This window comes from Actinomadura craniellae, assembly GCF_003289645.1.
Classification (GTDB): domain Bacteria; phylum Actinomycetota; class Actinomycetes; order Streptosporangiales; family Streptosporangiaceae; genus Actinomadura_D; species Actinomadura_D craniellae.
This window is the reverse complement of sequence record NZ_QLYX01000011.1, coordinates 115343-173013: the sequence shown is the minus strand read 5'-3', so window position 1 is coordinate 173013 and position 57671 is coordinate 115343. Positions and strand designations below refer to the sequence as shown.

The following is a 57671-nucleotide window of genomic DNA, read 5'->3' as shown; positions in this document are numbered from 1 at the left end:
CCGGTCGATGATGCCGATGCGGTCGGCGGTGCGGGCGACCTCGGCGAGGATGTGGCTGGAGACCAGGATCGCGGTGCCGTCCTCGTGGGCGAGGCGCCGCAGGGTGCCGCGCAGTTCCACGATCCCGGCGGGGTCGAGGCCGTTGGCCGGTTCGTCCAGGATGAGCAGGTCGGGGCGGTGGAGGACGGCCTTGGCCAGTCCGAGGCGCTGGGCGTTGCCCTGGGACAGGGTGCCGGCCCGCCGGTCGCGGTGGGGGGTCAGGCCGAGCAGTTCGATGGCCCGGTCCACGGCGGCGGGGACGGGTTCCCGGCGCAGCCGCCGGGTGAGTTCCAGGTTCTCCCGGACGGTGAGGCCGGGGTAGGCGTGGGCTCCGTCGACGAGGTACCCGACCCGGCTCCAGTCCGGTTCGGCCCGGTCGAACAGGCGGACGGAGCCGCCGGTGGGGCGGGTCATGCCGAGCAGCATGCGAATCGTGGTGGATTTTCCCGCGCCGTTGAGGCCGAGGAAGCCGTACACCTCGCCGGAGGCGACCCGCAGGGAGAGGCCGTCCACGGCGGTGGTGCGCCCGTAGCGTTTGGTCAGCTCGCGCGCCTCGATCATCGGGTGACCACCGCCAGCGCCTCGGCCATCAGTTCCCGCAGGTCGGCGTGGCCGTCGGTCTCGGCCCAGCGGACCATCACGGTGGTCGCGACGGCCAGGCAGGCGCTCGCGGCGACCTGGACTTCGAAGGGGTCGTCGTCGGGCAGGGCGGCGACGATGACCTGCTGGGTGGCGTGGTTGTTCTCCCACACCCGGGCGCGCAGCGCGGGGGTGTACAGGATCAGCCGGGTGCGGGCCAGCAGCAGCCGCGGGTCGGGCGGTAGTTCCGCGAGGCCGTCCAGGATGCTCGCCGCGATCCGGTGCAGGACCGGCTCGCCGGCGGGGCGGTGCCGGAGACGGTCGGCGATCACCGGGTCGTAGTCGTCCTGGAGGACCAGGTGCTCCTTGGTGGGGAAGTGCCGGAACACCGTCATGGACGACACCTCGGCGGCCTCGGCCACCTCGGCGACCGTGGTCCCCTCGAAGCCGCGCTCCAGGAAGAGGCGCATGGCCTGCTCCTGGATCGCCTGCCGCGTCCTGCTCCGCTTCGTCTCCCGCAATCCCACCGTTACACGGTAACAATTGTTAGTGACTAACACAATGGGATGCCGGGCGGGCCGGAGAACCGGGACCCGACGGCCGGGGCTCAGGGGCCGAAGTGGAGGTGGCTCGCCCACAGGATCGGGTCGGCCGGGTGCCGGTGGCGGAGGGCGCGTGCCGCCTCGTGCAGGGCCAGGGCGGCCCGGGCCGGGTCCAGCGCCCCGGCGGTGTGCATCCGGTCGTACATCCGCGCGGTCATCCAGGCGGCGACCTCGTCCTCGACCGGCCACATCGTGGCGATCACGTGCTGGAAGCCCGCGAGTTGCAGCGCGCCGCCGAGATGCAGCGCCTCGTCGGGCAGCCGGAGGCCGCCGCGCGCGGTCTCGCAGGCTGACAGGAAGGCCAGCCGGGCGTCCTCCAGGCGCAGCCGGGAGATGTCCAGAACGGTGAACGGGGCGGCCTTGTGGTCGTGCAGGAAGATCCGTCCCCGGCTCGGGTTCAGCGGGTCCTGCGCCGCGTGGCAGGAGAAGTGGGCCCACGGGTGGCCGGCCAGGGCACCGCGGACCGCGTCCCGGGTCGCGCGGTCCCCGGTGAGCGTCGTGGCGGGCACGGGCAGGCCGGCCAGGTGGGCCGACTCCCGCCGGGCCCCGGGCAGCGGTGGCAGTCCCGGGGTGTCCGGCAGGGACACCACCAGCAGGGAACGCGCGGGGGACGCGGGGTCGGCGCGCCGGGTGACCGCCCGCAACATGCGCAGGCTGATCGTGTAGGAGGAGGCCACCCGGTCCAGCACGGCGGCGCCGGTGTCGCGGGACGCGGCCGCGTGCAGGGGCAGGAAGCCCAGCAGCCAGGTCGGGCACCAGTGCACCCGAGGCCACGGCGCGCCGGGGGCGGGGGCGCGGGTGTGGCCCAGGTCGGCCAGGATCGGTTCGGCGGTGGTGTGCCACAGCCAGTCCAGCACGGCGGTCATCGTGTCCGCGGCGGCCCGCCGCTCCCGGTCGTCCGCGGCCCGGACGCGGCGGTCGATCGCGGCGTGGAAGGTCTCGACGTGCTCCCGGACGCCCCCGGTGGTCAGGGCGGGCAGCGCCACGGTGCGGACGCCGGCGTCGGTGGCGACCAGCGCGCAGGAGCCGAAGTCGGCGGGGTTGACCATGACGACCGTCTGCCCGGGGGCCGGGCGCAGCTCCGCGTGGCCGGGGGGACGCAGGAAGCGCGCGAGACCGGGGCGCGACCGAATCTCGGCGACCAGCGCGTCCCACTCCGCCGCGAGCGCGTGCCGCCGGGCGTGGTCACCGGTCCGCTCGATCGCGGCGTCGATCCCGTCGAGCCGCCGGGCGAGGTCCGGGTGCTCGTCCCTGAGCCGGGAGGTGTCGCCGCGGGTGTCGAGCGCCTGGTGGGACAGGGACGCCCGGCCCTGTTCGAGCAGTTCCACGGCGCGGCCGGGGTCGCCGGCCCGGACCGCGGCGGCGGCCGCCTCCTTCGTCGCGTCCGCCCACATCACCAGCGCCTTCTCCTGGGACGGACGGTTCAGCCCGCGCCAGGTCAGGCGGGCCACGAGCGCGACGCCCCGGGCGAGCACCTCGGTGGCCGCGGGCCAGCGGCCGGCGTCCGCGGCGAGCTGCGCGGCGATCAGGGCGCTCGCCAGCCGTTCGAGGACCCTGGCGGCGGAGGCGTCGACCACGCTCCGCAGGGCCGCCATGCCCTCCCGGTAGGAGTCCTCGTCGCCGGTGAGCAGGTAGCGCTCCCGTAACGCCGCGCCCAGATTGCCGGCGGCCAGGTGCCGGGAGCCGGGGTCGTCGGTGCCGGCCGGGTCGGCGAGCCGGTGGCGCAGCAGCGCGATCGCGCGGTCGAGATCGGCGGTGTCCCGGCGCAGCCGGTACCGGTACAGCAGCATCCAGCCGAGTTCGCCGCGGAGCAGCCGGTACTGCTCGCTGCCGGCGGGGATGCCGGCCAGCGCCTCCTCCAGCAGGGTGAGCCACTCGTCGCTGTCCGGTGTGAAGGAGCCCCGCGCCGTGTCCACCGAGATCAGCATGGTGACGAACACGGAGAGCTGGTCCGCTCGTTCCAGCGGGCTCAGCGAGCGGACGCTCTGGAACAGCTCCCGGTAGCGGGCCAGGGCGCGGTCGAGCGCCGCGTCGCGCACCGGCCCGGGCGTCGAGAGCAGGGCTTGCTCGCGCAGGGTGCCTGCGTCAAGGAGATGTTCGAACACGGCGAACGCCGCCGACGCCAGCCGGCCGATGTCGTACAGCGAGGTTCCCGCGGGCATCCGGGCCAGTATCCGGTCGAGCTCGGCCCTGCTCTGGCGCGCTCCGCCCGCGTCGTTGACGGAGGTGAAGTAGTTCATCTCCGCCGTGATGCCGGCCATGGCCAGCTCGGTCCGGCCCGGGGTGCCCTCCGGGATCAGCGGCATGAGCCGGCGGAACTCCCGCATGGTCTCGGCGGCGACCTCCATCCCCGTGTTCCACCCGCTCCGAACGCCGTGCGCTCCCGCGAGAACGCCCGCCACCAACGCCGTGTGGGGATTTCCGGTGTCGGCCGCCTCCACCACGGGACGGAGCAGGTCCATCGCCTCCTGCAGGGCGGCGGGGTCCCTCCTGGTGTCGGCGACCTGCATCAGCGCCCGGCCCAGGACGACCAGGCGGATGAGCCGGTCGCCGTCGTCCGGCGGGGTCCGCGCCACGGCCGCCCGGGCGTGCTCCACGGCCTGGTCGAGAACGGCCTGGTCGCCGGTGTGGTCGAACCCGTCCAGCAGGGCACCGGCCAGCGCGGCGTGGGCCAGCGGGCCCGGGTCGGCGAGCCGTTCGACCAGTGCCGCCGACCGGGCGGTGAGGCCGAACGCGTACTCCAGGAAGCGGCTGGGCGGTGCGTCCTGGCCGGGGACGGCTTCCGCCCCGGCGTAGTCGAACAGGTCGACGGCCCATGCCGCCAGGGCCGCGGCATCCCCCTCGTCGCCGTGGGCCCCCCACCCGAAGCCCGGCTCAATCAGGACCCGCAGCCCGTTGGGCACCACCTCCGGGGCGGCCACGTGGAGGTGTTCGTACAGCGCGATCACCAGGGCCAGGTCGGCGCCGGTCGTCTCCGCTCCGTGCTGGTAGCGGTACCAGCGGACGTCGGCGAGCGTCTCCAGGAGGGAGATCTCCCCCTGGGCCGGGTTCGCGGCCGCGCGCTCCGCGTCCCGCGACCGGATCAGGGCGGCGCGCCGGTCCTCGATCGTGCCCGTTCCGTCGCCGGTGAGCCCGCCGAGCAGGTCCGGTTCGAAGGAGGCGACGAGTTCCTCGGCCTCGTCCAGCAGTTCATGGTCGTCGGTGATCCCGAAGAGGTGGAGCAGGGCCGTGGCCAGCATGGCCCGCACGTCCGCCCCGGTCGGCGTGCCGAGCCGCCGGCCAAGCGTCCTGGCGCGCGTGGTCAGGCCGCGGGCGTGGTCGAGGAACTCGCGGCGCGGCTCCGCCCCGTCCGCGTAGGAGAACAGCCGGCACGCGCACAACGCCAGCACCCACACGTCCTCCTCGTCCGTCCCGGTCTCGTGCAGGCCCGGGTCCAGCGACGGCCGGAGGAGTTCGGGGACCGAATCCCGGTGCACCGCGGGCAACCGCTGGAAGAGCGCGACCGCGAACGCGAGCTTCCCGTCGGGGACGTGGTCCGGCCAGGCCAGGAACCGGTCCCAGCAGAGGTCCGCCACCTCCGTGGCCACCGCCAGGTCGGACGTCGGGTGGCCGTCCCGCCCGAAGTGGCGGCCGAGCCGGCTCTCGATGGTGTGCCGCAGCTCGCCGGGCTCGGCGGCGTCCTCGGGTTCCAGGACGTGGTAGGCCGCCGCGAGCAGGGCGTCCCACAGGGCCTCGGCGTGCTCCGGGGCGTCCTCGGGGACACGCTCCACCGCGCGGAGCACCTCCGCAACGTGCTCGTGGGGGACGTCCAGCCCGTCCCGCAGGGCCGCCAGGGTCGAGCTCGCCAGGTCCCGGACCACTTCCGGCAGGGACGGGTTCTCCGGGGCGGCCGCGCGCACCTCCGCCAGCAGGAGCGCCAGCGTTCCGGGCAGCGGATGCGCCGGGGGCTCGGCGTCGATCTCGGCCGCCAGCGCGACGAGCGCCACCACCCACCGGAGACGGGCGTCGTCGTCGCCCGGCGTCCGCGCCACCACCACGCGCATCTCGGCCAGGGCGCGCTCGGTCAGGCCGCATTCGGCCAGCGTCTCGGCTAATTCGGCGCGCTGGTCCACGGAGACCTCCGGCAGCCGGCCAGCCAGCCCGGCGGCGGCCAGGGCCAGCGCCGTCGCGTCGTCGCGGTGCTCGTCGCCGCAGGCGATCAGGTCCCACGCGGCCACCGTCAGCACGTCCAGGTCGTCCTCGTCCCGTCCGGAGTCCGCACCGGGGTCGAAGGCCGGGACCAGGAGGGCGGGGACCTGCCGGGGGTCCTCGGCGTGGACCTGGCGGAACAGCGTGACCGCGGAGGCCAGTTCCGCCGGCGGTATCCGGTCCGGGAGGAAGAGGTGGCGGTACCAGCTCAACCGGGCGAGCGCCGTGGCGACGCGCAGGTCGAACCGCCCCCCGTCCAGGTGCCGTTCCCGGAGCCGGCGGGCCCTGGCGTCCAGGTCCTCGTCCGCGAGCATGGCGTGCAGCGCGTCCACCAGCTCGTCGTACTCCTCCTCGGGGAGCGAGCGGATCGAGGCCCACTCCTCGTCGGCGCGCCGGGCGAGCTCGACGGAGGCGGTCACCTCGCGGAGGTGGAGCCTTCGTTCGAGGCGGTGCCACACGCCGGCCTCCGGGTCAGAGCGCGGCCGTCACAACCAGGACGGCGAGGACGGCCAGGACACCGGCGAGCGCGACGGCCCAGCGCCGTCGCGCGAAGGGCACGGCGGGGCGCGGGCGAGGCCCGGGCGCGGCGGCGGGCCGGTCGACGTAGGCGGCCGCGATCGTGCTGATCTCGGCGCCCGCGACCACCATCACCTGCCAGCTTCCCGCCAGCGCCGTGGCCTCCTCCGCGCCGGGACGCCGCATCGTCAGCGGTGCGGCGAGCATCAGGTCGCGCCGGGCCGGATCGGGTTCGGTGGAGTACCCGGCCGCGTAACCCATGATCGTGGTGCCGTCCCTGAGCTGGACGCTGAGGAAGGCGCGGGCGCGCGGGCCGGGCAGCCGGCCGAACGCGGTGTGCCACACGGTCTCGTGCGCGATCCGCCGTGCCGTGGGCGCCGTCAGCAGGTCGTGCGCGGCCACGCCGTAGAGCAGCGCGACGGCCAGGCCGGCGGCGAGGGTGCCCACGACCAGCGCCGGGTGCCGGTCGACGTACCGTTCGCCGTCCCGCAGCAGCGCGAAGAGGTCCACCGCGGCGCCGGGGACCAGTGCCTCGACCGCCATCAGGGTCGCGATCGCCGCGCCGCTGAGCAGCACCCCGGTCAGCAGCACCCGGCTGATCTCGATGAAGGCGCTCTCGTCCCGGCGCGGGCGGGTGCGCTGCCACAGCAGTTCGAACGCCGCGCCCGGGGTGACCAGCAGGAGGAAGACGACGACCGAGCCGACGGACGAGGGGACCATGCCGTCAGCGCGGCTCGGGCCCGGGCGGCTGCGCGGGCTCCGCCGGGGGTTCCGCCACCGTCTCGATGTCGTCGGCGGGGTCGAGGACCACGCCGCGGAAGTCACCGACGCCCGTCGGGGCCTCGGCGGGGAGCGCGGGCTCCGGTGGTTCTGGTGCGGGCCGAGGACGGTTCCGCTCGCTCATGGGAACTCCGGTAGCTCAAGAAGGGGGACGCACCGGTTCCGGCGCCAGCATCGTCCCACGCGCCCTCGCCTCCCGTCATGTGGCCGCCCGGGACTCCGGCCACCCCGCCGGCCGCCGCCGGGTGGAACCGCGGCCCGGCGGCCTGTGGTTCCGCTCGGCGGCGGCCGGCAGGGGATGCCGATCGCCGGCCGACGTCGGCGCCGTCACCTGCCGGCCGCCGGGCCGGACGGTGCCGTCGCGCACCCCGGGCGGGCGTCACCGGAACGCGGTCACCCCTTGGTCAGGGGCGTCACGTACGTCCGCACGTCGTTCATGATCTTCCCGGCGGCCGTGACGCCGATGCCGGTCATCCAGGTCTCGTCGTCCACGACCTGCACGTGCCCGGCCTGCACGGCGGCGAGCTTCTTCCACAGCGGGCCGGCGGTCACCGTCGACTGCCGCTCGGCCGCCTTCTGGCCGAACGCGCTGACGAAGATCATGTCTCCGTCGGCCTCGGCGATCCGTTCCGGGCTGAGCGCCGCGAACCTGCGGTCGTCCGCGCCCTCCAGCAGTTGGGCCTTCGGGCGGCCGAGGCCGATGTCGTTCAGCACGATCCCGGCGAACGACTCGGGCCCGTACTGGCGGATCTCGTCGGGGCGGAAGCGGACGAGGCTGATCTTCACCTTGGCCGGGTCGCCGAGCTGCCGGCCCAGCTCCTTGGCCTGCGCCTCGTAGGTCTGGAGCTTCTGCCGGCCCTCGTCCTTCTTGCCGGCCGCCTCGGCGTCCAGCAGGAAGTTCTCCTTCCAGGTGATCCCCACCTTCTCGGTGAACACGGTGGGAGCGATCTTCGCCAGCTCGGCGTAGAACTTCTCCTGGCGGAACTTCGACCCCAGGATGAGGTCGGGCTTGAGTGCCGCGATCGCCTCCAGGTCGGGTTCCTGGAGCGTTCCCACCTTCTTCACCTTGGCGAAGCCGGGGCCCAGGTACTTGGGCATGCCGGACGTCTGGTCCGGCAGCGCGGCGCCGACCGGGGTGATGCCGAGGGTGTAGAGGCTGTCCAGCTTGTCCTGGTCCAGGACCACGATCCGCTTCGGGTGCTCCGGCACCTCGGTCTGGGCCATGGCGTGCTTGACCAGGCGGGTGGGCCCGGTGGCCGTCGCGGAGTCACCGCCCCCGCACGCGGTCAGGGCCAGCCCGCCCGCCATCGCGACGGCCACGGTCAGCCCCAGCCGTCGCCTGAGCCCATGGAACTTCACAGTCGTTCTCCGTTCGTTTCGTTCATGCCGGGGCGTCCGGCACGACCATCGGCGCCCCCGTGGCGGGACAGGGCACCACGACGCCGGCCAGGCCGAACACGTCGGCCAGGCACTCGGCGTTCATCACCTGGGCGGGCGGGCCCTGGTCGACCACCCGGCCCGCCTTCATGACGACGAGGTGGTCGGCGTAGCGGCACGCCTGGTTGAGGTCGTGCAGCACGGCGATCACCGTGCGCCCGCCGTCGCGGTTCAGCCGCCGCAGCAGGTCGAGGACCTCGATCTGGTGGGCGAGGTCCAGGTAGGTGGTCGGTTCGTCGAGCAGGAGCGCGTCGGTGTCCTGCGCGAGCGTCATGGCGATCCACACCCGCTGCCGCTGCCCGCCCGACAGGGCGTCCACGCCGCGGTCCCGCAGGTCGGTCAGGCCGGTCAGGGCCAGCGCCTGCTCGACCGCGGCGGTGTCCTGCGCGCTCCACTGCCGGAACCAGCGCTGGTACGGCTGCCGGCCGCGCGCCACCAGGTCGGCCACGCTCATCCCCTCGGGGACGACCGGGCTCTGCGGCAGCACGCTGATCCGGCGGGCCAGCTCCCGGGTGGGCAGGCCGTGCAGGTCGGCGCCGTCGATGAGCGCGGCACCGCCGCGCGGGGACAGCAACCGGGCGAGCGTCCGCAGCAGCGTCGACTTCCCGCAGGCGTTCGGGCCGATGACCACCGTGAACGCGCCGCCCGGGAGTTCCAGGTCGAGGCCCTCGATGACCAGCCGGTCGCCGTATCCGGCGCTGAGGTCGCGGGCGGCCAGCCGGACGGGGTGGCGCGACCCTCCCTTGGGCTGGATCGTCATCGGGTCCTCCGCAGCAGCAGCCAGAGCAGGTAGGGGCCCCCGAGGACGGCGGTCAGCACGCCGACGGGAAGCTGGACGGGCGCGAACGCGGTGCGCGCGACAAGGTCGGCGACCACGGTCAGCAGCGCTCCGGTGAGCGCGGAACAGGCCAGCGGCGGGCGCTCGGCGCGGACGGTGCGCCGGGCGAGCTGGGCCGCGGCCAGCGCCACGAAGTCGACGGCACCCGCCTGGGAGATGGCCAGCGCGGCGAGCAGCACCGCCACGGCGCCCAGCGCGAGACGCCGCCGCTCCACCCGGACGCCCAAGCCGCGGGCGACGTCGTCGTCCAGCCCGGTGGTGTCCATCGCCCGGCCCGCCCACAGCAGGACCGGCAGGAGCACGGCCAGCGGGATCAGCAGGACGCGGGCCTCGTCGTACCCCGTCCCGGCCAGGCTGCCCGCCAGCCAGACCTGCGCCCGCTGCCCGTCGATCGGGTCGGCGCCGGCGATGAAGACCTCGGTGAGCGCCTTCGTCGCCAGGGCGACGGCGATCCCGCAGAGCACGAAGCGGTGCGCGGCCAGCCCGTACCGCCACGACAGCGCGAGCACCGCGGTGGCCGCCGCCAGCCCGCCCAGCAGCGCGAGCGGCCCCAGCCAGGCGGCGCCCAGACCGGCGCTCACCACGATCGTGGCGGCGAGCCCGGCGCCCTGGCTGATGCCGACGACGTCCGGGCTGGCGAGGGGGTTGCGCGCGATCGACTGCAGGAGCGCCCCGGACAGCCCGAACAGGGCGCCGACGGCGAGCGCCACCACGACCCGGGGCAGCCGCAGGTCCTGGACGACGACGGTGAAGGGGCCGTCGCCCGCGAGGGCGCGGACGACGTCACCGGGTGCGATGTACGTGCTGCCGACGCCGAGCGAGAGCACCACCGCGGCCGCGGTGAGCGCGGTCAGGACGAGGAACGCGGCGGCGGCGCGGCGGCGCAGCACGAACGTCGTCGCGCCGGCGGTCAGGACCGTGCGGCCCGCCGCCGGATGGGCCGTTCTCACGCGGTCACCGTCCGGCCCCGGCGGACGAGCAGAATCAGCAGCGGCGCGCCGAGGAGGGCGGTGACGATCCCGGCCTTGACTTCGGCAGGCGGGACGATCAGCCGGCCGATCACGTCCGCGGCGAGCAGCAGGGCGGGGCCGAGCAGCAGCGAGACCGCCATCACCCAGCGGTGCGCGGCGCCGACCAGCCCGCGGGCCAGGTGCGGCACGGCGAGCCCGACGAACCCGACCGGCCCGGCGGCGGCGACCGCGGCGCCGGCGAGCACGATCGCCGCGACGGCGGCGACCAGCCGCACCCGGCCGACGTCGTGGCCGAGCCCCCGGGCGACGTCGTCACCGAGGGCGAGCGCGTCCAGCCCGCTCGCGACGGCGAAGGCCAGCAGGACACCGGCGGCCACGAACGGCAGCACCCACAGCGCGACCTCGCCGGACCGGCCGGCCAGCGACCCGACCGCCCAGAAACGGTACTGGTCGAAGGTCTGCGTGCTGAGGGTGAGCACGGCGATCACCACGCCGGTGAGGGAGGCGTCCAGCGCGGTGCCGGTCAGTGCCAGCGTGACCGGTGAGGCCCCGTCGCGGGTCCGTGCCGCCACCGCGTAGACGAAGGCCCCCGCCAGCGCGGCGCCGGCGACCCCGAACCAGATGTAGGACGGCAGCGTGGTCAGCCCGAGGACGCTGATCGCCACGACCACGCCCAGCGAGGCCCCCGAGGAGACGCCCATGATCCGCGGGTCGGCCAGCGGGTTGCGGGTGAGCGCCTGCATCAGGACCCCGGCCACGGCCAGGCCGGCGCCGACGGCCACGCCGATGACCGTCCGGGGCACCCGCAGGGAGCGCACGATCAGGGTCTCGTCGTCGTCGCCGGCGTGCAGGAGGGCGTGCAGCACGTCGCCGGGCGCGATGCCCCGGCTGCCGGCCGCCAGGCTCGCCAGCACGGCGGCCAGCAGCAGCACGGCCGACCCCGCCAGCACGGCGAGCCGCCTGGGAGTCCCCGCCACCCGCCGCCACCTGCCGTTTCCCCGTTGATCACGCTGGTTCGGGTTAGGCACGCCTAACCGGAGCGTGAGCCTAGAGGACGGCGGTTACAACCTACAAGTCCGCAATGTCCAGATCATCGGGCGGGTTCGGTGCCGCGGCGCGCCGGCGGTCAGCCCGGGACGCGCCCGAAGACCCGGCTGCCCGGGGCGGCGGGGTCGTCCCCCGCCCAGAACTCGTACCAGTGGGCGGCGAACTCCTCCCGGGAGATCGCGCCGTCGCCGTCCGAGTCCAGCAGGGCGAAGGTGTCGCCGACCTCGGCGGGGCCACCGCGCCACGCCTCGATCATCCGCCGGTACTCGGCCGGGGAGATGAGGCCGTCCCGGTTCTCGTCCACGGCCTCGAACATCGTGTCGGCGGTCGCGGTGACCGCCTCCGGCATGGCCTTGAGCAGGTCGACGACGGTCAGGACATCGTCGATCGCGACCGCGTCGGCCGTCCGGGAGTGCCGGGCCAGGGTGCTCCACCAGCCGCGCATGACCGCCAGGAGCCGTTCCTCGTCGCCCGCGACCCGGACCGCCGCCCACCGGCGGGCGAGGGCTTCGAAGTCCGTCTCGCGGAGGGCGCCGTCCCCGTCGCCGTCCATGGCGTCGAAGACCAGCCGGACCTTGTCTCGCTGAAAGGGGCTCGCCATGCCCCTCTCGTCCCCGTATTCCCGATAGGGGACTCTGCCCACACGGCGCCCTTGGCCTCACAGGAAAGTGACGCGTTGGTTGCCTGGAGTCACGATCAGTGGGCCCGGCGGCGGCGAGTCGCCCCCTTGAGCGGTGGTTTCGGGCGAATACGCCCTGGTGGGACGCCTCCGAGCCGGCGCTTGGGCTCTGCCGTCCCGGGAACACCAGTAACCGTCCGCAGGGCGCCGCCGGGGGGTTCAGTTCGGCGCCGGGCGTGCCGGCCGACGACGGCCGGCTCCACGCGACAACGAGACCCGGCGGTGGCGTCCACCACGTCGAACACCATGGTGCGGGAGCGCGAGATGGCGACGAGCCGGCAGCCGGTCCTTTTCCCCTACGACGATCCGGCGTTCATCGCCGATCCGTTCCCCTTCCTCAACACGCTGCGGGAAGCGGGCCCGATCCACCAGGTGGTGCTGGCCGGCGGGATGCCGGCGTGGCTGGTCACCCGGTACGAGGACGCGCTGGCGCTCATCTCCGACCCGCGGATGAGCAGCGACATCGACGACGCGACGGACCCGATGCTGCGCGCGCAACTGGAGCCGTTCCCGCGGGACATGCTCCGCCGCAACCCGCCCGACCACACCCGGCTGCGGCGGCTGGTGTCCAAGGCGTTCACCGCGCGCCGCACCGCCGAGCTGCGCCCCCGCATCCAGAAGATCGCCGACCAGCTGCTCGACGCGGTCACGCCGCTGGGCCGGGCCGACCTCATCGACGACTTCGCGCTGCCGCTGCCGGTCACGGTGATCAGCGAGCTGCTGGGCGTTCCCGCCGACGACCGCGACCGCTTCCAGGCGTGGACCGACGTCATGCTCGACCAGCGGGACGGCGGGCCGGACCGCGAACGGCTGCGCGAGGCCTGGTCCCACATGCGGGCCTACCTGGAGGGCCTCCTCGCCGCCAAGCGGGCCGATCCCGGCGAGGACCTGATCAGCGCGCTCATCACCGCCCACGACGACGAGCAGCGCCTCGACGGGGAAGAACTCCTCGCCATGACGTTCCTGCTGCTCGTCGCCGGTTACATCACCACGGTCAACCTGATCGGCAGCGGCATGGCGCACCTGCTCGCCCACCCCGACCAGTTGGACCTGCTGCGGGCGGACCCGGAGCTGCTGCCGGCCGCGGTCGAGGAGTTCCTGCGCTACGACGGGCCCGTCAACCCCGGCATGACGCGCTTCCCCACCGAGGACATCGAGCTGGCGGGGGTCCGGATCCCGCGCGGCGACACCGTCGTCCTCGCCCTGGCGGTCGCCGACCGCGACCCCGCGCGCTTCCCCGAGCCGGACCGGCTCGACGTCTCCCGGACGGACAACTCCCACCTGGCCTTCGGGCACGGCATCCACTACTGCCTGGGCGCGCCCCTGGCCAGGCTCGAAGGGCAGATCGCCATCGGCACCCTGCTACGGCGGCTGCCCGACATCGCGCTGGCCGAGCCGGCCGCCCGGTTGCAGTGGCACTGGGGCGGCCTGCGCGGGCTCAAGCACCTGCCCGTCACCTTCACCCCGAGCTGAGCGCCGATCAGACGGTGATGGCGACCTTGCCGCGGGCGCGCCGGCGTTCGAGGTAGCGCAGCGCCTCGGGGACCTCGGTGAACGCGTACGTCCGGTCGATGACGGGCGTGACCCGTCCCGCCTCCATGAGCTCCGCCAGGAACCGCAGGTCCTTCGCGTTGGGTTTCCAGCTGACGGAGACGACGCGGTGCCGGACGAAGCGGGCGACGAGGGCACCGCGGAGTATCTGCGCCGCGGGGCCGAGCAGCCGGTTGCTCGCGGCGATACCGCCGACGATCACGAGCGTCCCGCCCGGCGTCAGGACGCTCCGGAGCTTCGCCAGGGACCGGTCGCCCACGATGTCCATGAGCAGGTCGTACCGCTCTTCACGCTGCGTGAAGTCCGTGCTGGTGTAGTCCACGACGTGGTCGGCGCCCAGGGAGCGGACCAGTTCGAGGTTGCGGGTGCTGCAGACGGCGGTGACCTCGGCGCCGAACGCCTTGGCGAGTTGGACGGCGAACGTGCCGATGCCGCCGGAGGCCCCGTGGACGAGGACCCGCTGCCCGGCCTCGATCTGCCCGACGTCCCGCAGCCCCTGCAGGGCGGTGTGCGCGGCCATCGACACGGCCGCCGCCTGCTCGAAGGAGAGGCCGGCGGGCTTGACGGCGAGCCTGTCCTGCGGGACGGCGACGGTCTCGGCGAAGGAGCCCAGCGGGACCTCCCCGAAGACCTCGTCGCCGGGGCGGAAGCCGGTCACCTCGTCGCCCACCCGCTCGACGACGCCGGCCAGGTCGGCGCCGAGGATCAGGCCCGCCTTCGGCCGCCGCAGGCCGTAGCTCAGCCGCACCAGGTACGGGTCGGCCCGCAGGTGCCGCCAGTCGTAGGGGTTGACGGAGGCGGCGCGCACTCGCACCAGCACCTCGTCGGGGGCGATGGCGGGCTCGTCGACGTCCCGGAGGGTCAGTGTGTCGGGCGAGCCGTAGCGTTCCCAGGTCCAGGCCTTCATGGGGCTTCCTTCCGTCGTACGCCGTAAGGCTGTCATACGCCGTAAGGTTATCGTACGGCGTAAGGCAGTCAAGGGGCGCAGCGGAAATCGGCCTACCCAGTGACAGAAGGTGACAGGGCGTCCGGCGGGCTCACGCCCCGGCGCGGCGCCGTTCCAGCCCGTCGAGGATCAGGTCGAGCGCGAACTCGAACTCGAACTGGTCGTCGCAGAAACCCAGGGTGCCGTCCGGGTCGTTGTGGACGGCGTCCGCCAGCATCCCGACGAGGTGCGGGAACCGGTCGGCCATCTGCTCCATCATCTCGCTGGAATCCGCGTCCGCGGCGCCGTCGGGATCGAACAGCTCCTGGGCGAACCCGAGCGCGCGGCTGCCCAGCACGTGCAGCGCCCGGTGCGCCAGGTCGAAGGAGAACCCGCCCGCCCGGAGGATCCCGACCACACCGTCGTAGTAGCCGATCACCGCCGGGCTCATGCTGGGCCGCGACTCCAGTACCCGCGGGGCCCAGCGATGGCGCAGCAGGACCTCGCGGGCAGCGAGGATCCGGGCGCGCAGCGCCGCCCGCCAGTCCTCCTCCGGCGCCGGCGCCGCGGTCGCCTCCACCGCCTCGAAGATCTCACCGAGGATCACCTCGATGACGCCCTCCAGCACCGCCTCCTTGTTGGCGACGTGGTGGTACAGCGACATCGCCTCGACCCCGAGCTCCTGCGCCAGCCGGCGCATCGTGAGCGAGTCGAGGCCGTCACGGTCGGCGATCGTCACGGCGGCACGCAGCACCCGCCGCCGGCTCAGCGGGATGCGGGGCTGCTCGGCGGCGGCCGTCTCCGCGTCGATCCGTGGGTCGATCCGTGGGGCCATGGTCGTCCTCTCCGGCCGCACTCTACCCGTACGGAACAAGCCTCCCCGATCGACCGAGCGGTCAGGGCAGCGAAGCCTCCGGTCCGTCGGATGCCGGTGACCGGAGGTGCCCCGGCCCGGGGCGCGTCCGGCGGTAGCGCAGGTGGAGCAGCAGGGAGTAGAGCACCCCGAACGCCGTCCAGCCGAGGTAGAGGCCGGTGAGGCCCAGGTCGAGGTGGACGCCCAGCAGCCAGGCGAGCGGGATGAGCGCGACGTAGTCACCGGCCACCGAGGCGATCATGATGGCCCGGGTGTCCTCGGCGGCCCGCAGCACGGCGGCGTAGGCCATGCCGGCCAGCAGCGGGGCCAGGCTGAGCAGCGCCAGCGGCGCGATGGACCAGGCGAGGTCGGCGACGGCGGCGTCCGTGGTGACCAGGGAGATCAGTGGCCGGCCCGCCAGGAGCACGGCGGCGAGGGGGACGGCGAGCAGGACGACCAGCAGCCGCAGCCCCGCGCGCCGCCAGGCGTCGGCCCGCTCCCGGTCCCCGGCGCCCAGCTCCTGGCCGGCCAGGACGGTGACGGCAGTGGTGGCCGAGACGAGAACGGTGAACAGCACCAGGATGAGGTTGTCGACGATGCGGTAGGCCGCCAGGTCGTGGGTGCCCATCCGGGCGGCGAACCCGGCCAGGAGCGCCTCGTTGAGGTACCCGATGCCCATCGTGCTCATCTCGGGCCAGCCGATCCGCCACAGGCCCCGGGCCGTCCGGGCGGCGGCGATCGGGCCGTCCGGAACCCGCGGCAGCCTGGCCCTGCCGTACCCGAGCAGGTAGGCGGTGCCGGTGCCGGTCGCGACCAGGGTGGCGACCGCCGCACCGGTGACGCCGAACCCCGCGCCGAAGATCAGGGCCAGGCCGAGCGGCAGGTTGACGGCGTTGACCAGCAGGGCGTGGTACATGGCGACCCGGGTGACCCCGACGCCCGCGCAGGCCCCCTGGACGGTGAAGGAGACGGCGGCCAGGGGGACGGCGAAGGCCAGGACCCGCAGGTAGCCGGCACCCGGCCCGACCAGCTCCGCGGAGGCGCCCAGGACGGTCAGGAAGGGGGTGGCCGCCGCGTACAGGACGGCGCCCACGGCCGTGCCTGCGGCGAGGGAGACGAGCACGCCGACCCGCACCACCCGGGCGACCTCGCCCGGGCGGCCCGCCCCGTGGTGCCGGGCCACCTGGATCTGGACGGCGGTGGCCCACCCCCGGACGACGACCAGGGCCACCAGGTACACCGGCGCCGCCAGCGCGAACGCCCCCAGCGCCGCGGTCGACAGCCGCGCGAGCATGACCGTGTCGACGACGTTGAGGATGATCTGGGTGAGCCCGGCCACCATCAGCGGGGCGGCCAGCCGCCAGATCCGCCCGGCACCCGCGAAGGAGGAGTTCCCTTTCCGGCTCCGGCGATTCCAACGTCCGCGATACCGGCCTTCCCGTGCACGGCGATCGCGCTTGTGCGGAACTCTCGAACACATGGCCGCGACCACCGCTAGACCAGCGCGCAGTCTTCACACTTCACCCCGTCGGGGACCCGGTAGTACAGGCAGCAGCTACGGCGCCGGAACGCCAGGTCGTCGTCGATGACGTCACCGGTCCCCGCCAGCCGCCCGGTGTCCAGCAGCCGGCCGGTGAGCCGGACGAGGGGGTCGCGCAGGTCCGGCCGGGCCGCGAGGATCGCGCGCGCCGCCTCGACCAGCGCGGAGGCCGCGTTCCCGTACAGCAACCGCGGCGCCACCTTGACGTGCAACCCGGCCGCCAGCGCCTCCAGGTGCTCGGTCACCACCGCCCGGTAGAGCTCGCCGGCCGGCGGTTCGGACGCGGGCACGTGCCGGCCATGCGCGGCGGGAACCCGCAGGTGGGGCCCCTCGTCGGCACGCTGCAGCCCGTCCAGGTCGGGCACGACGCCGTGGACGAGCGCGCAGGCCAGGACGGGCGACCAGAGGCGGGCGGCGTGCCCGAGCTGCACGACCGACGCGGCGATCCGCAGCTCGCCGGTGCGGTAGCGCCGGGCCGTGGCCGCGACCAGATCCTGCAGCCCCGCGGCGTAGGAGGCGGCCATCGGATGCCACCCCGGGTCCGGGCCGCCCACCGTGATCGAGAAGAACGGGCCGAGTTCCGCGACGTCGGCGAGGGCGGTCGCGACCAGGCGGGAGGGTGCGGGCCGGAGGGCGGTCATGTTGGCGATGCTCCTGTCCAAAGGCGGCGGCCTGAATTAAGTCGACCATTTCGGCCATCAAAGAACTGCCGGGCGAACCTGGGGTGCCACGCGCACGCCCGTGCCAATAGAAGGCGACCATAAAAGCGGCATCTCATTCCCGCGAACGGCGTGCCGCTGTTCCAGGCAGGCACCGGCACGCCGTGACATTTCGCCCGGCGGCGACGCCCGTCCTGCGTTCTCCGCTCCTCGGTGAATTCAGGCCGTGGGCTCCCTCCCCTCCGGTCCGGCCGGCGGTCGCGCGGTGTCGAGCGCGACCGGCCGGGCGCTCGGGCCGCCGGTCAGGACGGTGATCTGGGGGGCGCCGGTGCGCGGGTGCTCGGCCACCTCGGCGTCCACCTGGTAGACCTCCGCCAGCAGCCGCGGGGTCAGCACCCGGCCGGGCGGGCCGGTCGCGACGACGCGCCCGCCGTGCAGCACGCAGATGCGGTCGCAGAACGCCGCCGCGAGGTTCAGGTCGTGCAGCGCGATGACCGCGGTGACGCCGAGCCGGCGGACCAGCCGGAGCGCGTCGATCTGGTGGCGCAGGTCCAGGTGGTTGGTCGGCTCGTCGAGGACCAGGGTCCCGGTCCGCTGGGCGAGCGCGCGGGCGATCAGTACCCGCTGCTTCTCCCCGCCCGACAGCCGGTCGAACGGTGCGCGGGCCAGCCCCGCCACGTCGAGTTCGCCCAGCGCGGCCGTGATGATGTCGCGGTCGGTGGCGTCGTCGCCCTGGAAGGCGCGCTTGTGCGGGGTGCGTCCCATGGCCACGACGTCGTGCACGGTGAGCTCGAACTCCCCAGCGGTCTCCTGCAGTACCGCGGCCAGCCGCCGGGCCAGGCGCTTGCCCGGCATCCGCCAGACGTCCTCGCCGTCCAGCAGGACCCGCCCCGAGGTGGGGCGCAGCGCCCGGTAGAACGTGCGCAGCAGCGTCGACTTCCCGGCGCCGTTGGGGCCAACCAGGCCGACGACCTCCGCCGGCGCCACGTCCAGGGAAACCCCGTCCACCAGGGTGCGGCCGCCCGCGACGACGGACACCGCTTCCGCCCGCAGGGCTCCGGGGGTCGTGTCGGGGATCACCGCGCCGCCTTCCGCCGCATCAGCCACAGGAAGAAGGGACCGCCGACCAGGGCGGTGAGGATGCCGACGGGGATCTCCTCGGGGGTGATCAGGGTGCGCGCGGCCAGGTCGGCGGTGATCAGGAAGGCCGCGCCGAGCAGCGCCGCCGCGGGCAGCGCCCGCCGGTGGTCGGCGCCGACCAGCAGCCGCACCACATGCGGCATGATCAGCCCGACGAACCCGATCGAGCCGCTGACCGCGACGATCGTCCCGATCATGAGGGCGACCAGGGTGAACAGGGCGGCGCGGAACCGGTGCACGTCCAGGCCGAGGGCCGCGGCGGCCTCCTCCCCGGCGAGCAGCAGGTTGAGCGGGCGGCACACGCCCAGCAGGACGGCCGTCCCGAGCAGGACCGCGGCGGCGGGGATCCACACCACCGTCCAGGTGGTGCCGGCCAGCCCGCCGAGCATCCAGCGCAGCGCGGCCTGCGTCTTGTGCGGGTCGTCGGAGGTGACGACCAGGAAGCTGGCCACCGCCGACAGCACCTCGGCCATGGCCACTCCGGCCAGCACCAGGCGCACCGTGGTCATCCGCCCGCCGGAGCGGGCCAGGAAGTAGACCGCGACCAGGGCGGCCAGCGCGCCGCAGAACGCGGCCAGGGGCAGCGAGAACATCCCGAACAGCGTCAGGTTGAACACCACGACCAGCACCGCGCCGACCGTGGCGCCCGAGGACACCCCCAGCAGCATCGGGTCGGCCAGCGGGTTGCGCACCAGCGCCTGCAGCGCCATGCCGCACACCGCCAAGCCCGCGCCGACCACCCCGCACAGCAGGACGCGGGGCAGCCGGACGTCGATGACGATCGTCTCGCGGACCGGCGACCAGGTCGGCTCGGCCAGCGCCGGGTGCAGCCGGTGCAGCAGGATGCCCCAGACCTGGTCGGCCGGGATGCGGATCGAACCGGCCGCGATCCCGGCCGTCGCGGCCACCAGCACCAGGGCGCCGAGCAGCACCAGCACCGGCAGGTACGGGATCCCGTGATGGCGGGCCGCCTCCGGTCCGGCCCTGCCGGTCACCTCGCCGGTCGCCTCGGTCAGGCCGGTCACCGGAACCGGTCGGGGTGGAGCTGGCGGGCCAGCGCGTCCACGCCGGCCGGGACCCGCACGCCCAGCACCGTGGAGGACAGCGGCAGCACCGCGAACCGCTTGTTCTTGATCGCGGGCACGTCCTGCAGTGCGGGGTTGGCCAGCAGGAACTTCTTCTTGTCCTCGGCGGGCTGGTCGCCGTAGTCGTAGATGACGATCACTTCGGGGGCGCGCTCGGCCACCTGCTCGAAGGACACGTCACCGAACGCCTTGTTCAGGTCGGCGAACAGGTTCACCCCGCCCGCCTGCTTGATCATCTCGTTGCCGATGCCGGCGCCGCCCGCGGTGAAGGCGGTCTTGTCGCCGCTGTCGTAGACGAAGAGCTTGACCGGGGCGACCCCGCCGAGCTTGGTCTTGACCGTGTCCAGCGTGGCGTGCAGCCGCTTGACCTGCTGCTCGGCCCGGTCCGGCACGCCGAAGATCTTGGCGATGGTGCGGATCTCCTCGTCCATCATGGCCATCGTCACCGGGCCGGACGGGCACTCCTCGATGTTGAGGTGGGTGTTGATCCCGGCCTTGGTGAAGGCGGCCCGGGCGCGTCCCTCCTTCTCCTCGAAGGTGCTGGCGAACCCGCCGTAGACGAAGTCCGGCTCGGCCGCCAGCAGCGTCTCGTAGGAGGGGTACTCCTTGGCCAGCACCTTGATCCCGGCGTAGGCGGCCTGGTACTCGGGCAGGATCCTGTCGTCCAGGTACGCGGTGCCGACCATCGACTTCTCCAGGCCGAGCGCCAGCATGACCTCGGTCGCGTGCTGGTTGAGCGACACCGCGCGCCGCGGCGGCTGCCGGTAGGTGGCCGTCACCTTGCAGTTCGTCACGGTCACCGGGAAACCCGCCGCGGCGGCCCCCTGGTGCCCGGCGTCGTCGCCGGCGGTGCCACCACAGCCCGAGACCAGCAGGGCCAGGGCCAGGAGCAGGGACAGCGGGCGTCTACCCGGCATGGCGAGTCCTCTCACGAAGGTGCCGAAAAAAGGGGGGTCAGCGCGCGGCGCGGCGCGGCGGGGTGAAGGCGTACAGGTCCAGGACCTCGGGCGGCGTGGCGACACCGGGGCCGCCCGCCCGGACCCAGGCGACGATGTCCTCGGTCGCGGCGGGGTCGTTGACCATGCCGAGCCAGACCGGCCGGCCGCCGGCGGCGCGGCCGGCGGACGAGGGCTGCACGACGATCACGTTCGCCCGCTCGCACACGTCCAGGCACGCGGAGATCCGGACCGGCGCGTCCCTGGCCAGGCGCGCGGTCTGCGCCACGTGATCGATACCGGTGACTTTGGGACTGCCACAGCAGCAGTCGCGGCACACCGTGACCCGGCACGGCGCCGGGTCGGTCGGCTGCACGGGCATGCCGGAACGCCCTCCTCTCTGGGGAGATCCGCCCCAGCTTCATCGAGGAGGCGACCGCGTGAGTCTCCTGGCTCTCGGGTCGATGCTCGTCCCGGCCTTCCCACCCGTGTCCGGGCAGTGGCGTGGTTCGGGATCCGCTCGCCGATCACAGTGGCGGGACCGCGCCGGATTCACACCGGCTTCCTCGTTCCGCCGTCGCCTACACCGCACATAGTGACATACGTGATCAATCGCCACTAGTCACCCCCCGGTTCCACTACCGGCACTCGAGGTGAGCGCGCCCTCGGGCCGTCTCCGGCCCGAGGGCGCGGCTCAGAACGCCTCGTCGAAGGCGACCGTCCCCTCGACGGCGACCTGGTAGGCCGAGACGCGGCGCTCGAAGAAGTTCGACAGCTCCTGGACGTCCTGCAACTCCATGAAGGCGAACGGGTTGGCGGTGCCGTACCGCGGCGGCATGCCGAGGCGGGCCAGCCGCTGGTCGGCGATGTTCTCCAGGTAGGCGCGCATGTCCCCGGCGCTCATCCCGGGCAGGCCGTCACCGCACAGGTCGCGGGCGAAGGCCGTCTCGGCGGCGACGGCTTCCTCCAGCATCACGGTCACCTGCTTGGTGAGCTCGTCGTCGAAGAGTTCCGGCTCCTCGGCCCGGACGGTGTCGATGACGGAGAAGGCGAACTCCATGTGCATGGACTCGTCGCGGAAGACCCAGTTGGTCCCCGAGGCCAGGCCGTTGAGCAGGCCCCGGGAACGCAGCCAGTACACGTAGGCGAAGGCGCCGTAGAAGAACAGGCCCTCGATGCACGCGGCGAAGCAGACCAGGTTGAGCAGGAACGCCCGCCGGTCCGCCCGGGTCCGCAGCGCGTCCAGCTCGCCGAGGGAGTCGATCCAGCGCAGGCAGAACTCCGCCTTGTCCCGGATGGAGGGGATGTTCTCCACCGCGGCGAACGCCTTCGCCCGCTCGGCCTCGTCGGGCAGGTAGGTGTCCAGCAGGGTCAGGTAGAACTGGACATGGACGGCCTCCTCGAACAGCTGCCGCGACAGGTACAGCCGCGCCTCGGGGGCGTTGAGGTGCTTGTAGAGGTTGAGCACCAGATTGTTGGCGACGATGGTGTCGCCGGTGGCGAAGAACGCCACCAGCCGGTTGACCAGGTGCAGCTCCCCCGCGTTCAGCCGGGCCAGGTCGGCCAGGTCCGAGTGCAGGTCGACCTCCTCGACGGTCCAGGTGTTGCGGATCGCGGCGCGGTAGCGGTCGTAGAAACCCGGGTAACGCATCGGCCGCAGGGTCAGGTCCATCCCCGGGTCGAGCAGCGTGCCGCGGGCGCTCACTGGCACGCCTCGCAGATCTCGGGGTTCTCCAGGGAGCACGTGACCGCCTCGGTCGGGGTGACGGCGAGCTGCGCGGCGGTGGTCTGGGCGACGGTGGTCTGGGCGATCCGGGTCGCCGGGCGCGAGCGCAGGTAGTAGGTGGTCTTCAGGCCGCTGCGCCACGCGTAGGCGTACATCGACGACAGCTTCCCGATGGTCGGGTCGGCCATGAACAGGTTGAGCGACTGGGACTGGTCGATGTACGGGGTGCGGGCCGCGGCCAGGTCGATCAGCGCCTTCTGCGGCAGTTCCCACGCGGTGCGGTAGAGCGCGCGCAGGTCGCCCGGGATCTCGGCGATGCCCTGCACGGACCCGTCGGCGCGTTTGATGGCGTCGCGGACGGCCTGCGTCCACAGGCCGCGCGCCTTGAGGTCATCGACGAGGTACCGGTTGATCTGCAGGAACTCCCCCGAGAGGGTCTCGCGCTTGAAGACGTTCGACACCTGCGGCTCGATGCACTCGTAGCAGCCGGCGATGGACGCGATGGTCGCGGTCGGCGCGATGGCGATCAGCAGCGAGTTGCGCAGCCCGGTCCGGGCGACCGTGCTGCGGAGCTCGTCCCACCGCTCGGGGTGCCGGGAGAGCGCGTCGGGCCAGTGGTCGGGGTGCAGCACCCCGCGCGCCGCCCGGGTGCGCTCGTAACCCGGGTGCGGGCCGTACTCGACGGCCAGCCGGGCCGACTCGGTGTAGGCGGCGAGCGAGATCTCCTCGGCGATGCGGGTGGACAGTTCCAGCGCGGCCGGCGAGTCGAACGGCAACCGCAGCCGGAAGAACACGTCCGCCAGCCCCATCACGCCCAGCCCGACCGGGCGCCACCCGGCGTTGGCCCGGGCCGCCTCCGGCGTGGGGTAGAAGCCCCGGTCGATGGTGCGGTCCAGGAACCGCACGGCGGTGCCGACGGTGGTGCGCAGCCGCTCCCAGTCGAGGTCGTCGCCGGTGAGGTGGGCGGCGAGGTTGACCGAGCCGAGGTTGCACACGGCGGTCTCGGCGTCGTCGGTGACCTGGAGGATCTCGGTGCACAGGTTGGACAGGTGCACGACGCGGCCCGGCTCGGCGGTCTGGTTGCAGGCGCGGTTGGCGGCGTCCTTGAAGGTCATCCAGCCGTTGCCGGTCTGCGCCAGCGTCCGCATCATCCGGCCGTACAGGGTTCGTGCGGGCACCCGCCGCACGTACCGCCCGGCGTCCTCGGCCGCCCGGTAGGCGGTGTCGAACTCCGCCCCCCACAGGTCGGTGAGCTCCGGCACCTCCTTGGGGTCGAACAGCGACCAGTCGGCGTCGGCCTCGACCCGGCGCATGAACTCGTCGGGGATCCAGTTGGCCAGGTTGAGGTTGTGCGTGCGGCGGGCCTCCTCTCCCGTGTTGTCGCGCAGCTCCAGGAACTCCTCGATGTCGGCGTGCCAGGTCTCCAGGTAGACGCAGGCCGCGCCCTTGCGCCGGCCGCCCTGGTTGACCGCCGCCACCGAGGCGTCCAGGGTGCGCAGCCACGGCACGATCCCGTTGGAGTGCCCGTTGGTGCCGCGGATCAGCGACCCGCGCGACCGGATCCGGCTCCAGGAGATGCCGATGCCGCCGGCGTACTTGCTGAGCCGGGCGACCTGCCCGTACCGCTCGTAGATGGACTCCAACTCGTCGCGGGGCGAGTCCAGCAGGAAGCACGAGGACAGCTGCGGGCGGCGGGCCCCGGAGTTGAACAGGGTGGGCGAGCTGGGCAGGTAGGCCAGCCGCGACATCGGCCCGTACAGTTCCGCTGCCTCACCGACGGTGTCCGCCAGCCCGCAGGCCACCCGCAGCAGGAAGTGCTGCGGGCGCTCCAGCACCCGGCGGGACTCCGGGTGCCGCAGCAGGTACCGGTCGTGGACGGTGCGCAGCCCGAAGTAGGTGAACCGGTCGTCGGCCCCGTGGTCGACCAGTTCCTCCAGCTCGGCGGCGTGCGCGGCGACGAACGCGGCGGTCGCGTCGTTGAGCAGCCCCTCGGCGTGCGCCACCGCGATCGCCTCGGCGAAGGTCGGTTCGCCGGCCTCCTCGGCGATCTGCCGGGCCAGCAGCCGGGCCGCGACCGTCGAGTAGGCGGGCTCGGTCACGATCAGCGCCGCGGCCTCGCTGATGGCCGCCGCGCGATCGGCCGGCAGCCGGTCCGGGGTGACGCCGGGCAGCCCCGCGCAGGCCCGCCGGATCTCCTCGGCGTCCGTGACCGGCGGCGCGATCAGTTCCTGTGTCACGTGCTCTCTCCCTCGCAAGCCGCCCCGGGAGAGGACGCGGCGGGAGCAGGGGCACGACGCACCGGCACCCACGCGCCCTCCCTCGAGGCCGTGGACGAACAACGCGCTGGCAGGTCTTCGGACTCGCGGGCGCCACACCTGACCAGGCGTGTCCTACTGGCCGTCGCTTCCCGGACCTGGCGGCCCAGTGCTCGATGACGGCGGTCGTTCCCACTCACCGCTGCGGGGCAGTCCCGGACTCACACCGGGTTCCCTCTTACGACACCCACCCCGGCAAAAGGGCAGGCGAACCAGCACCAGAAGACCATACATCTGGTGTCACCCCAGCCCCACCAACCCCACATCTTGAGTGTCGGAAGACACTCGGTCGAGATGGAACCAGCTCTCGGGACCGCGAAGCCACGAACGCCGTGGCCGCACGGCTCGCCAGGGTCGAACGATGCGGTACGTGCCTCTTCTTCTTTGCCTCTGAGGGCATGAGTGTGCTCTACTGAGGGCAGAAACCTTCTTAAGGTGCCTAGGGGAGACCCGAACACCACATCCTAAGGCCGCCCCACGGGGCGGCCTTAGCGCTATCTTGACCAGGTGTATGTCTGTTACCTGGACGAGTCAGGCGGATACGAAGCCCCTGACAGCAATCGATCGGCCACCCCTGTGATGGTGATCCTCGGCTTAATTGTGGACGCCGCTTCGATACCTGCCCTGACGCGCGACTTCCTGGCACTCAAGCGTCGGCACTTTCCAGGTCGCTACGCCGCAGGACATGCTCTTGATCACATCCTTACAGAGGTGAAGGGCAGCGACATCCTGCACATGACTCGGAGCTCTGGCCGTAACTCTCGACGCCAAGCGCAGAGGTTGCGCCAGGAACTGGTAGATCTCGCCGAACGATACGACTGCCGGATTGTCGGACGAGTTTGGGTCAAGGAACCTGGTAAAGGCCTGGCTCCCGATTCCAGCTATTGCTACGCAGTGCAGGACATCGCCAAACATTTCGCCCAGTACCTGGAGGCACAGGACAAAGTGGGCGTAATGATTGCGGACAGCCGCAGGCACCATACGAACATGAAGGTCGCTCACTCGATCTTCACCCAGAAGTGGCGGACCGGCGGCGATCCTTATCCCCCGCTACAGGAGGTTCCTCTCTTCGCAGCGAGTGACAACCACGCAGGACTGCAGATCGCCGACCTGATCGCCTCTACCTTGATCTTCCCCATGGCAGCGAGTGCTTACTGTCCACGTCAGCCAGGCCCGCACTACTCACCGAAGTACGCAGAGGTCCGTGCGATGTTCGGCCTTCGAGTGCGAAGCCGCCAGTACCGATACCGGGATGAGGCCGGACGGTGGCGTGGCGGGTTGGTCGTCAGCGACCGCATCGGAAAGCAGCCTGGGGCACGGCTTTTCGCCTGACACCGGGCCGGCCCCGGTCGAGGTTCAAGACGGTCGCCGTGGGTGGCCAGATGTTCCCCCTCATGGGAACTCCAGCCACCGCACGGCTTCGGGTGTCCAAGCTGTGGACGGCGTCCCGCCGGGCCTGTGGCGTCGGCGGTTCATGGCTTAGACTCGCGGGCGCGGATGGTTCGCCCGCCCCTGCCGGGGTGGGTGTCGTAAGAGGGAACCCGGTGTGAGTCCGGGACTGCCCCGCAGCGGTGAGTGGGAACGACCGCCGTCATCGAGCACTGGGCCGCCAGGTCCGGGAAGCGACGGCCAGTAGGACACGCCTGGTCAGGTGTGGCGCCCGCGAGTCCGAAGACCTGCCTCCGCCCGCGCGCCGACCGGCGTGCGGTGGTCTGCGGCCTCGCGGGAGGGCCCCCGGACGCGCACCCGTGGTGCGCCCTTTCCTCCTGCGCGGCCGCGTGATGGCTACGCGAGGGAAGCTGCCATGAACACCACGATCCTCGGATACCCCCGTATCGGGGCGCGGCGCGAACTCAAGTTCGCCACCGAGCGCTACTGGGCCGGGAAGATCGACACCGCCGAGCTGGAGAGCACCGCCGCCGAGCTGCGCCGCCGGACCTGGACGGAACTGCGCGACGCCGGGCTCGCCACGATCCCGTCCAACACCTTCTCCTACTACGACCAGGTGCTCGACACGAGCGTGCTCGTCGACGCCGTCCCCGAGCGCTACCGGCCGCTGCGCGGCCTCGACCGCTACTTCGCCATGGCGCGCGGCGAGCAGGACGTCCCCGCGCTGGAGATGACCAAGTGGTTCGACACGAACTACCACTACATCGTGCCCGAGCTGGGGCCCGGCACCGCGTTCAAGCTGGCGCTCGGGGAGGAGTGCAAGCCGCTGGCCGAGTACCGGGAGGCGAAGGCGCTGGGGATCGAGACCCGGCCGGTGCTCGTCGGCCCGCTGACGTACCTGCTGCTCGCCAAGGCCGAGCCCGGGGCGCCGGCCGGCTTCCATCCGCTGGACCTCGTCGACGGGCTGGTCGAGGTGTACGCCGAGCTGCTGGAGCGGCTGTCCGGAGCGGGCACCCAGTGGGTCCAGCTGGACGAGCCCGCGCTGGTCGCCGACCGCACGCCCGAGGAGCTGGCGGTGCTGGCGCGCGTGTACCGGCGGCTGGGCGAGCTGCCGAGCAGGCCGCGCCTGCTGGTCGCGACCTACTTCGGGACGGTCGGCGCCGAGGCCCTGCGGGTGCTCGCCGCGACCCGCGTCGAGGGGGTCGGCCTGGACTTCGTGACGGCGCCGGGCAACCTCGACGCGCTCGCCTCGGTCGGCGGCCTGCCGCGGCGGACCGTCGTCGCCGGGGTCGTGGACGGCCGCAACGTGTGGCGGGCCGACCAGGAGCGGGCCAAGGCGACCTGTGCCGCCCTGCTGGGGCTGGCCGGCGAGGTCGTGGTGGGCACGTCGTGCTCGCTGCTGCACGTCCCGGTCGACCTGGACGCCGAGACCGCGCTCGACCCGGCGGTGCGCGCCCGGCTGGCGTTCGCCCGGCAGAAGGTCGCCGAGGTCGTCGCCGTCGGCCGGGCGCTGCGCGAGGACGTCCCGGCCGCCGCCCCCGCGCCCGCGGCGGCCGCCGGGATCGACCACCGGGTACGGGCCCGGCTCGACATGCTCGGCGACGCGCGGCGCGGCGACCGGGCGGCCCGGTTCGCGGCGCAGCGGGCGGTGCTGGGCCTGCCGCCGCTGGCGACCACCACCATCGGCTCGTTCCCGCAGACCGGGGAGATCCGCAGGGCGCGCGCCGAGCACCGGGCCGGCCGCATCTCCGGCGACGCCTACACCCAGGCGATGAAGGACGAGGTCGCCCACGTCATCGCCCTGCAGGAGAAGCTGGGGCTCGACGTCCTGGTACACGGCGAGCCGGAACGCAACGACATGGTGCAGTACTTCGCCGAGCAGCTCGACGGGTACGCCGCCACCGAGCACGGCTGGGTGCAGTCCTACGGTTCGCGCTGCGTCCGCCCGCCGATCCTGCACAGCGACGTCGCGCGGCCGGCGCCGATGACCGTCGAGTGGGCCACCTACGCCCAGTCGCTGACGACCAAGCCGGTCAAGGGCATGCTCACCGGCCCGGTCACCATGCTCGCCTGGTCGTTCGTCCGCGACGACCAGCCGCTGGCCGACACCGCCCGCCAGGTCGCGCTCGCCCTCCACGACGAGATCCACGACCTGGAGGCCGCCGGCATCTGCATCATCCAGGTGGACGAGCCCGCCCTGCGCGAACTGCTGCCGCTGCGCCGGGCCGAGCAGGCCGCCTACCTGGACTGGGCCGTCGCCGCGTTCCGCCTCGCCACCTCGGGCGTCGCCGACAGCACCCAGATCCACACGCACATGTGCTACTCGGAGTTCGGCGAGATCATCGGCGCGATCGGCGACCTGGACGCCGACGTCACCAGCGTCGAGGCCGCCCGCTCGCACATGGAACTGGTCGGCGACCTGCGCGCCGCCGGGTACGAGAACGGCATCGGGCCCGGGGTGTACGACATCCACTCCCCCCGCGTGCCGTCCGCCGGGGAGATGGAGGAGAACCTGCGGCGGGCGCTGCAGGCCATCGAGCCGGACCGGCTGTGGGTCAACCCCGACTGCGGCCTGAAGACCCGTGCCTACCCCGAAACCGAGGCCGCGCTGCGCAACCTCGTCGCCGCCGCCCGGAGCGTGCGCGAGACCCCGTAGCCGGCCCCCGGTGTGCCCCGCCCTCCCGCTTCTCCGGGAGCGCGGGGCACACCGGCCCGGCCCGACTGCGCGGATGCACCTCCCGCCCTCAGGGGACATCGCTCGCGCGGGGCCTTCGGTGCCATCATGTTGCGACCGATGCTTGATTCGCGGATCGGTCAGGAGGCCCAGCGCGTGGACCCCTCGTTCCCCCTCACTCCCGCCGGCTCCGACCCTCCGGCCCCACGTACCGGTGGCCTGGCGCGATCGCAGGGCGGGCACACCCCTTTCCACCCCGCCGGGGAGATGCGGCTCACCTCGGAGGCGCGGCTGCGGATGGAGTGCTGGGAGACGATCGGCGGTCGTACCCGGGAGCGGCTGCACGAGCTCGCCGGCAACGTCATCGACTGGTTCGCGCGGGTGGACGCCTCCAGCCCGGACGGGCGGTCGTACGCGGTGGTCCTCGGCGACCGGGGGCTGAGCATCGCCGAACCCCGGGTCGACACCGCTCACCGTCCGGTCTACGTCATCTCCGCGTTCGTCTTCGACCCCGCCTCCCTGCGTCACGTCCGGGTGGATCATCGGCCACCGCCCACCGCGCACACGACCTCCGGGCCGGCCGCCGGTGCCGGCCCGGACCTCGGGCTCAGCCAGGACGCCCGCGGGTTGCTCGGCAACCTGCCACCGCGGGCGCAGCACCTGCTCCAGGCCCCGTTCGCCGCGGGGCAGCGGATACTCCAGTGCCACTGGGCGTACGAGGGCTTCGACCACCACCTGGACATGTTCATGGTCTGCCTGGCCGGACCGCGGAACGTGACGGCCGCCACCGGCACCAAGATCATCCCCGCCGGCCACTCCCCCGAGACGGCCCACTGGTCACTGACCTGCCACCAGGCCTCGGTGGTGCGCAGGATCGGCAGGTGACGGTCACGGCGCGGTTCCCGCCACCGCCCACCGGCACATCTCCGCCGGCCGGTCACCCGGCGCCATCACCCTCGCCCGCCCCGGGCGGGCCCAATCCGGAGCGCGGCGCAGACCCACTTCCCGGCGGGCGTGCCCGGGTCCACCCAGCACCGGGCGGCCAGCGCCGCCACGATCGACAACCCCCAGCCGCCGTTCGCGTCGAAGTTCCGCTCCGAGACGTCGAGCGTCGCCAGGTCGAGATCGACCTGGCGGTGCCGGGGCGTTCCCGGGCCGTTGTCGTGGACCGCGAGGATGATCTCGGTGCCGGAGTTGCGGAGGTGGACCGTGATCTCCTGCCCCGCCCGCGAGGCGCCGACGGCGTTGGTCGCCAGCTCGCTGATCACCAGTACCGCGTCCTCGGCGAGGTCGGCGAGGCCCCAGCGGCCGAGCGTGTTGGCGACCAGATCCCGGCTCATCCCCACCGACGACTTCGCAGCCGCCAGCCGCCGTGTCAGGGTCTCCCCGGCCATCGCTGAGATCACTTCACCACATCCCTTGTGGACGTCCGAAACCGTCCGATCAGAGGCCGCTCTTTTGGAGCCCGCGGAGCATCGTCGGGTTCCGTGCGACTTCGGCCGATTGCCTGCTCATCCTGTCCGCGGACGACTACGCTCTGCCACACACCGAGGGCAATCACGGTCCAACCCCGAGCGCGGCAACGGCAACCGGCGAGGTGCGACATGACCATGGAACCGACCCCCGCGGAATTCACCCGCGACCCCCTCCTCAGAGCCGTCGGTGCACTGCTCCGCAGCTACCGGGAGGGCGCCGACCTCAGCCGCCCCAAGCTCGCCGCGGCCCTGGGCTGCACCCCGCAGTGGCTGGAACTCATCGAAACCGGCAAGAAACCGATCAGCGAGCAGACCGCCCGCGACCTGGACACCTACTTCAAAACCCCGAACCAGACCTTCTGGACCATGTGGCGCGAGGTCAAACGCGAGGGCCGCCACCTCACGTCACCACCCGGCTTCCAGGGCTTCGTCAGGAAGGAGGCCATCGCGACATGGATGAACTGCTTCGAGGCCCAACTCATCCCCGGGCTGCTACAGACCCGTGAGTACGCAGACGCCCTCATGAATGTAGGCCAGCCCGCCGACGACCTGGATGCGCTGATCAGCCAACGCGTGGACCGTCAGGCGATCCTGAACCGCGAAACACCGCCCCGCCTATCGTTCGTCGTGGACGAGGCGGCCCTACGGCGCCCGGTGGGAGGTCCCAAGGTCATGCGCGAGCAACTCGAACACCTCTTGGACGTCGTCAGCTCTCATCCGAACGTCCAGGTCAGAGTTCTGCCCTTCGACTCGGTCACCTGGGCCGGTCTCGACGGGGCGTTCACCGTCCTCGGCCTACCAGACTCAACCAAGCTCGCCTACCTCGAATCCATCGGGCTCGGCCAGCTCATCAGTGACCCGCACACGGTGGAGGCGACCCAAGTACGCTTCGGCCTCGTCACCGGTGAGGCGCTACCTCGTAACGCGTCCCGCAAGATGATCTCGCAAGCGCTGGAGGGCTACACATGAGCAAGACCAACCCACCGACGACCACATGGCGCAAAAGCAGCCGCAGTAGCGGTCAGGGCGGGCAGTGCGTCGAAGTCGCCGCCCTCACCTCAGCCGTAGGCATCCGCGACAGCAAGAACCCCACCTTGGGACACCTCACAATGCGCACCGAGGACTTCGACGCCCTGATCACCCGCATCAAGCGCGGAGAACTCGACCGCGACTGACCCCAACCCCTGACGAGACCAGGGTTCACCGCAACGCACCCCTCAAGATGATCTCGCAAACGCTGGAGGGCTACGAATGAGCGAGACCAACCCGCCAACGACCACATGGCGCAAAAGCAGCCACAGCGGCGGCGGAGGCGGGCAGTGCGTCGAAGTCGCCGCTCTAACCTCAGCCGTGGGCATCCGCGACAGCAAGAACCCTGCCTTCGGACACCTCACGGTACGCGCCGAGGACTTCCACACCCTGATCACCCGGATCAAGCACGGCGAACTCGACCACCCCTGATCCGACCTCTGACGAAACCAGGCCCGCCCACCTCGAATCCTTCGAGTTCGGCTGGGCTCCGCCCTGCTTCTAAGCGAGAGCAGTAACTTCCCTGCGGGGTATCGGTACCGGCTGCGCCCGCCCCTGGTGCCTCTACCAGCGTGATCCTTCAGCATCCGGTGCGCCATGGCGCCTCGAATCCTGAAGGATCACCTGGTGAGAGCACATACGGCCGTGATCCTTCAGCTCTCGGTGCGCTATAGCGCCCCAGATCCTGAAGGATCAGCCACGCTACGGCGGGCTCCGGTGGCGCACCAGGCGGCGAAGCCTCCTTCAGCATCACCTGGTGCAGGCGTACACACAGGTGATCGTTGAGGATAGGTGGGGCCATGGCACCACCCATCCTCAACGATCACGCTGGGAAGGGGCGGGGCCTGGAGTGCGCGGAGGTGGCACGGCCTCCGCATCGCTCCGGAGTCGGGGTGATCACGGTGCCGGTCAGGAGGGCTGCTCGGGGGTGCCGGGTTCCTGTTCTCGTTCGACCTGCTGGTTCCATTCCTGTTTGCTGGCCTGCCAGCCGTCCTCGTCGTGGCCAAGGCGCCAGTAGCCGGAGATGGAGAGCCGTTCCCGGGGGACGCCGCGGTCCACGCGGAGCAGGCGGCGGAGGTCCTTGACGAAGCCGGCCTCGCCGTGGACGAACGCGTGGACGGTGCCGGCGGGGAAGTCCAGGTCGGTCACCGCCCGGACCAGTTCCTTGCCGACGGGGGCGCCGTCGCGGGGCAGCCAGGTGATGGAGGCGTCCCCAGGGGTGTGCAGTTCCTGCTCCTCCCCCGGGTCGCCGATCTCGATGAAGACGTGGGCGGGGGCGCCCGGCGGGAGTTCCTCCAGGGCCGCCGCGATGGCGGGGAGGGCGCTCTCGTCGCCGGCCAGCAGGTGCCAGTCGGCAGCCGGGTCGGGGGCGTAGGCGCCGCCAGGGCCGATGAAGCGGATCTCGTCGCCCGGTCGCGCGTTCGCCGCCCAGGGGCCGGCCAGGCCCTCGGCGCCGTGGTAGATGACGTCGATCGTCAGCTCGCCGGCCTCGGCGTCCCAGTTGCGGACGGTGTAGGTGCGCATGCGGGGCCACTGGTCGCGGGGCAGTTCGGCCCGGATCCGCTGGATGTCGAAGGGTTCGGGGTAGGTGACCCCGGCGGGCGGGAACAGCAGCTTGATGTAGTGGTCGGTGTACTCACCCGCGGTGAATCCGGCCAGGCCCGGCCCGCCCAGCACGACGCGGATCAGGTGCGGGGTGATCCGTTCGGTTCGCTGGACCCGCCCGAGGAGGGCCTGGGGGCTCCTGCGTTGTGGACGTTCTGCCATGGGGCGTTCCTTTGCGCGGGACGGTGGTCGCGGAGCCGGTGCGCCGGATCCGTCCGGGGTGGGTTCTCTACCTGCACGGCGAACAGGCATCCCCTGCCGGGGCCGGCGGTCCCGGTCGCCCGGGCGGCTCCTTCACCCTGTTCAGGGTAATCCCGGTGATCTCGGCGAACCCCGGCGGGGACCCTGGGGTGGAACATTCGTCGCCCACACGACCCCAGGGCAGAACGTTCGCCACCCGCACGACTCTGTGGCGGAACATTCGCCAACCGCACGACCCCAGGGCAGAACATTCATCGCCCGCACGACCCCAAGGCAAAACGTTCGCCACCCGCACGACCCCAGGACGGAACGTTCGCCACCCGCACGACCCCAGGGAGGAGCATTCATCGCCCGGACAGCTCCGAGGCGGAACGTTCGTCGCCCGCGCAACCGTGCCGGGCCGGATACCGCCCGGGGCCGGCCGGCGCCCTGGTCGCTGGGCACCGTTGCCTGGTCCGGGAAGCGACGCCAGGCGGGCCCAGCGAGTCCGAAGACCTGCCCCGGCCCTGAGAACTGCACGGCCGGAAGGGCAGGGGCACCTGCGAGCCCGAAGACCTGCCTCCACCGGCGGCCGGCGCCCGGTTGGGGATCTACGCCGCTGCGAGCCCCAAGCCCTTCCCTGCCGGGTGACCTGGGGAGGCCCGGGGGTCACCCCGTGGCGGGGGTCAGGTCCAGGCGGACGCGGGTGAGCTTCGACGACGCGATCCGCCAGGTGCCGTCGATCTTGCGGTAGGTCTCGTGGTAGTGGCCGTAGCCGCGGAGCTCGCCGCCGTCCGCCCACTGGATCAGGTCCTCCATGGCCCAGATGCCCGTGGCGGTCGTCGCCGAGGTCAGCTCGATCTCGGGCATGTGGCCGTGGTGCACGGTGGTCTGGTCGGCGAGCGTCTGCCGGAGGAACGCCATGAACGCGTCGGCGCCCTCGATGACGCTGCCGCCGGAGTCGACCGTGTCGATGACCACGTCGTCGGTGAAGACCTGCCGCATCCCGGCCCAGTCCTTGGTGTCCATGGTCCGGAAGTAGCGGGCCTTGAGCTGTTTGATCGCTTCGATGTCGTCCACGGCACGGCCTCCGTATCCGGTCCTGGTGGTGCGGTCGGGGCGGCGGGTCCGCGGCACGCGCTCCGGCCCGATCACCGGGAGCGGGTCCGCGGCGGGACGGCCGGTCCGCCGGGGCGTGGCGGGCCGGCCGTCCCGGTTCAGCCGCGGCGGGCGTGGCGGGACGACTGGGTGGGCAGGTCCGCGTAGGTGACGATGCCGGGGCGCGCGGCGACCACGGCGGGGATGGCGTTGACGACGGGCATGGCCGTGATGACCGACCCGATGGCGAGCATTTCCTCCAGGCTCATCGAGGTCATGTCCTGCGGCAGGACCTCCACCCGCAGGTTGACCTGCGGGTGGCCGCGGACCTCGATGAGGTAGGCCATGGCGACCTCCCAGGCGGGGTCGAGTTCGGGCGTCACGGTCCAGCGGACGTGCGCCTCGACGACGTCCACGCCGCCGGAGACGCCGAACCACCGGACGTCCAGCCCGGCGACGGTCCCGCTCTTGACGGGGCGGCCGGGGAGGTCCAGGTCCTTGGTGGCGTGGGCGAAGTCGACCTCGCAGCGGACGTCGTCGATGGTCGCGTCGAGCAGTTCGGCGAGGGCTTCGACGGCGTCGCTGAAGGGGGCGGTGGCTTTTCTGACGTCGTCGGCGTGCCCGGGGTCCCCGGCGGGGCGGCCCCAGCCCAGCTCGTCCTGGTTGGCGTCCCCGGCCCACATCCCGATGTCGAACGACTCGAAGACCTTGACGTAGTCGACCTGGCGGCAGACGCCCGAGGCGACCGCGGCCAGCTGGTCGGCGTAGCCGGGGTTGACGCCGCTGCCGAACAGGCTGGCGTTCCCCGCCTGCGCGGCCTCCTCCAGGGCGGCCCGCGCCGCCTGGCCGTACGCGCGCCCGGTGAGGAACGAGGCGGTCGTGAGGACGTTGATTCCCGCGCGCAGCAGCCGCGTCAGGTGTTCCATGTCGGGGTGCAGCGGCATGTAGAGGACGCAGTCCGGCGCGAGCCCGATGATCGCCTCGATGTCGTCGGTGGCGAGGACGCCGAGCGGGCGGTCGAGGCCGGCGAGCTCGCCGACGTCCCGGCCCACCTTCTCCTTGCCGAAGGCGTAGACACCGACGAGTTCCAGCTCGGGGCGTTCCGCGATGGCCACGACCGACTGGCGCCCGACGTTGCCCGTCGTCCACTGGACCACCCGGATGGGACGTTCGGACGTGCGTTCCACTGTGCCTCCCTGGTCAGGGGGTCGCCTGAAGAGTGGCGTGCGCACCCTTCTCCGCCGGCCGGGGCCACGGCGTGCCCCGGTCGTGCGGAGCACCCCGCCGTTCGCCGGTGCCGCCGAGACTAAGCCGAAATTTTGACCAGGGTCAACATTTTGTCGATCATCAGTTTCGGTAACCTGCGAGGTATGCAGGACGGCATCCCGGCGAACCGCGCTGACCAGGGTCAGCGCCGCGCCAACCTGGCGCAGTCCCGTTCGCGGGAGAAGAAACGCGCCCTGCTCCAGGCCGCGATCGCGCTGTGGCGCACCAAGGGGTTCGCCGACACCACGGTGGCCGACATCTGCCAGGCCGCCGGGGTCTCCAAGGCGCTGTTCTACTTCTACTTCCCGCGCAAGGAGGACGCCCTCATCGAGGCGGGCTTCCTGTCCACCCGGCAGGCGCGGCGCACATGGCGCGACATGGTCGCCGGGCCCTACGACCTACCCGAGGTGATCACCGCGGTCCTGGCCACGCTCGAACAGCCGATGCGGCACACCCCGCCAGAACTGATCATCGAAACCGCCCTGGAAGGGCACCGGGCCGAGCACCGGGCCCTGGCCGAGGGCCGCTCCGCCGAGCACCACGCAACCCGGTTCCTCTTCCTCGAACTGCTGCAACGCGCCCAGGCGGACGGCAAGCTCCCGCCCGGCCTGGACGCGCTGCACGTGGCCCGCGGCGCGCAGGCCCTCCTGGAGACGGGCACCCGGCACTGGGCCGCCGGCGAGTACGGCGACCGCGGCTTCGCCGAGGTGGTGGGCCGCGACATCGCGGCGTTCATCGCCGGCCACAGCCGGCTCGCCACCCCGACCGGCCGCACCTGAGGGCGCGGCGGGCGCCCGGCGGTCAGGGCCGGGGGGCGCGGCGGTCCCGGCGCCGGACCAGTTCCTCGTCGTCCACCAGGGTGAGCATCGGCCCGCCGGGGGCGCCCAGCATCGTGACGGTGAAACGGAGCGGGACGTCGTCGCGGTGGTTGCCGTCCTGGTAGTGGATGACGTCGCCGCCCGGCTCCCAGAATGTCTCCCCGGCGCGCACGACCCGTTCCGGGTCGCCTTCGATCTCCAGCAGCATCTCGCCTTCCAGCACGTAACCGAACGCGGGGCCGGTGTGCCGGTGCGGCGGCGTGCCGGGATCGCCGGGCGGGTACTCGATGACGAGGGTCATCGCGTGCGCTCCCGCCGGGACGAAGGGCGGTTCCACCTCCTGCAGCACGGTGACCGCCGTCTGCCACACGGTCGACTTCGGATGCTGCCCGGTGTGCGGCAGATCGGTGTCCGGCATGGCGATGACCTCCTCGACGAAGGGCGGGCTGACCAGCGCGTATGTACTACCCGCCGGTCGCGGTCCGACCCGGCCAGTCGGCGTACTTGACCTCGCCGAGGGTCGCGCCGTCGTCCGGCACCAGGGACCGCTCGCCCAGTTCGGTCCCGAAGTAGCGGGCGTGCGGGTCGGTGACCACCTCGCGCGGGTCGTTCCAGGCGGCCAGGACGTCCCGGAAGAACTCGTCCATCCGGAACCGCTCGGGCCCGGCGACCTCGACCGTCCCGTTCACCGGCGACCCCACCGCGATCCGGCCGACCGCCCGGACGACCTCGTCGGCGGCGATGGGCTGGAAACCCACGGGCGGCATCCGCACCGTGCCGGCGTCGGTGGCCTCGTCGGCGATGCGCCGGGCGAACTCGAAGAACTGCGTCGCATGCACGATCGAGTACGGGATCGCCGAGCTCTCGATCATCTTCTCCTGGGCCATTTTCGCCCGGAGGTAGCCGCTGCCGGGCAGCCGCTCGGCCCCCACCACCGACAGCACGACGTGGTGGCCGACGCCCGCCGCCGCCTCCGCGGCCAGCAGGTTGCGGGTGGAGGTCTCGAAGAACTCCAGCACCGCGGCGGCCTCAAAGGACGGCGCGTTCGACACGTCGACCACCACGGACGCGCCGGCCAGGGCCTCGGCGAGCCCTTCGCCGGTGAGGGCGTTGACGCCGGTGTTCGGGGCGGCCGCCACCGCCTCGTACCCGTGCTCGCCGAGCTTCGCCACCAGCTTCGACCCGATCAGACCGGTGCCGCCGATTACCACGATCTTCATGACAACCCTCCTGTCCGCCGGAGGCACCCGTCGCCCCCCGGTCACCGGCTAAGACAGGACGCCCTTCCCGGTCGTGACGGTCCGGGCGCAAAGCTTCGGTCATGAATCCCGGCCGTGGTGGCAGGCCGGTCGGCACGACGGTCTTCACGCCACCGGCCCCGCGGTGCCCGATAATCGGCCCGTGGCGCAGGCGTGGCAGAGCTGGGGTCAGGTCGTCCTCGTCTCCGTCCTGTGCCTGCCGCTGTGCGCCGCCCTCGTCTGGTCACGCATGGTGGTGGGCGGCCGCCGGTGGCGGGACCCGATCGCCGAGGTCGGCCTGGTCGCCGGGACCCTGCCGTGGCTGTGGATGGTCATGTCCCCGGTCTCCGCGCCCGGCGGAGTGCGCCCGGTCCCGCTGATCGACCTGTACGACGTGCTCCACGGCTCACCCCAGACGGCCGTGGTCCAGGTCATCGGGAACCTGCTGGTGTTCGCCGCCCTCGGGTTCTTCCTCCCGATCCGATGGCCGCTCGGCCCGGCGGCGGTCGGCGCGATCGCCTGCGCCGGCTCGCTCACGATCGAAACGGCCCAGTGGACGTTCGACCTCGGCCGGGTCTCATCGACCGACGACGTCCTGATCAACGCCCTCGGCGCCGTACTGGCCGCGCTACTGTCCCGACCGTGGTGGCGCCGGCGAGCGGCCACCCGGCCCCGCCGGGGAAACACCACGGCAGACGGACAGTGATCCATCAGCGTCCGAGGCGCCCCACCAGCAACGCCAACCACACACTCACAGATCCTTCAGCATTCGAGGTGCCACAGTGCACTCAAAGCTGAAGGATCACCTGGTGAGAGTACATGCGTCTGTGATCCTTCAGGATCCAGGGCGCTGTGGCGCACCGGAAGCTGAAGGATCACGCGCCGAAGGCGAAGTGCGGTCGGCCCTTCGGCTTTCAGGGCGCTCCAACATCCCGGAAGCCGAAGGGCCACGCCGGTGGCGGCCCAGCAGGGAGGCTGCCAGCCGCACTTCGTGGAACGCCCAAGGCGTGTTTCGAAGTGGGCCGGGTGCCGATGACCTTGGTCCGCTCGGGCGGGACCCGGCCGCCCTGGCGGGGCACGCCTTGCCTGCGCCGGTGATCGTTGAGGATCGGTGGTGCCAGGGCACCACCGATCCTCAACGATCACCGGGCAAGGGGCCGGAAGCCGGCGTTGGTGTGCCGCGCGGGGGCGCCGGCCGCGCTTCGTGGGACGTCCTAGTCGGCGACCTTCGCTCTCGCCTTCTGGACGGTGACGGGTTCGGCGAGCCGTTGCTCGTCGCAGACCTGCTGGAGGGTTTCCAGGGTCTCGGCGAGACCGGGGCCGAGGCGGGGGCCCGGGGTGAAGGTCGCCGGGAGGAAACGCATCCCGTTGATGACGGAGATCGTTTCGTAGTGCACGGTGCCCTCGGGGTCGCAGACGTAGTCCGGCATCCGGTCGAAGACCTGCAGGAGCATCCGCTTGAACACGGTGCGCGCGACGTTCGAGCCGATGCAGCGGTGGATGCCGAGCCCGAAGCTGTTGTGCCGGTTCCCCTCGCGGGCCAGGTCGATCTGGTCGGGGTTGTCGAACGCGGCGGGGTCGCGGTTGGCCATCGCCCAGGACACCCAGAGCCGGTCGCCTTCCTTGAACTGGGTCCCGGCGAGTTCGCAGTCGGCGGAGATGGTGCGCCCGTTGCCCACCACGGGGGCGTAGAAGCGCAGGAACTCCTCGGTCGCGGAGTCCAGCAGCGTGTCCCGCTCCCGGCTCAGCCGGTCGCGTTCCGCCGGGTTCTCCGAGAGCCATTCGATGGCGTGCGCGGTGAGCGCCGTCGTGGTGTCGAAACCACCGCCGATGAGCAGGCCGAGGACGCCGCGGAGTTCCTCGTCGGGCGGGTTCTCGCCGTTGATCTCGGCGTTGATCAGCCCGTTCACCAGGCCCGGCCGGGGGTTCTCCCGGATCTCGGCGAGCCGCCGGATGAGTTCCTGCTGCATGGCCATGTGCAGTTGCCCGACCCGCATGATGTCGGGGGAGGTCAGCGGGGTGTACATCACCGCGTGGGCCGGCTCGCTGTAGGTCCGCCAGTCCTTGATCGGGATGCCCATCATGGCCAGCGTGAAGACCGCCGGCACGACGTTGGCGAGGTCCTCGACGAAGTCGATCCGGCCTTCCTCGATCTTCTCGTCGAGGCAGGCGCGCACCACTTCGTCGATCCACGGGATCCACCGGTTGATGGCCGCCGGGGACAGGTACGGGTTGAGCGCCTGCCGGTAGTGGCGCTGCTCGGGCGGGTCCATCTCCAGGAACCCGCCCCGGTTCCCCCGGCCGCGCTGCGGGGCGGGGATGGAGATGCCCTGGTAGCCGCGCCGCTCTCCCTTGACGTCGTGGTCGTTGGAGATGTACTCGGCGGACCGGGCGATCTCGAAGACCTCGCGGTTGCCGGAGGCGACCCAGTGGCCGCCGTGGGTGTCCGTCCAGGCGACGGGGCACTGGGCGTGCAGTTCCCGGGTGATCTCTTCGGCCCGGTCGCGGTAGTCGGGGGCGTGCCGGTCGAAGTGGTACCTGTTCTTCTTGCGCTCTTCGTCGCCGATGGCGTCTTCCACGCTCACGACCTGTCCTCCACAAAGATCGCCTGCTCGGGGCAGGACCTGACGGCATTGATCACATGAGATTCGTGGCCGGCGGGGACGTCTTCGCTGACCGCGGACGCGTGGCCGTCGACGTCGTCCAACTCGAAGATCTCCGGAGCGTTCATCGCGCAGAGCGTGTGCCCCTGGCAGCGTGCCTGATCGACCTTGACCTTCACGGTGCTGTCTCCTCTACGGTCTGGACGGAGAAGGCACGCCGCCCGAGGCGGCCACCGGCATCGCCCCGCCACCGCACGCCGGTCACGCGGCGGGACCCGGCGAGGGCGAGGAACGTACGGTGGCGCCGATGTCCGGCGGCTCGATGCGAGAACCTCTCACCGATCATGGAATAGCCTTCTCCTTTGAAGAAAGCTCTAGTTCCGAATGAGAGAACAGTACTATCACCCCGGTTTGAGCACCAGACCGGATGAGCGACCGCTCACTTGAGAATCATCCCTGAACTGCACTGACGGCATGTGGTCCAGCGCACGCACCCCGCGACCCCCGCCCACCGCCGACCGGCAACCGGATGGCAACCCCCCGGGCGGAGACTCGCCGGCACGAGGCCACGAGCGTTGCCGGCACGGACGGCGACCGCCGATGGGGGAAGGCGAAATCCACGTCATGGGTGAACGGGCATGAGAGAAACGCTGAGCAGAGGAGCGGCGGTGATGGCCGCGGCGATCGTCACCACGGTCGCCGTGCCGCCGGGTGCGGCCGCGGCCGACGACGGTACGGGAGAGCTGTCCTACCGGACGGTGGGCTGGGGCGCAAACGCGTACGGCCAGGTCGGCAGCGGGGTCGTCCAGGCACAGCACGGAACGCCGGTGGAGGTCACCGGATGGCCGCAGTCCAGGTACAGCCAGGTCGCCACCGGCGAAACGCACAGCCTGGGCATCGGGCCGAACCGGATCCTGCAGTCGTGGGGCGGCAACGCCTGCGGTCAGCTGGGCACCGCCGGGGGTTCGCGGAGCACTCCGGAGCCGGTCCACGGGGCGCCGTCGAACCTGTACGGGGTCGCCGCCGGCCGTGACTTCAGCCTGGCGCTGACGGGCACGGGCCGGGTCTACGCGTGGGGCTGCAACGACAAGGGGCAGCTCGGCCTGGGCACGGTCGGCGGGCCGGTGCGGTCGCCGGCCCTGGTGCCGGGACTGGAAGGGGTGGTCCAGCTCTCCGCCGGCTACGACCACGCGCTGGCGCTCACCTGGGACGGGAAGGTCTACGCCTGGGGGCTGAACGACGACGGCGAGGTCGGCGACGGAACCCCGGTACCGCGCCCCGCCCCGGTGCGGGTGTCCGGGCTGACCGAGATACGCGCGGTGGCCGCCGGCATCCACCACAGCCTGGCGGTGAGCAACGACGACAAGCTGCTGGCCTGGGGCCGCAACGCCGCCGGCCAGCTCGGCACCGGCCCGCCCTACCAGGACCGGCTGACGCCGGTGCAGGTGCCCGTCCCGGCACGGGTGCAGAACGTCGCGGCGGGCGGTCATCACAGCCTGGCGCTGACGGTGAACCGCCGGGTCTACGCCTTCGGCGACAACTCCTACGGGCAGCTCGGGCTCGGCGACCAGGTCAACCGCGGCACTCCCACCCTGATCCCGTCGCTCGGCGTCGTGCACAACGTGTCGGCGGGCGTGGACTTCAGCCTGGCCCAGACGCCTCCGCCCTTCGTCTCCGGCAAGCTCTGCGTCCACACCTGGGGCCGCAACAACACCGGCCAGCTCGGCACCGGCGGCACCGCGCCCGCCGATCCGCTGCCGAAGCTGGTCTACCACGCGGCGGACGAGCCCCCGCTCCTGATGGTGGGGGCCGTCGCCGGGTCGTCGTCCAGGCACGCCCTGGCGACCCAGGTCACCGCCTGGTGGATCAACCCCTGACACCGGCCGGCGCGGCGGAGCGGGACGGACGACCACCCGTCCCGCTCCGCCGTTTTCCCGCGCCCGGCATCCGGCCGGTCCGGGACGCCCCGTTCCCTTCCGGACGGCGGACGATCCCGGGATCATTGCGGCAGATGCCCCCGAGCGGGAGGTCGGCCTGGTGGAGTCCGGGACCGTGCTCGACGGCCGGTACCGCCTCGAACGGCGGCTCGGCCAGGGCGGCATGGGCGAGGTGTGGTCGGCCCACGACCTCCGCCTGGAGCGGCAGGTGGCGCTGAAGCTCGTGCTCGCCCGGCTGGCGGCGCCGGCCGAACTGCTCGCCCGCCTCACCCGGGAGGCCCGGACCGCCGCGTCCTTACAACACTCCGGGATCACCGTCGTCCATGACGTGAGCGAGCACGCGGGAACGCCCTTCTTCGTCATGGAACTCCTGGCGGGGACGGACCTCGCCACGCTGATCCGGGACCGGCACCCGGGCGGGATGCCGGTCGGCCGGACCGTCGAGATGGCCCTCGCGGTGAGCGAGGCGCTCGCCCACGCGCACGACCGGGGCGTGGTCCACCGCGACATCAAGCCGGAGAACATCATGGTCCTGCCCGACGGCACGACCAAGATCTGCGACTTCGGGATCGCCCGGTTCGCGGACGCCACCACGCTGACGGCCGAGGGCCGGCCGCTGGGCACCCCGTCCTTCATGGCCCCCGAGCAGTGGCGCGCCGAGCAGGCCCGGCCGGGCACGGACCTGTACTCGCTCGGCTGCACCCTCCACGCCATGCTCACCGGCCGCCCGCCGTTCTCCGGCAACCAGCACGCGCTGATGTACCAGCACCTGAACGCGCCCGCACCCGAACTCGACCCCGAGCGGCACGGCTTCCCGCCCGACCTCTGCCGGCTCGTCGGCGAACTGCTCCGCAAGGAGATCGGGAACCGTCCGAAGAGCGCGGCGGCCGTGGCGCGCCGGCTGCGCGCGATGCGCCATCCGGCGCCCCCGGCCCCGCGGCGACCGCCAGCCCCGCCCCTACCGGAACCGGACGGCCGCGCCGGATCCGCGCACCCGGACTCCGGGACCGCGGCCGGAAGGCCAGGCCCCCGGCGGCCGGTGAAACCACCGGACCCCACCGTGCCCGGGCCGGTCCGGGAGCCGACCGTCCGGCCGCCGAAACCGTTCCCGCGACGGCGCGCCCTGCTGGTTGCCGGGGGGACCGTCGCGGCGACCGCCCTCGGCGTCCCCGCGGTCTGGGGGATCGTGTCGGAGGCGCTGCGCGGAGATCCCCCCGAGGTCCCCCACCCCGCCCCGGCGCCCGGCGTCATCGTTTCCGGCGCCCACCTGTGGTGCCACGCGCTGAGCCCGGACGGCAGGACGCTCGCCGCGGGCTGGGAGAACGACCTCCAGTTGTGGGACGTGGCGACCAGCAGGCTCGTGCGGACGATCCCCACGGGCCATCCCGACGACGTCGTGGACGCGGCGTTCCATCCGAAGCGCCCGCTGCTGGCGACGGCCGGGGGCTCCGGCGACCGCGCGGCCAAGCTCTGGGACCTCACCACCGGCCGGCTCCTCAGGACGTTCTCCGGCCACAAGAGGTCGGCCGGACTGCTGGCCTTCAGCCCCGACGGCGGAACCCTGGCGACCACCGGTTACGACGACCCCCCGAGAACCTGGGACGTCGAGTCGGGCCGGCTCCTCGCCACCTGCGGAACGGGCGGGCGTGACCGGATCCTCTTCAGTCCGCGCGACGGCTCCCTCATCAGCTTCACCGAGCTCAGCTCGCTGCTCACCGCACACGACCCGAGGAACGGCCGGCTGCTCTGGGAGGACAGCATCAAGAGCCCCGGCGGCGACACGATCACCTCGATAGCGCTCAGCCCCGACCGGAGCACCCTCGTCGTGGGCGAGGGCACGGGGATCACCTTTCGCGACCCGAGGACGGGCGAAGTCGTGAGATCCGGCCGGCTGGACTTCTACGGCCGGCACCTGACCTACAGCCCGAACGGCAGGCTGCTGGCCGGCTGGTCGATAGACAGGGTCATCCGGCTGCTCGACGCGACCTCGCTCAAGGTCGTCAAGACCTTCACCGGCCACACCGAGGACGCCGCCCACCTCCTGGCGTTCACCCCGGACGGCAGGCACCTGGTCAGCGCAACCTCTGACAACAGCGCCCGCCTGTGGAAGATCTGAGCCGTCCGCACTCCCACGGCGATCGCCGACGCCGTTCCACCACGCCACCGGAATCCGCGACCCGCCGATCGCCCTCGACGAGCCGCTGTGCCGGCGTTCAGCCGATGGTGCGGTGGACGTCCTCCCGGTGGCTCGGCCCGGGTTCGGCGGAGGCGATCCAGGGGCCGGGGATGGACGGGTCGAGCGCGCCCTCCTCCTGCCAGGCGAACTCGCCCGCGAGGACCCGCTCGGCCAGCCTGCGGTCGGGCGCGTCGGTGTTGTGCCACAGCCCGTCGAACAGTTCCTCGACCCGGATCCGCGACTGGCGGCAGAACGCGTCCGCGAGCCGCAGCGCCGACCTGCCCGGTCGCCGCCCGTCGCCGTCCGCGCCGAACATCGGCCCGTGCTCGACGTCGGCGCGGGCCCGGACGCAGACGGCGCTCATCGCGAACAGTTCGGCGCCGATGTCGACCATGCGGCCCAGGAAGCCCTGCCGGCTCTCCAGCCCGCCCTGCCAGCGGCCCGCGGCGTAGAACGTCGACCGGGCGAGTTTGCGGGAGGCGCGCTCGACGTACCGCAGGTGCCCGGCCAGCGGCCCGAACCCGGCGTACGCGCCGGGCCGCTGCCCGGGGCCGGTCACCAGCGTGGGCAGCCAGCGGGCGTAGAAGCCGCCTGCGCGCGCCGCGGCCCGCGCCTTGGCGCGGGGGGACGCGTCGGGGTCGATGATGTCCCCGGCGACCGACAGGTGCGCGTCCACCGCCTCCCGCGCGATCAGCAGGTGCATGATTTCGGTGGAGCCCTCGAAGATCCGGTTGATCCTCAGGTCGCGCATCACCTGCTCGACCGGTACGCCGCGCTCGCCCCGGGCGGCCAGTGACTCGGCGGTCTCGAAGCCGCGGCCGCCGCGCAGTTGCATCAGCTCGTCGGCGATGCGGCAGGCCATCTCCGAGGCCCACAGCTTGGCCAGCGCGGCCTCGATCCGGATGTCGTTGCGCTCGTCGTCGGCGAGCTGGCTGGACAGGTCCAGCGTCGCCTCCAGCGCGTAGGAGGTGGCGGCGATGAACGCCACCTTCTTGGCGATCGCCTCGTGCTCGCCCACCGGGCGGCCCCACTGCACCCGCTCCCGGGACCACTCGCGAGCGATCTTGGTGGCCCACTTGCCGGCCCCGGCGCACATGGCGGGCAGCGACAGCCGCCCGGTGTTCAGCGTGGTCAGGGCGATCTTCAGGCCGGCGCCCTCGGCGCCGATCAGGTTCCCGGCGGGGACCTCCACGTCGTGGAAGCGGGTGACCCCGTTCTCGATGCCGCGCAGGCCCATGAACGCGTTGCGGTTCTCCACGGTGATGCCAGGCGCGTCCGCCTCGACCACGAACGCGGAGATGCCGCCCCGGTGCCCGGCGGACTCCGGCACCCGGGCCATGACCACCAAAAGGTCGGCGACGACCCCGTTGGTGGTCCACAGCTTGACGCCGTTGAGCACGTAGGAGTCGCCGGCGGGCACGGCGGTGGCGCGCAGCCGGGCGGGGTCGGAGCCCACGTCGGGTTCGGTGAGCAGGAACGCGCTGATCTCGTTGACGCAGCGCGGCAGCCACTTCTCCCGCTGCTCGGCGGTGCCGAACAGCTTGAGCGGCTGCGGCACGCCGATCGACTGGTGCGCGGACAGCAGCGCGCTGATCGCGGGGCTCACCGAGCCGACGAGCATGAGGGCGCGGCAGTAGTACAGGTGGCTGAGCCCGAGGCCGCCGTACCGCTGCGGGATCTTCATGCCGAACGCGCCGAGCCCGCGCAGCCCCTTGACGACCTCGTCCGGGATGCGCGCCTCCCGCTCGATCGCCATCGGGTCGATCCTGGTCTCGCAGAAGTCGCGCAGCCGGGCCAGGAACTCCTCGCCCGCGCGCCGCGCCTCCGCGCCCGGCCGTGGATGGGGATGGATCAGGTCCAGGCGGAGATCCCCCATGAAGAGCCGCTTGCCGAAGCTGGGCAAGCGCCACTCGGTCTCGCGGGCCTCCTCGGCCACCCGCCGGGCGGCGCGCTCATCGACGGCGCCTGCCGGGGCGGGGGCGGAACGGGCGTTGTGACTGCGCTGGCTCATGTCGGCTCCCTCCGACCTGCTTCCACGCCACCTGGGAAAGTCACTCCCCCGTTGCGCCCCGAGTAGTCCCCGGCCGTTCCGGGACGCCCGCCGGAGCCGGGCCCGGCCGGGCTACTCGAACAGCGAAGGGTCTCCGGCGCCCCTGCGGACGATCTCCGCCTCGCCACTGGAGAGGTCGACGACCGTCGTCGGCTCGGCGCCGCACTCGCCGGAGTCGAGCACGGCGTCCACCGCGTGGTCGAGCCTTTCCTTGATCTCCCAGCCCTGGGTCATGGGCTCCTCCTCGCCGGGCAGGAGCAGGGTGCTCGACAGCAGCGGCTCGCCGAGTTCGGCCAGCAGCGCCTGCGCGACGGTGTGGTCGGGAATCCGGACGCCGACGGTCTTCTTCTTGGGGTGCAGCAGCCGGCGCGGGACCTCCTTCGTCGCCGGCAGGATGAACGTGTAGCTGCCGGGAGTCGCCGCCTTGATCGAGCGGAACAGCGCATTACTGATCTGGACGAACCGTCCAAGTTGGGCGAAATCCTTGCAGACCAGGGTGAAGTGGTGCCCGCTGTCGAGATGACGGATCTCCCTGATCCGGTCGAGGCCCGCCTTGTTGCCCAACTGGCACCCAAGCGCGAAACACGAGTCCGTCGGGTACACGATCAGGCCGTCCGCGCGGATGAGGTCCGCCACCTGGCGGATCGCCCGGGGTTGCGGATCGTCCGGATGCACATCGAAATACCTCGCCATGCATCGGAGCTTAGAAGCGAACGGCGGCCGGCGAGATCTCCGGGACGCGTTTCCCCTGGATCTCCCCCTGGCGGGACACCGCGGCCGCCGCGTCCGGCGAGGGCCCGGATTCCGGCGAGTTCCCGCCCGTGCGGACCCGGGGGACACCCGCGGTCGGAGAAACTCTCCGTCCCGATTGAACGGACTTCGGCACAGCCCGCAGAAATCATTGACCGGGCGCCCCGGAACTGTTCTCGGCAGCCGGCCGATTCACCGCGAAAAGCCTGACACCGTTTGGCGACCGCCCTGAATTTCATGGCCGACCTCGATCCGGAAGATCGTTGTCGAAGTTTCACAATTCCGGTATGTGACGCGCCGAGCACAGTGCGCATAAGTGCATTTCCGCATGTCACACCGGCCGATGATGCCGAGGCGGAAGCGTCCCCCGGAGTGCCCGGCAGCGCTGCGGAGAGCCGGCCCCACCCCCGATCCTTGACGGTCGGCGGGAACGATGCTAAACAGTCGCTCAGCACCCATGCTAAGCAATCGCTCAGCATGAGTGCCGGTGGCCGGTGCCTTGAGTGCCGCGCGTCTCGGTCGAAAGGGGCTGGAGAAGAGACGCCACCGCCATGTAATGCTGCGCTGACCCGTTCTCTCCCGCCAGATCCGAGCCGAATGGAGGGCCCGCTCGATGGCACGGATCGAGCCTCCCCCACCCCGGGAACTCCCCACCGCACCGGTGCGCCGATGAGCGCCCCCGAAGCTCCGGAAACCGCCGGTTACGCCGGCACCCGCGTCCCCCGAGTCGAGGACGCCCGGCTGCTGACCGGCCACGGCACGTACGTGGACGACGTCACCCGGCCCGGCATGCTCCACGCCTGTTTCGTCCGTAGCCCACTGGCCCGGGCGAAAATCCTCGGCATCGACACGGCCGGGGCGCTCGCGCTCGACGGGGTCCACGCCGTCCTCGTCGCCGAGGACCTCAACCCGGGCGTGCACGAGCAGTGGTACACCCTGATCGGCCGCGACAGCCCGGACACCCCCCGGCCGCCGCTGGCCGAGGACGAGGTGCGCTTCGTCGGCGACCCGGTCGCACTGGTGATCGCCGACGACCGCTACATCGCCGAGGACGCGGTCGAGCAGGTCGTCGTGGACTACGACCCGCTGCCGCCGGTCGTCGACTACGTCACCGCCCGCGAGTCCGGCGAGCTGGTGCACGCCGCCTACCCGGGCAACCTCGCGGGCGAGCTGGCCGGCCCGCCGCTGGACCAGCTCGCGCCGGCCTTCGACGAGGCGGCGCTGGTGGTGCGCGAGACGATCTACCAGCAGGCCTACGCGCAGGTGCCCATCGAGACGCGCGGGCTGGTGACGGAGTGGTCGGCGGCCACCGGCGAGCTGACGATCTGGACGGCGACCCAGTCCCCGCACGAGGTGCGCCTGTTCTGCTCCCGGCTGCTGGGGCTGCCCGAGCACCGGGTGCGGGTCATGACGCGCGACACCGGCGGCGGCTTCGGCCAGAAGGTCGTCCCGCAGCGCGAGGACATGTGCATCATGCTGGCCGCGCTGAAGGTGCCCGGCGCGCTGAAGTGGATCGAGGACCGGCAGGAGAACCTGCTGTCGGCCGGGCAGTCACGGCACGAGCACGCCGACGCGCGGATCGCCTTCGACGCGGACGGCGGCATCCTCGCCGCCGCGATCGACTACACCCAGGACGTGGGTGCCTACCCGGTGCCGTGGCCGGTGGGGACGGCCGCGGCCGTCGGGATGTTCTTCCCCGGCCCCTACCGCATCCCGCAGGCCACCTGGTCCACGGCCTGCGTGTTCTCCAACACCACCGGCCGTAACGCCTACCGCGGCCCGTGGCAGTTCGAGTCGGTCGCCCGGGAACTGCTGCTGGACGCCGGGGCGCGCCGGCTGGGGCTGGACCCGGCCGAGCTGCGCCGCCGGAACCTGCTGCGGCGGGACGAACTGCCGTACTTCAACCCCAACGGCATGCCCTACGACGACATCACGCCACTGGAGACGTTCGAGCAGGCACTGCAGATGCTCGACTACGAGTCCTTCCGCAAGGAGCAGGAGCAGGCCCGCGCGCAGGGCCGCTTCCTGGGCGTGGGCACCTGCACCTACGTCGAGCCCACCACGGCCGCCATGGCGCTGCACGCCACCGAGGGCGCGACCATCCGGATCGAGCCGTCCGGCAAGGTCAACGTCTACGTCTCGGGCGGGTCGGCCGGGAACAGCATCGAGACCACCGTCGTGCAGCTCACCGCCGACGCGCTGGGCGCGGCCATCGAGGACGTCAACACCATCCAGGGCGACACGGCCGTCACCCCGTTCGGCGGCGGCACGGGAGGCAGCCGGTCGGGGTCGATGACCGCGGGCGCGATCGCCGACACCGCGGCGGTGCTGCGGGAACGGATCACGGCGATCGCCGCGCACCGGCTGGAGGCGGACGCCGGGGACGTCGAGCTGACCGACGGGTGGGCCAGGGTCCGCGGCACGCCCGACAGCGGGGTGTCCTTCGCCGAGATCGCCAACCTCGCCTACTTCCAGCCCGAGGCGCTGCCACCGGGGGTGCCGGCGGGCCTGGAGGCCAGCGGCCGCTACCGGCCGGAGGCCCCGATCATTTGGGCCAACGCGTCGCACGTGTGCACCTGCGAGGTGGACGTCGTGACGGGCAAGGTGACGCTGCTGCGGTACATCGTCAGCGAGGACTGCGGCCCGATGATCAACCCCAACGTGGTGGAGGGCCAGATCGCGGGCGGCACCGTGCAGGGCATCGGCGGCGTGCTGTACGAGCACCTGGCCTACGACGAGGACGGCAACCCGGTCACCACGACCTTCATGGACTACCTCCTCCCCACCACCACGGACGTGCCGGACATCGAGTACGGCCACATCGAGACGCACAGCCCGGGGCCCGGCGGTTACAAGGGCGTCGGCGAGGGCGGCGCGATCGGCGCGCCACCCGCGGTGATCAACGCGGTGGCCGACGCGCTCGCCCCGTTCGGGGTGGAGATCACCCGCCTGCCGCTGTCGCCGGCGGCGATCGTGGCGCTGGTGGACGAGGCCCAGAGCCGCCAGACGGGAGAGAGCGCATGAAGCCGGCGCCGTTCGAGTACCACGCGCCCGCCGGCCTCGAAGAGGCCGTCGGCCTCCTCGCGGAACTGGGCGACGAGGCCAAGGCCCTCGCCGGCGGGCAGAGCCTGATCCCCATGCTCGCCCTGCGCCTGGCGGTCTTCGACCACCTCGTCGACCTGCGCCGGGTGGCGGGCCTGCGCGGCATCGAGCGCCGCGACGGGTCGCTGTGGATCGGTGCCGGCACGACCCAGGCCGCGATCCAGCGGTCCGCGGAGGTCGCCGAGGCCGTCCCGCTGCTGGCCCGCGCCACCCCGCTGATCGGCCACTTCCAGATCCGCAGCCGCGGGACCATCGGCGGGTCCATCGCCCACGCCGACGCCGCCGCCGAGTACCCGGCGGTGGCGCTGGCCCTCGGCGCGGAGTTCGAGGCGATGTCGCCGCGGGGCGGCCGGACCATTCCCGCCGCGGAGTTCTTCACCGGCATGTGGACCACCGCCCTGGCCGACGACGAGCTGCTCACCGGCATCAGGTTCCCGGTGCGGCCGGCCCGCAGCGGGTACGCGATCGAGGAGTTCGCCCGCCGGCACGGCGACTTCGCCCTGGCCGGCGCCGCCGTCGCGGTCGAACTCGACGGCCCGCGGATCCGGCGGTGCGGCATCGGGCTGTTCGGGCTCGGCCCGACCGCGCTGCGGGCCGCGGCGGCCGAGGCGGAGCTGGCCGGCGCCGATCCCGCCGGGGTCGACGCCGAGGAGGTCGGCCGGCTCGCCGTCTCGGCCCTCGAATCCGTCCCGGCCGACCTGCACGGGTCCGCCGGCTACCGCAAGCGCGTGGGGGCGGCCATGGTGGCGCGCGCCTGGCAGCGAGCCGTCCAGGAGGCGGGCGATGACTGACGTGGACATCCAGCTCAAGGTCAACGGCACGGTGCGCCGGGCGACCGTGCCGCCCCGGCTCGTCCTCGCCGACTTCCTGCGGGTGAACTGCGGGCTGACCGGCACGCACCTCGGCTGCGAGCACGGCGTGTGCGGCGCGTGCACGATCCTCCTCGACGGGGAGGCGGTGCGCGCCTGCCTGGTGTTCGCGGTGCAGGCCGACGGCTCGGAGATCACGACCATCGAGGGGATCGCCGCGCCGGACGGCGCGCTCTCCCCCGTCCAGGCCGCCTTCCGCGACCACCACGGGCTGCAGTGCGGCTTCTGCACGCCGGGCTTCGTGATCTCGGCGACCGCGCTGCTCCAGGAGAACCCCGCACCCACCGACGAGGAGATCCGGGAGGGGCTCTCGGGGAACCTGTGCCGCTGCACCGGCTACCAGGGGATCCTCAACGCCGTCCGCGCGGCGGCCGACCCAGGCACCGACTAGGCACCGACTAGGCACCGACCTGCTCGCTGGTGGATCCCGCCCCGGCGGCGTCACCACGATGGAGACCGCATGAAACTCGACAACACCCTGAGCATCCCCGTCCCCGTCGAGGAGGCCTGGCAGGTCCTGCTCGACATCGAGCGGATCGCCCCCTGCGTGCCGGGGGCGACCCTCACCGCGCACGACGGCGACCAGTTCCAGGGCAAGGTCAAGGTCAAGCTGGGGCCGATCGGCCTGACCTACAACGGCACCGTCACCTTCGTCTCCCTCGACGAGGCCGCCAAGGTCGCCGTGCTGGAGGCCAGCGGACGGGAGGCCCGCGGCGGCGGCACCGCCAAGGCGGTCGTCACCTGCCAGCTGGTCGAGAGCGGCGGCGGCACCGACGTGCTCGTCGAGACCGAGCTCGCCATCACCGGCAAGCCGGCGCAGTTCGGCCGCAGCGCCCTCTCCGACGTCGCCACGACCCTCATCGACCAGTTCGCGGCCAACCTCGCCACCGAACTCGCCGCGGCGCCCGCCCAGCCGGCGGCCGCCGAGCCGTCCGCGCGACCGGCGGCCGACGCCCCGCCCGCCGGGAGCCCGCCGCCGCGGCCGGCCGCGGCCGCCCCTCGCCCGGCCGCCGAACCGATCGACCTCTTCCAGACCCCCGGCGGCGAAGTCGTCAAGCGCGCCGCCCCGATCGCGGCCGTCGTGACGCTCCTCCTGATCGTCCTGCTGGGCCGCAGGCGCCGCCGCTCGGCCCGGCACCTACCCACCGGCATCTGACCTACCAATGAGGAAATGAGGCAACGATGGCTGGAAGAGTCGAAGGCAAGGTGGCCTTCATCACCGGGGCGGCACGCGGCCAGGGCCGCAGCCACGCGGTGCGCCTGGCGGAGGAGGGCGCCGACATCATCGCCGTCGACGTCTGCCGCCAGCTCGACGGCGTGCCCATCCCCATGTCCACGCCCGAGGACCTGGACGAGACCGTCGCCCAGGTGAAGGCGCTGGGCCGGCGCATCGTCGCCGCGCAGGCCGACGTGCGCGACTTCGAGGCGCTGAAGGCGGTCGTCGACGACGGGGTCACGCAGCTCGGCCGGCTGGACATCGTGCTGATCAACGCGGGCCTCGCGGCCAGCGGCAACGCGATCCACCAGCTGGACGAGACGCTGTGGCGGGACTCGATCGACGTCAACCTGACCGGTGCCTACCTCACCGCCAAGGCGGCCGTCCCGCACATCATCGAGGGCGGCCGCGGCGGCTCGATCGTGCTGACCAGCTCCGTGGGCGGGCTGAAGGCCCACCCGTTCGTCGGCAACTACGTCTCCGGCAAGCACGGCATGGTCGGGCTGATGCGCACCCTGGCGGTGGAGCTCGCCGAGCACAGCATCCGGGTGAACTCCGTCCACCCCACCCAGGTGAACACCCCGATGCTGATGAACGACCTGACGTACCGCATGTTCCGTCCCGACCTGGAGAACCCGGGCCCGGACGACATGGCGCCGATCTCCCAGATGATGCACCTGCTGCCGGTCCCCTGGGTGGAGGCGGTGGACATCAGCAACGCGATCCTCTTCCTGGTCTCGGACGAGGCCCGCTACATCACCGGCGTCCCGCTGCCGATCGACGCGGGATCCATGATCAAGTGACCGGCCGAACCCCGTGGCGGGCCCACAGGGCGCGAGCCCGCCACGGGGTTCTCCGTTGCGCTACGGGGCCGGGGTCCAGTCGGCGACGGTGCGGACCTCCGCCTGCATGGGGAACACCTTCTCGGTCAGCACCCGGTGCACCTCGGGGTCGGAGTCCAGGCAGCCGTCCGCCAGGACGGTGAGGCCGTAGTCCAGGTCGGCGGCCTGGCGCAGGGTGGACAGCACGATGCCGCTGGTGGCGATGCCGGTGAGGACGAGGTGGTCGATGTCGCCGGCGCGGAGCACCAGTTCCAGGTCGCTGCCGGAGAAGGCGCTGACGCGCGTCTTGGTGACGACGGTGTCGCCGGGCTCGGGGGCCACCGCGGGGTGGATCTGGAGGAGGTCGCTGCCGGCGGGGAGCCCGCCGGACTGGGCGAGCGCGCCGAAGATCTTGTTGCGGCCGCTAGCCCCCAGCGGCCCGGAGCGGACTCCGACCACCGGGTAGATGACCGGGAGGCCGGCCGCCCGGGCGGCGTCCACGGCCGTGCGGAGCCGCGGCAGGTACTCGGAGTCGGGGAACTGGGACACGACGACGTTCTGGACATCCATCACGAGGAGAGCGCTCTTGGCCACCGTCGTCCTTTCGCAGGCTGCGTGGCGACGCGCATTCGCCGCCCGTGAAACAGCAGGAAACGCCATTCTCGGCCGAACGTATCACCCTGTTTCGGACAGCAGGGTGAGGGGTGCCGAGGCCGTGGGCGAGGAGTGGTCCACGGCCCCGGCAGGTCTGGTCACTCCTGGAGCCGCTTGGCCGCCAGCTCCCGGAGATCACTGGACTTGATCTTCGCGCTGCCGGTGAGCGTGATCTCGTCCTCCCGGAAGAAGAGCACCTGCCGCGGCACCTTGTAGCTGGCCAGCCGCTCCTTCAGCGCCGCCCGGATCCCCTCGGCCGTCAGGCTCGCGCCCTCGTGCGGCACGATGCAGGCGACGACGACCTCGCCCAGCGTCTCGTGCGGCACGCCGATGGTCTGCGTCATCTTCACCCCGGGCTGGGCGGCGAGCACCTCGTCCACCTCCAGCGGCGAGACGTTCGCGCCGCCCGTCTTGATGACGTCGGTGAGCCGGCCCTCCCAGAAGAGCCGGCCGGCGTCGTCGAGGTAGCCGCCGTCGCCGGTGCGGAAGAAGCCCTCGGCGTCGAGCGTCTCGTCGAGCGGCGTGCCGAGGTAGCCCAGCATGAGCGTGGGCCCCTTGACGCAGATCTCACCGCGCTCGCCCCGCGGGACGACGACACCGGTGAGCGGATCGACGATCTTCACGGTCACGCCCGGCAGCGGCTCGCCACTGCTGCCGGCGTGCACCTCCTCCGGGGTGTTGGCCGGGAAGCACGTCACGATCGTGAAGGTCTCCGTGGCGCCGAAGGCGTGCCCCGGCTCGAACCACTTGGCCGACACCGTGGGGTGGCGGGCGATCGGGGTGGTGAAGTCCGCGAAGCGCATGCTGCTCAGGTCGGTGTCGGCCCAGTTGTCCGCGCCTTCGAGCTGCGCCCACTGGTGCGGCCAGGCGACCGGGAAGTTCACCCGCTCCTGCTGCATGAGTTCCAGCGCCTCGGCGGCGTCGAAGGTGCACTGCAGCACGAGGCTGCCGCCGCTGGCCAGGGTCGTGCCGAGCGCCATGCCGAAGTTGCCGGACCAGAAGAAGCCGTTGGCCGTCCAGCAGCGGACGCCGTCCTCGGGGCCGACCCCGTACATCCGCCGGAACCGCCACAGCTGGGTGGTGACGCCGCGGTGCCCGCTCAGGATGCCCTTCGGCTTGCTCGTGGAGCCGGAGGAGAAGAAGAGCACGGCCGTGTCGCTCGGCCGCGTCGTCGCGGCCGTCGCCTCCACCTGCTCGCGCGGCTCGCCGGCGCCCCGGGCCAGGAAGGCGTCCCAGCTGTCGATCCCCGGCGCGGCGTCCCCGACCGCCGCCAGGTGGCGCAGGAACGGGTACTTCGCGGACTGTAGCGCGCCGGGCCCGGCCTTGCCGATCGCCGGCTCCAGTTCGGTGAGGACGGCGGCGAAGTCCTTCTGCAGCACCCGCCGCTCGAACAGCAACACGGAGACACCGGAGACACCGAGCAGGTGGTCGAGCTCCGCCGGCGTCGAGAACGTGCTGAGCGTGACGGCCACCCCGCCGGCCAGCGAGACGCCGAACACCGCGGACACCCATTCGGGGCGGTTCGTCATCAGGACGCCCACCCGGCTGTCCCGGCCCACCCCGCACGCGCGCAGCGCGCGGGCCACCTCGACCGCGCGCTCCCAGAGCTCGGTGTAGGTCCACCGGGTGGCGCCCTCGTCGGTGTGCAGCACGAGCGCCTCGCGCTCGGCGTACAGCGCCGTCACCTCGCGCAGGAAGCCGGGCAGCGTGAGGGTGCCGAGCCCCGGCTCCTCGTCGGCCGGCGGGCCCGAAACGACCGACGCGGGTTTCTGCTCAGTGCCCATCGCGCGCATTCCCTGTCTCTAGAGCGGCAACTCGATCTCGGCCATGCAATGAACCAGCACGTCGCCGTCCTGGTTGGTGAGGCGCAACCTGACCTGGACGAGCGGCACGCCCCAGGCCGACTCCGTCTCCTTGCCGACGACCTCGGCGTCGAAGTAGGTCACGTCACCCTCGAACGCGGGCCCGCGGAAGTCCGCCTTGGAGTGGCGCACCATGCCGTCGTGCCCGGCCCAGTAGGCCAGGTAGTCGGTGCACCAGGCGCCCATCGTGGCGCCGTACCCGTAGGCGCGCGCCATGCCCACCTCGCCGGCCTTCTCCTCGTCGATGTGGCCGCGCGAGGGACCCACGTAGAGCCCGTCGCGCTTGCGCGGGTCGATCCTCGCCCCCTCCTCGTCGAAGCCGAACCCGTCCACCCAGCCCGGGTCCTGGTTGATCCAGGGGTCCTCGATGCCGGGCGGGGCCGTCCAGTGGAAGGTGCCCCAGATGTTGAAGAGGAAGGCGCGGTACTCGGTGGTGAAGCTGGCGATGCTGTGCGGGCCGATCACCCGGCGCGGCAGCCGGTCGCCGACGCTCACCTCCTCGAAGCGCGGCGAGACGCCCAGCCGGTTCGACAGGATCCACTCGTGGCGGACCTTCTCGATCTCGTTCAGCTCGGTGGCCGTCCACCGCCGCACCTCGCCGAGCTGGTTCTCGTACATGCCGCGTTTCTCGGCCTCGGCGGCGAGGTAGCGGATCGCGGTCGACCGCTCGCGCGCCACCAGGACGCCGTCCTGGTTGGTGTGGACCGTGTCCCCGCGGGAGAACATCGTGGGCCCGGCGAACTTGGTGTTCGCCACCTTGTAGTCGTGGAAGCGCCGCTCCTGGAAGAGCTTGTCGCCCACCCGCACCCGGGCGCCGTAGAACCACCACTCCTCGCCGCCGAAGATCAGGTGGCTGCCGGGGATGTAGCCCACGCAGGCGGGCTGCGCGCCGTGCCCGTAGTCCAGCGCCACCGCGATGGACTGCGGGGCGACGATGCCGCCGAACTTGGAGTCGCGGGCGAACTCCTCGTCCCAGTGCAGCGGGTTGGGGTAGTCCATCGCCATCACCCAGCGGCGGATGTCGGACGTGCTGCACGGGTCCCACAGCTGGCCTCCGCCGACCGGCTTGCCCACCCGGTGGTCGACGTCGGAGAGATCGAGTTCGACGGGCTTCTCGCTCACGTGTGCTCCCGGGGTCAGCGGTTGACGTCGACGACGATGCGGCCGCGCACGGTGCCGTCCAGGAGCCGGCCGGCCGCGGCGACCGCGTCGCCCAGCGCGATCTCCTGGGCGATCGCGTCGAGCGCGGACACGTCCAGGTCGCGGGACAGCCGCGCCCAGGCGGCCACCCGCCGTTCCCGGGGCGCCATCACGCTGTCGACGCCGATGAGGCTCACGCCGCGCAGGATGAACGGGGCGACGCTGGCCGGGAAGTCCATGCCCTGGGCCAGGCCGCACGCGGCGACCGTGCCGCCGTAGCGCGTCTGCGCGCAGGCGTTCGCCAGCGTGTGGCTGCCGACGGAGTCGACGACGCCGGCCCAGCGCTCCTTCTGCATGGGCTTGCCGGCCGCGGCGAGGTCGGCGCGGTCCAGCACCGTCGCGGCGCCGAGCCCCTGGAGGTAGCCGGCCTCCGCGGCCTTCCCGGTCGCGGCGGCCACGGTGAAGCCGGCCTTGGCCAGCAGCGCGACGGCGATGCTGCCGACGCCGCCGGTCGCCCCGGTCACCAGGACCTCGCCCTGCTCGGGGTGGACGCCGCGGTCCAGCAGGGCGTCCACGCACAGGCTCGCGGTGTAGCCGGCGGTGCCGATCGCCATGGCCTGGCGGGTGGTGAAGTTCTCCGGCAGCGAGACGAGCCAGTCGCCGTTCAGGCGGGCGCGCTGGGCGAGGCCGCCCCAGTGCTTCTCGCCCACGCCCCAGCCGTTGAGGACGACGCGGTCGCCCTGCTTCCAGTCGGCGTGCGCGCTCTCGGTGACGACGCCGGCGAGGTCGATGCCGGGCACCATCGGGAACGCGCGGACCACGGGCGACCTGCCGGTGATGGCCAGGCCGTCCTTGTAGTTCAGCGTGGAATATTCCACATCGATGCTGACGTCGCCGTCGGGGAGCTTGGCCTCGTCCAATTCGGTGAGCGCGACCGTCTGCCCCGCGTCGCCTTTCTCAATCAAAAGAGCCGAGAACATCGGAGAATATTCCTTCCCAGCCTATCGAAAACAACAATCTCATAAGCGAGAATCATATTTCCATAACGAGGTTGGGCCGTCAACCCCAGCACCGCGACCGCGGGTGGCCCGGCCGGGCCACCCGCGGTACCTCAGGCGAGACCGATCACTCCGCCGGCCGGCCGCCGATCTCCGACGCCCGCGCCGCAGCGACGAGCAGGGCCGCGTCCGCCGGGCGGACGAAGCCCGCCGCGACACCGGACGCCGTGGCCGCCGACCAGCGCGCGACGAAGTGCGCACGGGTCGGGTACAGCGTCGCCAGCTTGGCGGCACCGAAGGGGGTGGTCGTGCCGAA

51 protein-coding genes and 3 riboswitches (2 of these 54 running past the window's edge) are annotated in these 57671 nt (G+C 72.4%); of the genes, 16 read left to right on the top strand and 35 right to left on the bottom strand.

Annotated elements, in window-relative coordinates:
• The 10 genes from DPM19_RS23095 to DPM19_RS23050 form a co-directional block, all read right to left on the bottom strand.
• Window positions 1–600, bottom strand: partial view of an ABC transporter ATP-binding protein gene (locus tag DPM19_RS23095; protein WP_111870085.1) — the 5' portion only. The gene continues 120 nt to the left of window position 1, outside the view; only the first 600 of its 720 coding nucleotides appear in the window; the start codon lies at window positions 598–600; its stop codon lies beyond the left edge, outside the window.
• Entirely contained in the window at window positions 597–1145 is a 549-nt protein-coding gene (locus tag DPM19_RS23090; RefSeq protein ID WP_233510658.1) for a TetR/AcrR family transcriptional regulator, read from the bottom strand. Before DPM19_RS23090 ends, DPM19_RS23095 begins: the two co-directional genes overlap by 4 nt.
• A gap of 80 nt (window positions 1146–1225) precedes the next feature.
• Window positions 1226–5827 (bottom strand): CHAT domain-containing protein, encoded by a 4602-nt coding sequence (locus tag DPM19_RS23085; protein WP_146778958.1) that lies wholly within the window; start codon window positions 5825–5827, stop codon window positions 1226–1228.
• A gap of 52 nt (window positions 5828–5879) precedes the next feature.
• Window positions 5880–6644 carry a DUF6338 family protein gene (locus tag DPM19_RS23080; protein WP_111870082.1) on the bottom strand — a complete coding sequence of 255 codons (765 nt, stop codon included), beginning with the start codon at window positions 6642–6644 and terminating at the stop codon, window positions 5880–5882.
• 4 nt (window positions 6645–6648) lie between these two features.
• A complete protein-coding gene (locus DPM19_RS23075) occupies window positions 6649–6828 on the bottom strand; it encodes a hypothetical protein (RefSeq protein WP_111870081.1) in 180 nt (59 codons plus the stop codon).
• Between the two features lie 269 nt (window positions 6829–7097).
• Window positions 7098–8063, bottom strand: a complete 966-nt coding sequence (locus tag DPM19_RS23070) for an ABC transporter substrate-binding protein (RefSeq protein ID WP_233510657.1) — start codon at window positions 8061–8063, stop codon at window positions 7098–7100.
• Window positions 8064–8085: 22 nt separating this feature from the next.
• On the bottom strand, window positions 8086–8901 hold the full coding sequence (locus DPM19_RS23065) for an ABC transporter ATP-binding protein (protein WP_111870080.1): 816 nt from the start codon (window positions 8899–8901) through the stop codon (window positions 8086–8088).
• Complete coding sequence (locus DPM19_RS23060; RefSeq protein ID WP_199485236.1) at window positions 8898–9929, bottom strand: FecCD family ABC transporter permease; 1032 nt, start codon at window positions 9927–9929, stop codon at window positions 8898–8900. The genes DPM19_RS23065 and DPM19_RS23060 overlap by 4 nt, the downstream gene beginning before the upstream one ends.
• A complete protein-coding gene (locus DPM19_RS23055) occupies window positions 9926–10927 on the bottom strand; it encodes a FecCD family ABC transporter permease (RefSeq protein WP_233510656.1) in 1002 nt (333 codons plus the stop codon). The genes DPM19_RS23060 and DPM19_RS23055 overlap by 4 nt, the downstream gene beginning before the upstream one ends.
• 149 nt (window positions 10928–11076) lie before the next feature.
• Window positions 11077–11598, bottom strand: a complete 522-nt coding sequence (locus DPM19_RS23050) for an EF-hand domain-containing protein (protein ID WP_111870079.1) — start codon at window positions 11596–11598, stop codon at window positions 11077–11079.
• A 300-nt stretch (window positions 11599–11898) separates the two neighbouring features.
• On the opposite strand from DPM19_RS23050, the gene DPM19_RS23045 reads away from it, so the two are divergent.
• On the top strand, window positions 11899–13149 hold the full coding sequence (locus tag DPM19_RS23045; RefSeq protein ID WP_233510655.1) for a cytochrome P450 family protein: 1251 nt from the start codon (window positions 11899–11901) through the stop codon (window positions 13147–13149).
• 7 nt (window positions 13150–13156) lie between these two features.
• Here the strand turns inward: DPM19_RS23045 and DPM19_RS23040 are convergent, their stop codons facing one another.
• From DPM19_RS23040 to DPM19_RS22995, 10 genes are all read right to left on the bottom strand, one after another.
• On the bottom strand, window positions 13157–14134 hold the full coding sequence (locus DPM19_RS23040) for an NAD(P)-dependent alcohol dehydrogenase (RefSeq protein WP_111870078.1): 978 nt from the start codon (window positions 14132–14134) through the stop codon (window positions 13157–13159).
• Between the two features lie 130 nt (window positions 14135–14264).
• The gene (locus DPM19_RS23035; protein ID WP_111870077.1) at window positions 14265–14987 is read right to left on the bottom strand and encodes a TetR/AcrR family transcriptional regulator; all 723 of its coding nucleotides are present in this window, start codon (window positions 14985–14987) and stop codon (window positions 14265–14267) included.
• Between the two features lie 61 nt (window positions 14988–15048).
• Window positions 15049–16347 (bottom strand): MATE family efflux transporter, encoded by a 1299-nt coding sequence (locus DPM19_RS23030; protein ID WP_158566858.1) that lies wholly within the window; start codon window positions 16345–16347, stop codon window positions 15049–15051.
• A gap of 152 nt (window positions 16348–16499) precedes the next feature.
• On the bottom strand, window positions 16500–17186 hold the full coding sequence (locus DPM19_RS23025; RefSeq protein ID WP_111870075.1) for a (2Fe-2S)-binding protein: 687 nt from the start codon (window positions 17184–17186) through the stop codon (window positions 16500–16502).
• 237 nt (window positions 17187–17423) lie between these two features.
• Window positions 17424–18284 (bottom strand): ABC transporter ATP-binding protein, encoded by an 861-nt coding sequence (locus DPM19_RS23020; protein ID WP_199485235.1) that lies wholly within the window; start codon window positions 18282–18284, stop codon window positions 17424–17426.
• Entirely contained in the window at window positions 18281–19369 is a 1089-nt protein-coding gene (locus DPM19_RS23015; protein ID WP_233510654.1) for a FecCD family ABC transporter permease, read from the bottom strand. The genes DPM19_RS23020 and DPM19_RS23015 overlap by 4 nt, the downstream gene beginning before the upstream one ends.
• Complete coding sequence (locus tag DPM19_RS23010; protein ID WP_111870073.1) at window positions 19366–20346, bottom strand: ABC transporter substrate-binding protein; 981 nt, start codon at window positions 20344–20346, stop codon at window positions 19366–19368. Before DPM19_RS23010 ends, DPM19_RS23015 begins: the two co-directional genes overlap by 4 nt.
• A 37-nt stretch (window positions 20347–20383) precedes the next feature.
• Entirely contained in the window at window positions 20384–20746 is a 363-nt protein-coding gene (locus DPM19_RS23005) for a (2Fe-2S) ferredoxin domain-containing protein (RefSeq protein WP_111870072.1), read from the bottom strand.
• A 40-nt stretch (window positions 20747–20786) separates the two neighbouring features.
• Window positions 20787–20975, bottom strand: a riboswitch (cobalamin riboswitch).
• 83 nt (window positions 20976–21058) lie between these two features.
• The gene (locus DPM19_RS23000; protein WP_233510653.1) at window positions 21059–22069 is read right to left on the bottom strand and encodes a ribonucleotide-diphosphate reductase subunit beta; all 1011 of its coding nucleotides are present in this window, start codon (window positions 22067–22069) and stop codon (window positions 21059–21061) included.
• Window positions 22066–24327, bottom strand: a complete 2262-nt coding sequence (locus tag DPM19_RS22995) for a ribonucleoside-diphosphate reductase subunit alpha (RefSeq protein ID WP_111870071.1) — start codon at window positions 24325–24327, stop codon at window positions 22066–22068. Before DPM19_RS22995 ends, DPM19_RS23000 begins: the two co-directional genes overlap by 4 nt.
• A gap of 91 nt (window positions 24328–24418) precedes the next feature.
• Window positions 24419–24637, bottom strand: a riboswitch (cobalamin riboswitch).
• Window positions 24638–24912: 275 nt separating this feature from the next.
• Between DPM19_RS22995 and DPM19_RS22990 the strand changes: the two genes are divergently transcribed.
• From DPM19_RS22990 to DPM19_RS22980, 3 genes are all read left to right on the top strand, one after another.
• Complete coding sequence (locus DPM19_RS22990; RefSeq protein WP_111870070.1) at window positions 24913–25737, top strand: DUF3800 domain-containing protein; 825 nt, start codon at window positions 24913–24915, stop codon at window positions 25735–25737.
• Window positions 25738–25885: 148 nt separating this feature from the next.
• A riboswitch (cobalamin riboswitch) is annotated at window positions 25886–26103 on the top strand.
• 106 nt (window positions 26104–26209) lie between these two features.
• The gene (gene metE, locus DPM19_RS22985) at window positions 26210–28450 is read left to right on the top strand and encodes a 5-methyltetrahydropteroyltriglutamate--homocysteine S-methyltransferase (protein ID WP_111870069.1); all 2241 of its coding nucleotides are present in this window, start codon (window positions 26210–26212) and stop codon (window positions 28448–28450) included.
• A 138-nt stretch (window positions 28451–28588) separates the two neighbouring features.
• On the top strand, window positions 28589–29353 hold the full coding sequence (locus tag DPM19_RS22980) for a hypothetical protein (RefSeq protein ID WP_146778956.1): 765 nt from the start codon (window positions 28589–28591) through the stop codon (window positions 29351–29353).
• A gap of 65 nt (window positions 29354–29418) precedes the next feature.
• Here the strand turns inward: DPM19_RS22980 and DPM19_RS22975 are convergent, their stop codons facing one another.
• Window positions 29419–29874, bottom strand: coding sequence for an ATP-binding protein (locus DPM19_RS22975; RefSeq protein WP_146778955.1), 456 nt, complete (start codon window positions 29872–29874; stop codon window positions 29419–29421).
• Window positions 29875–30072: 198 nt separating this feature from the next.
• Between DPM19_RS22975 and DPM19_RS22970 the strand changes: the two genes are divergently transcribed.
• The 3 genes from DPM19_RS22970 (at window position 30073) to DPM19_RS22960 (ending at window position 31404) form a co-directional block, all read left to right on the top strand.
• Window positions 30073–30912, top strand: coding sequence for a helix-turn-helix domain-containing protein (locus DPM19_RS22970; RefSeq protein ID WP_111870066.1), 840 nt, complete (start codon window positions 30073–30075; stop codon window positions 30910–30912).
• Window positions 30909–31118: a DUF397 domain-containing protein gene (locus DPM19_RS22965; protein ID WP_111870065.1), complete on the top strand. Its 210-nt coding sequence runs from the start codon at window positions 30909–30911 to the stop codon at window positions 31116–31118. Before DPM19_RS22970 ends, DPM19_RS22965 begins: the two co-directional genes overlap by 4 nt.
• Before the next feature lie 76 nt (window positions 31119–31194).
• The gene (locus DPM19_RS22960; RefSeq protein ID WP_111870064.1) at window positions 31195–31404 is read left to right on the top strand and encodes a DUF397 domain-containing protein; all 210 of its coding nucleotides are present in this window, start codon (window positions 31195–31197) and stop codon (window positions 31402–31404) included.
• Window positions 31405–31881: 477 nt separating this feature from the next.
• Here DPM19_RS22960 and DPM19_RS22955 read toward each other — a convergent pair whose 3' ends face one another.
• From DPM19_RS22955 to DPM19_RS22945, 3 genes are all read right to left on the bottom strand, one after another.
• A complete protein-coding gene (locus DPM19_RS22955; protein WP_111870063.1) occupies window positions 31882–32739 on the bottom strand; it encodes a siderophore-interacting protein in 858 nt (285 codons plus the stop codon).
• Window positions 32740–33426: 687 nt separating this feature from the next.
• The gene (locus tag DPM19_RS22950) at window positions 33427–33837 is read right to left on the bottom strand and encodes a nuclear transport factor 2 family protein (protein ID WP_111870164.1); all 411 of its coding nucleotides are present in this window, start codon (window positions 33835–33837) and stop codon (window positions 33427–33429) included.
• A 137-nt stretch (window positions 33838–33974) separates the two neighbouring features.
• On the bottom strand, window positions 33975–35042 hold the full coding sequence (locus tag DPM19_RS22945; protein ID WP_111870062.1) for an NAD(P)H-dependent amine dehydrogenase family protein: 1068 nt from the start codon (window positions 35040–35042) through the stop codon (window positions 33975–33977).
• A gap of 183 nt (window positions 35043–35225) precedes the next feature.
• Here DPM19_RS22945 and DPM19_RS22940 point away from each other — a divergent pair, with 183 nt between their 5' ends.
• Complete coding sequence (locus tag DPM19_RS22940; protein WP_111870061.1) at window positions 35226–35900, top strand: TetR/AcrR family transcriptional regulator; 675 nt, start codon at window positions 35226–35228, stop codon at window positions 35898–35900.
• Between the two features lie 22 nt (window positions 35901–35922).
• Here the strand turns inward: DPM19_RS22940 and DPM19_RS22935 are convergent, their stop codons facing one another.
• Complete coding sequence (locus DPM19_RS22935) at window positions 35923–36357, bottom strand: cupin domain-containing protein (protein ID WP_111870060.1); 435 nt, start codon at window positions 36355–36357, stop codon at window positions 35923–35925.
• A gap of 46 nt (window positions 36358–36403) precedes the next feature.
• On the bottom strand, window positions 36404–37159 hold the full coding sequence (locus tag DPM19_RS22930) for an SDR family oxidoreductase (protein WP_111870059.1): 756 nt from the start codon (window positions 37157–37159) through the stop codon (window positions 36404–36406).
• A gap of 181 nt (window positions 37160–37340) precedes the next feature.
• Between DPM19_RS22930 and DPM19_RS22925 the strand changes: the two genes are divergently transcribed.
• Window positions 37341–37883, top strand: coding sequence for a VanZ family protein (locus tag DPM19_RS22925; protein ID WP_199485234.1), 543 nt, complete (start codon window positions 37341–37343; stop codon window positions 37881–37883).
• Window positions 37884–38391: 508 nt separating this feature from the next.
• Here the strand turns inward: DPM19_RS22925 and DPM19_RS22920 are convergent.
• A complete protein-coding gene (locus DPM19_RS22920) occupies window positions 38392–39762 on the bottom strand; it encodes a cytochrome P450 (protein WP_111870058.1) in 1371 nt (456 codons plus the stop codon).
• Window positions 39759–39959 carry a ferredoxin gene (locus DPM19_RS22915; RefSeq protein ID WP_111870057.1) on the bottom strand — a complete coding sequence of 67 codons (201 nt, stop codon included), beginning with the start codon at window positions 39957–39959 and terminating at the stop codon, window positions 39759–39761. The genes DPM19_RS22920 and DPM19_RS22915 overlap by 4 nt, the downstream gene beginning before the upstream one ends.
• A 459-nt stretch (window positions 39960–40418) precedes the next feature.
• Between DPM19_RS22915 and DPM19_RS22910 the strand changes: the two genes are divergently transcribed.
• Together DPM19_RS22910 and DPM19_RS22905 are read left to right on the top strand one after the other, a co-directional pair.
• Window positions 40419–41657 (top strand): RCC1 domain-containing protein, encoded by a 1239-nt coding sequence (locus DPM19_RS22910; protein ID WP_111870056.1) that lies wholly within the window; start codon window positions 40419–40421, stop codon window positions 41655–41657.
• Window positions 41658–41817: 160 nt separating this feature from the next.
• The gene (locus DPM19_RS22905) at window positions 41818–43833 is read left to right on the top strand and encodes a WD40 repeat domain-containing serine/threonine protein kinase (protein ID WP_111870055.1); all 2016 of its coding nucleotides are present in this window, start codon (window positions 41818–41820) and stop codon (window positions 43831–43833) included.
• A 97-nt stretch (window positions 43834–43930) separates the two neighbouring features.
• Here the strand turns inward: DPM19_RS22905 and DPM19_RS22900 are convergent, their stop codons facing one another.
• The gene (locus DPM19_RS22900) at window positions 43931–45904 is read right to left on the bottom strand and encodes an acyl-CoA dehydrogenase family protein (RefSeq protein WP_111870054.1); all 1974 of its coding nucleotides are present in this window, start codon (window positions 45902–45904) and stop codon (window positions 43931–43933) included.
• 111 nt (window positions 45905–46015) lie between these two features.
• On the bottom strand, window positions 46016–46636 hold the full coding sequence (locus DPM19_RS22895) for an L-threonylcarbamoyladenylate synthase (RefSeq protein WP_111870053.1): 621 nt from the start codon (window positions 46634–46636) through the stop codon (window positions 46016–46018).
• Window positions 46637–47362: 726 nt separating this feature from the next.
• On the opposite strand from DPM19_RS22895, the gene DPM19_RS22890 reads away from it, so the two are divergent.
• The 5 genes from DPM19_RS22890 (at window position 47363) to DPM19_RS22870 (ending at window position 52683) form a co-directional block, all read left to right on the top strand.
• Window positions 47363–49717 carry a xanthine dehydrogenase family protein molybdopterin-binding subunit gene (locus tag DPM19_RS22890; RefSeq protein WP_111870052.1) on the top strand — a complete coding sequence of 785 codons (2355 nt, stop codon included), beginning with the start codon at window positions 47363–47365 and terminating at the stop codon, window positions 49715–49717.
• Window positions 49714–50586 (top strand): FAD binding domain-containing protein, encoded by an 873-nt coding sequence (locus DPM19_RS22885; protein ID WP_111870051.1) that lies wholly within the window; start codon window positions 49714–49716, stop codon window positions 50584–50586. Before DPM19_RS22890 ends, DPM19_RS22885 begins: the two co-directional genes overlap by 4 nt.
• Complete coding sequence (locus DPM19_RS22880; protein ID WP_111870050.1) at window positions 50579–51055, top strand: (2Fe-2S)-binding protein; 477 nt, start codon at window positions 50579–50581, stop codon at window positions 51053–51055. Before DPM19_RS22885 ends, DPM19_RS22880 begins: the two co-directional genes overlap by 8 nt.
• 69 nt (window positions 51056–51124) lie before the next feature.
• Complete coding sequence (locus DPM19_RS22875; RefSeq protein WP_111870049.1) at window positions 51125–51820, top strand: SRPBCC family protein; 696 nt, start codon at window positions 51125–51127, stop codon at window positions 51818–51820.
• Between the two features lie 26 nt (window positions 51821–51846).
• Window positions 51847–52683: a mycofactocin-coupled SDR family oxidoreductase gene (locus DPM19_RS22870; RefSeq protein WP_111870048.1), complete on the top strand. Its 837-nt coding sequence runs from the start codon at window positions 51847–51849 to the stop codon at window positions 52681–52683.
• A gap of 60 nt (window positions 52684–52743) precedes the next feature.
• Here the strand turns inward: DPM19_RS22870 and DPM19_RS22865 are convergent, their stop codons facing one another.
• The 5 genes from DPM19_RS22865 to DPM19_RS22845 form a co-directional block, all read right to left on the bottom strand.
• Window positions 52744–53295, bottom strand: a complete 552-nt coding sequence (locus DPM19_RS22865; protein WP_111870047.1) for a cysteine hydrolase family protein — start codon at window positions 53293–53295, stop codon at window positions 52744–52746.
• Window positions 53296–53453: 158 nt separating this feature from the next.
• Window positions 53454–55139, bottom strand: coding sequence for a class I adenylate-forming enzyme family protein (locus tag DPM19_RS22860; RefSeq protein WP_111870046.1), 1686 nt, complete (start codon window positions 55137–55139; stop codon window positions 53454–53456).
• Between the two features lie 18 nt (window positions 55140–55157).
• On the bottom strand, window positions 55158–56339 hold the full coding sequence (locus DPM19_RS22855; protein WP_111870045.1) for a MaoC family dehydratase: 1182 nt from the start codon (window positions 56337–56339) through the stop codon (window positions 55158–55160).
• Window positions 56340–56353: 14 nt separating this feature from the next.
• Window positions 56354–57322 carry an acrylyl-CoA reductase (NADPH) gene (gene acuI / locus DPM19_RS22850; protein WP_199485233.1) on the bottom strand — a complete coding sequence of 323 codons (969 nt, stop codon included), beginning with the start codon at window positions 57320–57322 and terminating at the stop codon, window positions 56354–56356.
• 160 nt (window positions 57323–57482) lie between these two features.
• Window positions 57483–57671 carry the final stretch of an alpha/beta hydrolase domain-containing protein gene (locus tag DPM19_RS22845; protein ID WP_199485232.1) on the bottom strand. The gene runs 1323 nt beyond the window's last position, so 189 of the gene's 1512 nt are visible here — the last part of the coding sequence; its start codon lies beyond the right edge, outside the window; its stop codon occupies window positions 57483–57485.

Bases quoted from the DNA above. Each gene is read 5' to 3' on its own strand.
- DPM19_RS22930 (WP_111870059.1), bottom strand. From the start codon at position 37,159: ATGAAGATCGTGGTAATCGGCGGCACCGGTCTGATCGGGTCGAAGCTG.
- DPM19_RS22980 (WP_146778956.1), top strand. From the start codon at position 28,589: ATGCTTGATTCGCGGATCGGTCAGGAGGCCCAGCGCGTGGACCCCTCG.
- DPM19_RS22900 (WP_111870054.1), bottom strand. From the start codon at position 45,904: ATGAGCCAGCGCAGTCACAACGCCCGTTCCGCCCCCGCCCCGGCAGGC.
- DPM19_RS23050 (WP_111870079.1), bottom strand. From the start codon at position 11,598: ATGGCGAGCCCCTTTCAGCGAGACAAGGTCCGGCTGGTCTTCGACGCC.
- DPM19_RS22935 (WP_111870060.1), bottom strand. From the start codon at position 36,357: ATGCCGGACACCGATCTGCCGCACACCGGGCAGCATCCGAAGTCGACC.
- DPM19_RS23040 (WP_111870078.1), bottom strand. From the start codon at position 14,134: ATGAAGGCCTGGACCTGGGAACGCTACGGCTCGCCCGACACACTGACC.
- DPM19_RS22965 (WP_111870065.1), top strand. From the start codon at position 30,909: ATGAGCAAGACCAACCCACCGACGACCACATGGCGCAAAAGCAGCCGC.
- DPM19_RS22885 (WP_111870051.1), top strand. From the start codon at position 49,714: ATGAAGCCGGCGCCGTTCGAGTACCACGCGCCCGCCGGCCTCGAAGAG.
- DPM19_RS22870 (WP_111870048.1), top strand. From the start codon at position 51,847: ATGGCTGGAAGAGTCGAAGGCAAGGTGGCCTTCATCACCGGGGCGGCA.
- DPM19_RS23025 (WP_111870075.1), bottom strand. From the start codon at position 17,186: ATGACCGCCCTCCGGCCCGCACCCTCCCGCCTGGTCGCGACCGCCCTC.
- DPM19_RS22860 (WP_111870046.1), bottom strand. From the start codon at position 55,139: ATGGGCACTGAGCAGAAACCCGCGTCGGTCGTTTCGGGCCCGCCGGCC.
- DPM19_RS22875 (WP_111870049.1), top strand. From the start codon at position 51,125: ATGAAACTCGACAACACCCTGAGCATCCCCGTCCCCGTCGAGGAGGCC.
- DPM19_RS23030 (WP_158566858.1), bottom strand. From the start codon at position 16,347: ATGGTGGCCGGGCTCACCCAGATCATCCTCAACGTCGTCGACACGGTC.
- DPM19_RS22910 (WP_111870056.1), top strand. From the start codon at position 40,419: ATGAGAGAAACGCTGAGCAGAGGAGCGGCGGTGATGGCCGCGGCGATC.
- DPM19_RS23005 (WP_111870072.1), bottom strand. From the start codon at position 20,746: ATGCCCGTGCAGCCGACCGACCCGGCGCCGTGCCGGGTCACGGTGTGC.
- DPM19_RS23035 (WP_111870077.1), bottom strand. From the start codon at position 14,987: ATGGCCCCACGGATCGACCCACGGATCGACGCGGAGACGGCCGCCGCC.
- DPM19_RS23010 (WP_111870073.1), bottom strand. From the start codon at position 20,346: ATGCCGGGTAGACGCCCGCTGTCCCTGCTCCTGGCCCTGGCCCTGCTG.
- DPM19_RS22970 (WP_111870066.1), top strand. From the start codon at position 30,073: ATGACCATGGAACCGACCCCCGCGGAATTCACCCGCGACCCCCTCCTC.
- metE (WP_111870069.1), top strand. From the start codon at position 26,210: ATGAACACCACGATCCTCGGATACCCCCGTATCGGGGCGCGGCGCGAA.
- DPM19_RS23065 (WP_111870080.1), bottom strand. From the start codon at position 8,901: ATGACGATCCAGCCCAAGGGAGGGTCGCGCCACCCCGTCCGGCTGGCC.
- DPM19_RS23075 (WP_111870081.1), bottom strand. From the start codon at position 6,828: ATGAGCGAGCGGAACCGTCCTCGGCCCGCACCAGAACCACCGGAGCCC.
- DPM19_RS22895 (WP_111870053.1), bottom strand. From the start codon at position 46,636: ATGGCGAGGTATTTCGATGTGCATCCGGACGATCCGCAACCCCGGGCG.
- DPM19_RS22960 (WP_111870064.1), top strand. From the start codon at position 31,195: ATGAGCGAGACCAACCCGCCAACGACCACATGGCGCAAAAGCAGCCAC.
- DPM19_RS22940 (WP_111870061.1), top strand. From the start codon at position 35,226: ATGCAGGACGGCATCCCGGCGAACCGCGCTGACCAGGGTCAGCGCCGC.
- DPM19_RS23080 (WP_111870082.1), bottom strand. From the start codon at position 6,644: ATGGTCCCCTCGTCCGTCGGCTCGGTCGTCGTCTTCCTCCTGCTGGTC.
- DPM19_RS22890 (WP_111870052.1), top strand. From the start codon at position 47,363: ATGAGCGCCCCCGAAGCTCCGGAAACCGCCGGTTACGCCGGCACCCGC.
- DPM19_RS22955 (WP_111870063.1), bottom strand. From the start codon at position 32,739: ATGGCAGAACGTCCACAACGCAGGAGCCCCCAGGCCCTCCTCGGGCGG.
- DPM19_RS22880 (WP_111870050.1), top strand. From the start codon at position 50,579: ATGACTGACGTGGACATCCAGCTCAAGGTCAACGGCACGGTGCGCCGG.